General features: G+C 43.3%; 53 protein-coding genes (2 of these 53 cut by a window edge). 29 read left to right on the top strand and 24 right to left on the bottom strand.

The genetic code is table 11. The features are described from left to right. Positions 1-3,194, top strand: partial view of a chromosome segregation protein SMC gene (gene smc / locus NIES1031_RS11610; protein ID WP_073549537.1) — the 3' portion only. The gene continues 424 nt to the left of window position 1, outside the view; the window shows 3,194 of its 3,618 coding nt (coding positions 425-3,618); the start codon falls outside the window, past its left edge; it ends in the stop codon at positions 3,192-3,194. Positions 3,195-3,257: 63 nt separating this feature from the next. Beyond that, positions 3,258-4,256 (top strand): PRC-barrel domain-containing protein, encoded by a 999-nt coding sequence (locus tag NIES1031_RS11605; protein WP_073549536.1) that lies wholly within the window; start codon positions 3,258-3,260, stop codon positions 4,254-4,256. A 38-nt stretch (positions 4,257-4,294) separates the two neighbouring features. On the opposite strand, the gene NIES1031_RS11600 is transcribed toward NIES1031_RS11605, so the two are convergent. Genes NIES1031_RS11600 through NIES1031_RS24935 form a run of 5 tightly spaced genes read right to left on the bottom strand, consistent with a single transcriptional unit; the run spans position 4,295 to position 7,427 of the window. Further along, the gene (locus NIES1031_RS11600) at positions 4,295-5,479 is read right to left on the bottom strand and encodes a GGDEF domain-containing response regulator (protein WP_073549535.1); all 1,185 of its coding nucleotides are present in this window, start codon (positions 5,477-5,479) and stop codon (positions 4,295-4,297) included. 31 nt (positions 5,480-5,510) lie between these two features. After that, the gene (locus NIES1031_RS11595) at positions 5,511-6,494 is read right to left on the bottom strand and encodes a sensor histidine kinase (RefSeq protein ID WP_073549534.1); all 984 of its coding nucleotides are present in this window, start codon (positions 6,492-6,494) and stop codon (positions 5,511-5,513) included. Between the two features lie 6 nt (positions 6,495-6,500). After that, positions 6,501-6,767, bottom strand: a complete 267-nt coding sequence (locus tag NIES1031_RS24945) for an FIST C-terminal domain-containing protein (RefSeq protein ID WP_218596777.1) — start codon at positions 6,765-6,767, stop codon at positions 6,501-6,503. After that, entirely contained in the window at positions 6,764-7,045 is a 282-nt protein-coding gene (locus NIES1031_RS24940) for a hypothetical protein (RefSeq protein WP_218596776.1), read from the bottom strand. The genes NIES1031_RS24945 and NIES1031_RS24940 overlap by 4 nt, the downstream gene beginning before the upstream one ends. Continuing rightward, positions 7,026-7,427 carry an FIST N-terminal domain-containing protein gene (locus NIES1031_RS24935; RefSeq protein ID WP_218596775.1) on the bottom strand — a complete coding sequence of 134 codons (402 nt, stop codon included), beginning with the start codon at positions 7,425-7,427 and terminating at the stop codon, positions 7,026-7,028. The genes NIES1031_RS24940 and NIES1031_RS24935 overlap by 20 nt, the downstream gene beginning before the upstream one ends. 711 nt (positions 7,428-8,138) lie before the next feature. On the opposite strand from NIES1031_RS24935, the gene NIES1031_RS11585 reads away from it, so the two are divergent. Next, a complete protein-coding gene (locus NIES1031_RS11585; RefSeq protein ID WP_073549533.1) occupies positions 8,139-8,594 on the top strand; it encodes an orange carotenoid protein N-terminal domain-containing protein in 456 nt (151 codons plus the stop codon). Positions 8,595-8,843: 249 nt separating this feature from the next. Continuing rightward, the gene (locus NIES1031_RS11580) at positions 8,844-10,130 is read left to right on the top strand and encodes a phospholipase D-like domain-containing protein (RefSeq protein WP_073549532.1); all 1,287 of its coding nucleotides are present in this window, start codon (positions 8,844-8,846) and stop codon (positions 10,128-10,130) included. Positions 10,131-10,240: 110 nt separating this feature from the next. On the opposite strand, the gene NIES1031_RS11575 is transcribed toward NIES1031_RS11580, so the two are convergent. Both NIES1031_RS11575 and NIES1031_RS24930 read right to left on the bottom strand, forming a co-directional pair. Continuing rightward, a complete protein-coding gene (locus tag NIES1031_RS11575) occupies positions 10,241-10,441 on the bottom strand; it encodes a hypothetical protein (protein WP_073549531.1) in 201 nt (66 codons plus the stop codon). Positions 10,442-10,449: 8 nt separating this feature from the next. Beyond that, positions 10,450-10,587 carry a hypothetical protein gene (locus NIES1031_RS24930; RefSeq protein ID WP_218596774.1) on the bottom strand — a complete coding sequence of 46 codons (138 nt, stop codon included), beginning with the start codon at positions 10,585-10,587 and terminating at the stop codon, positions 10,450-10,452. Positions 10,588-11,049: 462 nt separating this feature from the next. Here NIES1031_RS24930 and hpsA point away from each other — a divergent pair, with 462 nt between their 5' ends. The 6 genes from hpsA (at position 11,050) to NIES1031_RS11540 (ending at position 19,489) form a co-directional block, all read left to right on the top strand. After that, a complete protein-coding gene (gene hpsA, locus NIES1031_RS11565; protein ID WP_073549530.1) occupies positions 11,050-16,257 on the top strand; it encodes a hormogonium polysaccharide biosynthesis protein HpsA in 5,208 nt (1,735 codons plus the stop codon). Next, entirely contained in the window at positions 16,254-16,946 is a 693-nt protein-coding gene (gene hpsB / locus NIES1031_RS11560) for a hormogonium polysaccharide secretion pseudopilin HpsB (protein ID WP_073549529.1), read from the top strand. The genes hpsA and hpsB overlap by 4 nt, the downstream gene beginning before the upstream one ends. 36 nt (positions 16,947-16,982) lie before the next feature. Then, positions 16,983-17,945, top strand: a complete 963-nt coding sequence (gene hpsC / locus NIES1031_RS11555) for a hormogonium polysaccharide secretion pseudopilin HpsC (protein ID WP_218596773.1) — start codon at positions 16,983-16,985, stop codon at positions 17,943-17,945. A 73-nt stretch (positions 17,946-18,018) separates the two neighbouring features. Next, positions 18,019-18,615: a pilus assembly FimT family protein gene (locus NIES1031_RS11550; RefSeq protein ID WP_073549527.1), complete on the top strand. Its 597-nt coding sequence runs from the start codon at positions 18,019-18,021 to the stop codon at positions 18,613-18,615. 136 nt (positions 18,616-18,751) lie between these two features. Next, the gene (locus tag NIES1031_RS11545) at positions 18,752-19,009 is read left to right on the top strand and encodes a TIGR03643 family protein (protein WP_073549526.1); all 258 of its coding nucleotides are present in this window, start codon (positions 18,752-18,754) and stop codon (positions 19,007-19,009) included. A 228-nt stretch (positions 19,010-19,237) separates the two neighbouring features. Further along, positions 19,238-19,489, top strand: coding sequence for a NifU N-terminal domain-containing protein (locus NIES1031_RS11540; RefSeq protein WP_084544317.1), 252 nt, complete (start codon positions 19,238-19,240; stop codon positions 19,487-19,489). 247 nt (positions 19,490-19,736) lie between these two features. Here NIES1031_RS11540 and glgB read toward each other — a convergent pair whose 3' ends face one another. The 3 genes from glgB to NIES1031_RS24345 all read right to left on the bottom strand — a co-directional run bounded on the left by glgB (position 19,737) and on the right by NIES1031_RS24345 (position 23,048). After that, complete coding sequence (gene glgB, locus NIES1031_RS11535; RefSeq protein ID WP_073549525.1) at positions 19,737-22,028, bottom strand: 1,4-alpha-glucan branching enzyme; 2,292 nt, start codon at positions 22,026-22,028, stop codon at positions 19,737-19,739. Positions 22,029-22,179: 151 nt separating this feature from the next. Further along, positions 22,180-22,491, bottom strand: a complete 312-nt coding sequence (locus tag NIES1031_RS11530; protein ID WP_073549524.1) for a hypothetical protein — start codon at positions 22,489-22,491, stop codon at positions 22,180-22,182. Between the two features lie 395 nt (positions 22,492-22,886). Further along, positions 22,887-23,048, bottom strand: a complete 162-nt coding sequence (locus NIES1031_RS24345; protein WP_178378114.1) for a hypothetical protein — start codon at positions 23,046-23,048, stop codon at positions 22,887-22,889. Positions 23,049-23,473: 425 nt separating this feature from the next. Here NIES1031_RS24345 and NIES1031_RS11525 point away from each other — a divergent pair, with 425 nt between their 5' ends. From NIES1031_RS11525 to clpP, 4 genes are all read left to right on the top strand, one after another. Further along, complete coding sequence (locus NIES1031_RS11525) at positions 23,474-24,007, top strand: hypothetical protein (RefSeq protein ID WP_073549523.1); 534 nt, start codon at positions 23,474-23,476, stop codon at positions 24,005-24,007. 218 nt (positions 24,008-24,225) lie between these two features. Then, entirely contained in the window at positions 24,226-26,076 is a 1,851-nt protein-coding gene (locus NIES1031_RS11520) for a peptidoglycan D,D-transpeptidase FtsI family protein (RefSeq protein WP_073549522.1), read from the top strand. Positions 26,077-26,175: 99 nt separating this feature from the next. Beyond that, a complete protein-coding gene (locus NIES1031_RS11515; protein ID WP_073549521.1) occupies positions 26,176-28,242 on the top strand; it encodes a thioredoxin domain-containing protein in 2,067 nt (688 codons plus the stop codon). Between the two features lie 68 nt (positions 28,243-28,310). Continuing rightward, entirely contained in the window at positions 28,311-28,997 is a 687-nt protein-coding gene (gene clpP / locus NIES1031_RS11510; RefSeq protein ID WP_269086005.1) for an ATP-dependent Clp endopeptidase proteolytic subunit ClpP, read from the top strand. Position 28,998: 1 nt separating this feature from the next. On the opposite strand, the gene NIES1031_RS11505 is transcribed toward clpP, so the two are convergent. Next, entirely contained in the window at positions 28,999-29,847 is an 849-nt protein-coding gene (locus tag NIES1031_RS11505) for a hypothetical protein (RefSeq protein ID WP_073549520.1), read from the bottom strand. A gap of 665 nt (positions 29,848-30,512) precedes the next feature. On the opposite strand from NIES1031_RS11505, the gene NIES1031_RS11500 reads away from it, so the two are divergent. The 3 genes from NIES1031_RS11500 to NIES1031_RS11490 all read left to right on the top strand — a co-directional run bounded on the left by NIES1031_RS11500 (position 30,513) and on the right by NIES1031_RS11490 (position 34,455). Continuing rightward, a complete protein-coding gene (locus tag NIES1031_RS11500; protein WP_073549519.1) occupies positions 30,513-32,897 on the top strand; it encodes a ribonuclease R family protein in 2,385 nt (794 codons plus the stop codon). Then, positions 32,887-33,555 carry a flavin prenyltransferase UbiX gene (locus NIES1031_RS11495; protein ID WP_073549518.1) on the top strand — a complete coding sequence of 223 codons (669 nt, stop codon included), beginning with the start codon at positions 32,887-32,889 and terminating at the stop codon, positions 33,553-33,555. The genes NIES1031_RS11500 and NIES1031_RS11495 overlap by 11 nt, the downstream gene beginning before the upstream one ends. A 207-nt stretch (positions 33,556-33,762) precedes the next feature. Further along, on the top strand, positions 33,763-34,455 hold the full coding sequence (locus tag NIES1031_RS11490; RefSeq protein WP_073549517.1) for a LapA family protein: 693 nt from the start codon (positions 33,763-33,765) through the stop codon (positions 34,453-34,455). 126 nt (positions 34,456-34,581) lie between these two features. Here NIES1031_RS11490 and NIES1031_RS11485 read toward each other — a convergent pair whose 3' ends face one another. After that, complete coding sequence (locus NIES1031_RS11485) at positions 34,582-34,794, bottom strand: hypothetical protein (RefSeq protein ID WP_073549516.1); 213 nt, start codon at positions 34,792-34,794, stop codon at positions 34,582-34,584. 707 nt (positions 34,795-35,501) lie between these two features. Here NIES1031_RS11485 and NIES1031_RS24340 point away from each other — a divergent pair. The 3 genes from NIES1031_RS24340 to argB all read left to right on the top strand — a co-directional run bounded on the left by NIES1031_RS24340 (position 35,502) and on the right by argB (position 37,496). Further along, positions 35,502-35,675: a hypothetical protein gene (locus NIES1031_RS24340; RefSeq protein ID WP_178378113.1), complete on the top strand. Its 174-nt coding sequence runs from the start codon at positions 35,502-35,504 to the stop codon at positions 35,673-35,675. A 292-nt stretch (positions 35,676-35,967) separates the two neighbouring features. Then, positions 35,968-36,510, top strand: a complete 543-nt coding sequence (locus NIES1031_RS11480) for a shikimate kinase (protein ID WP_407919495.1) — start codon at positions 35,968-35,970, stop codon at positions 36,508-36,510. Between the two features lie 92 nt (positions 36,511-36,602). Then, complete coding sequence (gene argB / locus NIES1031_RS11475) at positions 36,603-37,496, top strand: acetylglutamate kinase (RefSeq protein WP_073549515.1); 894 nt, start codon at positions 36,603-36,605, stop codon at positions 37,494-37,496. A 111-nt stretch (positions 37,497-37,607) separates the two neighbouring features. Here the strand turns inward: argB and NIES1031_RS11470 are convergent, their stop codons facing one another. The 6 genes from NIES1031_RS11470 to NIES1031_RS11445 all read right to left on the bottom strand — a co-directional run bounded on the left by NIES1031_RS11470 (position 37,608) and on the right by NIES1031_RS11445 (position 44,566). Beyond that, the gene (locus NIES1031_RS11470; protein WP_218596771.1) at positions 37,608-38,024 is read right to left on the bottom strand and encodes a hypothetical protein; all 417 of its coding nucleotides are present in this window, start codon (positions 38,022-38,024) and stop codon (positions 37,608-37,610) included. A 248-nt stretch (positions 38,025-38,272) separates the two neighbouring features. Beyond that, on the bottom strand, positions 38,273-40,774 hold the full coding sequence (gene recG / locus NIES1031_RS11465) for an ATP-dependent DNA helicase RecG (RefSeq protein ID WP_073549514.1): 2,502 nt from the start codon (positions 40,772-40,774) through the stop codon (positions 38,273-38,275). Between the two features lie 184 nt (positions 40,775-40,958). Then, on the bottom strand, positions 40,959-41,810 hold the full coding sequence (locus tag NIES1031_RS11460) for a hypothetical protein (RefSeq protein WP_073549513.1): 852 nt from the start codon (positions 41,808-41,810) through the stop codon (positions 40,959-40,961). Positions 41,811-41,962: 152 nt separating this feature from the next. Further along, complete coding sequence (gene tsf / locus NIES1031_RS11455) at positions 41,963-42,622, bottom strand: translation elongation factor Ts (RefSeq protein ID WP_073549512.1); 660 nt, start codon at positions 42,620-42,622, stop codon at positions 41,963-41,965. Between the two features lie 64 nt (positions 42,623-42,686). Then, entirely contained in the window at positions 42,687-43,499 is an 813-nt protein-coding gene (rpsB, locus tag NIES1031_RS11450; RefSeq protein WP_073549511.1) for a 30S ribosomal protein S2, read from the bottom strand. Between the two features lie 116 nt (positions 43,500-43,615). After that, positions 43,616-44,566, bottom strand: a complete 951-nt coding sequence (locus tag NIES1031_RS11445) for a glycosyltransferase family 2 protein (protein ID WP_178378112.1) — start codon at positions 44,564-44,566, stop codon at positions 43,616-43,618. Between the two features lie 247 nt (positions 44,567-44,813). Here NIES1031_RS11445 and NIES1031_RS11440 point away from each other — a divergent pair, with 247 nt between their 5' ends. Then, the gene (locus NIES1031_RS11440) at positions 44,814-46,016 is read left to right on the top strand and encodes an argininosuccinate synthase (protein WP_073549509.1); all 1,203 of its coding nucleotides are present in this window, start codon (positions 44,814-44,816) and stop codon (positions 46,014-46,016) included. A gap of 89 nt (positions 46,017-46,105) precedes the next feature. Here NIES1031_RS11440 and NIES1031_RS11435 read toward each other — a convergent pair whose 3' ends face one another. Beyond that, the gene (locus NIES1031_RS11435) at positions 46,106-46,738 is read right to left on the bottom strand and encodes a DedA family protein (protein WP_073549508.1); all 633 of its coding nucleotides are present in this window, start codon (positions 46,736-46,738) and stop codon (positions 46,106-46,108) included. A gap of 620 nt (positions 46,739-47,358) precedes the next feature. On the opposite strand from NIES1031_RS11435, the gene NIES1031_RS11430 reads away from it, so the two are divergent. Next, positions 47,359-47,709, top strand: a complete 351-nt coding sequence (locus NIES1031_RS11430) for an STAS domain-containing protein (RefSeq protein WP_073549507.1) — start codon at positions 47,359-47,361, stop codon at positions 47,707-47,709. A 448-nt stretch (positions 47,710-48,157) separates the two neighbouring features. On the opposite strand, the gene rpsF is transcribed toward NIES1031_RS11430, so the two are convergent. Then, positions 48,158-48,499 (bottom strand): 30S ribosomal protein S6, encoded by a 342-nt coding sequence (rpsF, locus tag NIES1031_RS11425; protein WP_143167763.1) that lies wholly within the window; start codon positions 48,497-48,499, stop codon positions 48,158-48,160. Between the two features lie 277 nt (positions 48,500-48,776). Here rpsF and NIES1031_RS11420 point away from each other — a divergent pair, with 277 nt between their 5' ends. Continuing rightward, on the top strand, positions 48,777-49,580 hold the full coding sequence (locus tag NIES1031_RS11420; protein WP_073549505.1) for a fumarylacetoacetate hydrolase family protein: 804 nt from the start codon (positions 48,777-48,779) through the stop codon (positions 49,578-49,580). Here the strand turns inward: NIES1031_RS11420 and NIES1031_RS11415 are convergent. Both NIES1031_RS11415 and NIES1031_RS11410 read right to left on the bottom strand, forming a co-directional pair. Then, a complete protein-coding gene (locus NIES1031_RS11415; protein ID WP_073549504.1) occupies positions 49,577-50,071 on the bottom strand; it encodes a Tic20 family protein in 495 nt (164 codons plus the stop codon). The genes NIES1031_RS11420 and NIES1031_RS11415 overlap by 4 nt on opposite strands. 122 nt (positions 50,072-50,193) lie before the next feature. Continuing rightward, positions 50,194-50,391: a hypothetical protein gene (locus NIES1031_RS11410; protein WP_015189303.1), complete on the bottom strand. Its 198-nt coding sequence runs from the start codon at positions 50,389-50,391 to the stop codon at positions 50,194-50,196. Positions 50,392-50,628: 237 nt separating this feature from the next. Between NIES1031_RS11410 and glyA the strand changes: the two genes are divergently transcribed. The 6 genes from glyA (at position 50,629) to NIES1031_RS11385 (ending at position 56,219) form a co-directional block, all read left to right on the top strand. Further along, positions 50,629-51,912: a serine hydroxymethyltransferase gene (gene glyA, locus NIES1031_RS11405; RefSeq protein ID WP_073549503.1), complete on the top strand. Its 1,284-nt coding sequence runs from the start codon at positions 50,629-50,631 to the stop codon at positions 51,910-51,912. Between the two features lie 196 nt (positions 51,913-52,108). After that, complete coding sequence (locus NIES1031_RS11400) at positions 52,109-53,152, top strand: glycosyltransferase family 4 protein (protein ID WP_073549502.1); 1,044 nt, start codon at positions 52,109-52,111, stop codon at positions 53,150-53,152. A gap of 71 nt (positions 53,153-53,223) precedes the next feature. Further along, positions 53,224-54,480, top strand: coding sequence for a competence/damage-inducible protein A (locus tag NIES1031_RS11395; protein ID WP_073549501.1), 1,257 nt, complete (start codon positions 53,224-53,226; stop codon positions 54,478-54,480). 279 nt (positions 54,481-54,759) lie between these two features. Then, positions 54,760-54,894 carry a hypothetical protein gene (locus NIES1031_RS26030; RefSeq protein WP_015189307.1) on the top strand — a complete coding sequence of 45 codons (135 nt, stop codon included), beginning with the start codon at positions 54,760-54,762 and terminating at the stop codon, positions 54,892-54,894. Between the two features lie 23 nt (positions 54,895-54,917). Further along, positions 54,918-55,355, top strand: coding sequence for a type II 3-dehydroquinate dehydratase (gene aroQ, locus NIES1031_RS11390; RefSeq protein ID WP_015189308.1), 438 nt, complete (start codon positions 54,918-54,920; stop codon positions 55,353-55,355). Between the two features lie 3 nt (positions 55,356-55,358). Next, entirely contained in the window at positions 55,359-56,219 is an 861-nt protein-coding gene (locus NIES1031_RS11385; protein WP_073549500.1) for an ADP-ribosylglycohydrolase family protein, read from the top strand. Here NIES1031_RS11385 and NIES1031_RS11380 read toward each other — a convergent pair. Both NIES1031_RS11380 and NIES1031_RS11375 read right to left on the bottom strand, forming a co-directional pair. Next, complete coding sequence (locus NIES1031_RS11380; protein ID WP_407919497.1) at positions 56,216-56,980, bottom strand: carbohydrate ABC transporter permease; 765 nt, start codon at positions 56,978-56,980, stop codon at positions 56,216-56,218. The two genes, NIES1031_RS11385 and NIES1031_RS11380, sit on opposite strands and share 4 nt — an antisense overlap. 551 nt (positions 56,981-57,531) lie before the next feature. Next, positions 57,532-57,671 carry the end of a 5-formyltetrahydrofolate cyclo-ligase gene (locus NIES1031_RS11375; protein ID WP_073549498.1) on the bottom strand. It continues 427 nt past the right edge of the window, so only the last 140 of its 567 coding nucleotides appear in the window; the start codon falls outside the window, past its right edge — the gene reads right to left on this strand; the stop codon is at positions 57,532-57,534.

The following is a 57,671-nucleotide window of genomic DNA, read 5'->3' as shown; positions in this document are numbered from 1 at the left end:
ATGGCGAAGCTTGTACTCTGAGTGAACTGCACGAACAACTCAATCGCTTGCGCATTTATCCAGAAGGCTACAATGTCGTCCTTCAAGGTGATGTCACCGGAATTATTTCGATGAACGCGCGCGAACGACGGGAAATTATTGATGAACTTGCGGGTGTCGCCGCCTTTGACCGCAAAATCGCGCGAGCAAAAGAAACGCTTGACCAAGTTAAAGACCGCGAAGAACGCTGTCAAATCGTCGAGCAAGAACTTGTAGCGCAACGCGATCGCTTGTCGCAAGATCGCATCAAAGCGGAGAAATACCAACAACTGCGTACCGAATTACAGCAAAAATCGCAGTGGGAAACCGTGCTTGTTTGGCGATCACTGCAAAATCAACAAGAACATCTCGCAACGCAAATTCAAGCGGGTGATCGTACTTTGGCAGAACTCGCGCAACAACACGCTGTACTGGAGCGCGAAATTGAGCAAGCAACAACTCATCTTGAGCAATTGAACTGTCGCGTTAAAGCTTTGGGGGAAGAAGAACTTTTAAAACTGCAATCGCATTTGGCAACGCAAGAAGTTGAGTATCGCCAGCTACAGCGCCAAAAAGAAGAAAATATTCAGACAGAGTTTAAGATAGAATGTAGTATACAACAAAAACAAGCTGAAATTCAAGAGTATGAAAACAAACTTGCGGAACTAAAGCAAGAACAAAGTGCGAAAGCTGAAATTATTGCCACTTTACAAGTTGAACGCGACGCAGCACAACGCGAACTAGAACAAAGCCGAGAAGCTGCAAGCGCGATCGCCGATGCCGCAGATATCTGGGTACAACAACAAACGACGCTCAACCGCGAAATTGAAGCGCTATTGCAAGCAACTGAACCGCAATCGAGACAGCAAGCGCAACTGCGCGAACGAACAAATCAACTGCAACGGCAATTACACGAGCAAAAGCAAACTATTGACAAGCTAGAACCAGAACTTGCCCTAAAACAACAGCAACTTGCAGCCAACGAACAACAGGCGATCGCGCTGACAACACAAGCAGAAAGTTTAGCACAATCGCTCAGCGCAGCCGAACAAGAATTACAAATTCAACAAGACACATTTAAGCGCCTTCTTGGCGAACAACGCGATAAACAACGACAACTTGACAAATTAGAAGCGCAAGCCCAAGCACTTCAAGAAACGCAAGGGACAAATGCGACGAAAGTGATTTTGCAATCAGGTTTGCAAGGCGTTTGTGGTTTAGTCGCGCAGTTGGGTAAAGTCGAACCCCGCTATCAACTAGCCCTAGAAACGGCTGCGGGGGCGCGTTTAGGACAATTAGTTGTGGAAGATGATGCTGTCGCCGCCGCCGCGATTGAAATCCTCAAACAAAAACGCGCCGGAAGGGCGACATTTTTACCGTTGAATAAGATTCAACCTTTACGCTTTTCTCCGACGACCGCGCTGCGTTATAGTAAAGGATTTATCGATTATGCGATTAATTTGATCGAGTGCGATCGCCGCTATCAGGATGTCTTTGGTTATGTCTTCGGTAGCACCGTTATTTTTGAAACGTTAGAGTCTGCAAGAAAATACTTAGGTCAATATCGCATTGTCACGCTCGAAGGCGAACTACTCGAAACGAGTGGCGCGATGACGGGTGGTAGTATTATTCAACAGCGTTCTGGTTTACACTTTGGGACGAGTGAAGCAACAGAATCAGATGAAGCCAAACAACTACAAAAACGCTTGCAAGAAATTGCACTGGTATTAAAACGGTGTGAATCTGGTATCGAATCGCTGAGTGCAAAAACAAAATATTTGTTGCAAGAACTCACCGAAGTGCGTCAACAGCGCCGCGAACAGCAATTGCACGCGGAACAATTACGTAAAGAAATCCAAGGATTGAGCGAACAACTTGTACAAACCGAAGCCCAACTGCGGCAAACAGAAGAACAACTGACAAGCGCGCGATCGCAACTTGAAATTTTAGACGGCGAACTTCCTGCACAAGAAACACAATTACAACAAAAACGACAACTCCTCACCGAATTAGAACAATCGCAAACAAACAGTCAATGGCAACAAATTCAAACAACGATTAAAAGCCAAGAACAACACCTGCAAGAACGTTTACAAGCGTTACTCAAAGCAGAACAACGCCAAAGTGAATTAGCTAACGCTGCAATACTCATCCAAGGAAAAATCGCCGAATCTCAGCAACGCATCCAAGAGTATCAACAGCAACGCACTGCGATAAGTAATCAGCAATTCGCAATCAGCAACCAAATTGATACACTGGCAACGCAAATCGCCCAAACAAAAGAAGCTTTACAGCAAATTGAAGAAAAACTAGGTTCAGAAAAGCAACTACGCGATCGCGCCGAAGCACAATTACGCGATCGCCAGAATCAATATCAACAACTCGAATGGCAACAGCAAAAACTTCAGGAAACACAACAAACACGGCGCGAAGAATTAACTTTATTACAAGCACAAATCCACGCGCAAATCGCGGATTTACCCAATCCTTTGCCAGAAGTGCCTGATAAAGTCGATTTAGAACAACTGCAACGCGAAGTGCGATCGCTTGCCAAACGCATACAGGCGTTAGAACCTGTCAATATGCTGGCGTTAGAAGAATACGAACGGACAACGACGCGTCTAGAGGAATTACGTCAAAAACTGCTCACTTTAGAAGCTGAACGTACCGAATTGCTGCTACGGATAGAAAACTTTACTACCTTACGCCAACGTGCTTTTAAAGAAGCCTTTGACGCGGTTAATCAAAACTTCCAAAGTATTTTCGCGACACTTTCTGACGGTGATGGCTACTTACAACTTGACGATGCGGAAGATCCCTTCAATAGCGGGTTAAATCTTGTCGCGCACCCAAAAGGAAAACCTGTACAACGCCTTGCTTCGATGTCAGGAGGAGAAAAATCGCTGACGGCATTAAGCTTTATTTTTGCGCTACAACGCTATCGCCCGTCGCCTTTTTATGCTTTTGATGAAGTCGATATGTTTCTCGATGGGGCAAATGTGGAACGATTAGCTAAAATGATAAAACAACAAACGAAGCTGGCACAGTTTATAGTTGTGAGTCTGCGTAGACCAATGATAGAATCTGCCGAACGAACAATTGGAGTTACTCAAGCACGAGGAGCTTATACTCAAGTATTAGGAATAAAATTGCAACAGTCAAACACCTCGCCATGAGGATTTGTTAATAATAGTATTGATTAATTAACCGGATTCGAGATCAGGACTCGGCAAAAGAAAATGACCTCTGAACAGATTATTAGGCGTTCCGACATCTTGAACACCCAAGTGATCACCAAAGATAATGGTAAGCGGCTAGGTGTAATCAATCAGCTATGGGTGGATATTGACCGACGAGAGGTTGTAGCCATGGGCTTGCGAGACAACCTGATTGCGTTTGCCGGTGTCCCACGCTATATGTACCTCAATAGTGTCAATCAAATCGGCGACGTTATCTTAGTTGATAACGAAGATGTCATCGAAGATATTGATGTTGACGTTTATAGCACTTTAATTAATTGTGAAGTCATCACAGAAACCGGCGAACTTTTGGGAAGAGTACGCAACTTCAAGTTCAACGCGGAAACAGGTATCCTGACGTCACTCATTATTGCTTCGTTGGGTTTACCCCAAATTCCCGATCAAGTCATCAGTACCTACGAAATTTCGATCGAAGAAGTTGTCAGTAGTGGTCCGAATCGGATTATTGTATTTGAAGGCGCTGAAGAACGCGTCATGCAGCTAACCGTAGGTTTACTTGAGCGTCTGGGGATTGGTAAAGCCCCGTGGGAACGCGAAGAGGAAGAAGCTTACTTTACGCCTACCGCCAAACCAGAAAATCAACTCGGAACAGGCGTACCATTGCAAGCGCCTGTCAAACCAGTGCGGGCAACGCAACCAGTTGAAGAAACGTGGGACGAAGACGATTACGAATACGAAACGCTTCAACCTGCACCCAGACAACAGCAGCGGTACCAACAGCAGTACGAATCAATTCAGTACGCGGAGGAAGAATACGAAGATAACTGGAGTGAAGCAACGCCAAGCGATCGCTATTCAGAACCGAGAAGATACGAGGAACCACCCCGCTACGTCGAACCAGAACCTTACCGAGAACCAGACTACGTTGAGTACGAAGACGACATCACCCGCGATGCGTGGGAAGACGATGAGCCGAAACCAGTCAATATTCCTAAAAAGATCAAGCAACCAGAGTACGAAGAAGAAGATCGTTACTAACACAATAATTCAAGTATTAAGCTAGTTAGTTGCAGCAACTACCCACTATCCCAATAAACACAGTGGCGATCGCGTCCCTGCGATTTTGCTTGATACAGCGCTTTATCGGCAAAAGCGATCGCCGTCTTTGGTGAAAGTTCAAGTTGTGGCACGATGCAAGCAATACCGAGACTGAGGGTAACGCGATCGCTGACTTTTGATTGATGGTGAGGGATGTTTAAGCTATAAATTTCAGCCGCGATCGCCTCAGCTACCTTTGTTGCGCCGTTGAGCGACGTGTAGGGTAAGATGACGGCAAATTCTTCACCTCCATAACGTGCGATGAGATCGGTAGGGCGATTTAACACCGAACTGATCGCTTGCGCGACTTTCCACAAACATTCATCACCAGCTTGATGTCCGTAATAGTCGTTGTAGTGCTTGAAATAATCAACATCAATCAAGATCAGCGATATTGGTTGCTGTTGATGCGCCAAAAATTGCCATTGTTGCTGCCAATACTCATCAAACCGCCGCCGATTTGCCACAAGTGTTAAATCATCGACAATCGCGAGGCGATGTAATTCTCGGTTAGCGTTTTCTAGCGCTGCGGTGCGTTGAGCAACCTTGGCTTCGAGGCGATGTGTATACTCTTCGAGTTGGAATTGAACCTGCTGTAAGTGTTGTAGGGTTTGCGCGAGCTTCAGGCGTTGCTGTTCGATTGTGTTAATGTTGCGGTACGATCGCAAGGCGGCGATCGCGGTTGTCAGCAGATTTTGACGCGTCAGTTCAATCTTGAGCTTATAGTCATTAATATCGTAATTGAGAATAACAGACTCATCAGGAGCTTCGCCAGGGTGTCCGGTGCGTAAAATAATGCGAATTTGCCGATTTTTCAGTTCTTCGCGAATATGCTGAACGATTCTTAGCCCAGCATCATTTGTCTCCATGACAATATCAAGCAAAACCAGCGCGGTATCGGTGTGGGCGATCGCCAGTAATTCTTTTCCCTCTTTTGCTGAGTAGGCAGAAAGAAACGTTAATTTTCGGTTTTCAAACGTGACATTCTGGAGTGCTAGCTGAGTTGCGCGATGCACATCCGGTTCATCATCGATAATCATGATTTTCCAATCCTGAAGCGAAGTAACTTCAGGGTCTTCGTCGCTAAAGCAGATCATATCGTCACTCAAGTACACTCGCTCCTGAGGCGATTGATTGTGCAGTTTAGGGTTCGTAGGCAGCATCAACAGCAACTATGTTTAATTTAAAGCACGATCAAGAAATCACGGAAGTAGGAAGTTCAATCGTAAATTGAGTTCCTTTGGCTACCTCGCTTTGCACAGCAATCCTACCCTGTAATTTCTGAGTTACGAGGTTGTAAGTAATATGCAACCCTAATCCGGTTCCTCCTTTTTCTCGCGCTGTTGTAAAAAAAGGTTCAAAGATTTTTTCTAAGTTTTCTGGAGGAATACCACAACCATCGTCGCGATATTGAATTACGATTTGGTGATTATCTTGCATGACGTTAAAGCGCAGATGACCGCTTTGGTGCTGAGTATAACCATGAATCATTGAGTTTGTAACCAAATTGGTTATAACTTGGGCTAATGCCCCAGGATAGCTGTAGATAGTCAGTGAATCGTCGCCTGTCATCGTCACAATATGCGATTCTTTTTTCAACTGCGGCGACAAACTCGTTATAATTTCCTCAAGGTAAGGCTTAACACGAAATCTACGCTGCTCCAAGCTCGATTGATCGACTGCAACTTGTTTGAAGCTTTGCACGAGTTCGCCAGCACGATGCAGGTTATTGAGCATCAAGCTTGTACTTTCTTGCGCAAGTTCTAGATAATTATTCAACATTGAACGTTTGAGCTGTCCTGTTTTGATTGTTGCCATTAGCGATCGCGTCGCATCCATCAAAGTTGAGGCGAGTGTGATAGTCGTTCCTACGGGAGTGTTGATTTCATGCGCAACACCTGCAACTAAACTTCCCAAAGCAGCCATTTTCTCAGTTTCGACGAGTTTATTTTTCATGGCAGTCAATTCATTAAATGCTTGTTCTAAATCAGCATTCTTTTTTTCTAAAATGTTTTGATACTCTTGCAGATCGCAAATAACGTGTTTGAGAAGCGATTCTTTAGTGCGATTCATTGCTTCTAACTTAGCGCGATCAATTTCCGAACGTTCTAGCTGCTTTTTTAGAATCCGGATTTCCTTATTGAGTTGTTCAACCTCAAACTCGAATTCTCGTGACATAATGTGTCATTGGCTACCGATAAGTAAAGTGACAAATGTTGTGTTGTGAAAAAAGGTTTGCCCATTTTCACGCAGCGGCGCAACCTCTCCATAGATATAAAAGCCACAGCTTGCTATAGCGTGTCCTAAATGTGCGATCGCCTGATATTCTTGCTTCGCCAGCGTTCCCAAAACTTGCCGTCGCCAAGCGCACGAGAAAAACAGCGCGGCGGCTGGTGTTTTCCCAGGATAAGTTGCTAACGCTTCGGTAAAAGCAGTATGCGAAGCACTCACGACATCTGCAGCTGAGGCATCGGAATCTGTACGACTGCTTGTTCTGGCACATCGCCTGACACTGTAAGACTGCGCAGTTGGGAATCATAACCAACAGCACCCCGTAAGAAAAAATGCGTTTCACCAGGCGGAAAAACCGCAAGTGGATAAATAGCATCTGGCACTGCATTGTTCAAATAGTAATGGTAGAAATCTGAAGCAGGTTTACCATCAATGCACCTCGGTTTTAAAGAATTGATCCGTACGTTGATATTGCCACTAATCGTCTGTAGCTCCACCAAAAATCCGAGTTCTACCTAATGCTGCTTCTAAGCCTTGTAAAATTGAAACAGTACTCGTCGTGAGGCTCTCATGGGCAGTGACACCCAACTGTAGTGAGAGAGCAAGATGAAGCTTTGCGGCTGCGCGAAATTTGATTTCGTCTGAACAAAAAAAGATGAGAGTTAGCGAGTCTTGCTGAAATTCCAAAACCGAGGACATTTCTCCATCTGTCGTCCCTCCAATCAGTTCAAGCTGCGGAAAGACAGCATGAATCTGTTCCAATAAAAGCCCTGCTTGTGGTGATTGCCCTGCCAGCGTTATTTGACACTGTGCCAAAACTTCGCTTACAGCTGCGAGAGAATCAGGATCGTTGCTGTGACTGCTCGCTACTTTTAACATTTTCGATCAGTTGATTAACCTAATAATGAATTTTGAGTTACCTGGTAGAATTAACTCTGCACTAAGCTGAGTATTTCTACAAGGTTATTATTCCCACAAATAATTGATCGCTATCATCAATTACCTCAAAATCTTGATATACACAAGCGGAACAATAAATAATACGACTTTTAATATACTGGTGCTAACTACTGCGCAAAGTTATAAACGAAAAAATTGAGCAAGGCAACTAAACTGAATCAATTCGTATTGAAACTAAAATACCTAGATTGCCATTATAATTGCTGCGTTTTAAGCTACTGCAAAATAAAAGTTTTTCATATAATAGCCATAATCTTGTGGTTCTGTCGTCTTTTATATAGTTTTGATAAAGTTATAATTTTTTAGTCAATAAAATTGAAGCGCCATTCTTAATCTTATTTGTATTTAGTTTAAATTAATCGAGCCAATATCCTCTTTAAAAGAGTTTTAAAAAAGACAAGTAAATTCTGATGATTATTTAACAGGAAGTATATAAAAATACTTGTTAAATAAACTGCTATCTAAATTATTTTTTGACTGCCTCTGCCGTAAGTTGTGCTTTTGATATCTATCTTTAGAAAGGTTAATTTATATTTTTTAATTTATTAAATCGGGTTCTAGAGGCTGTAATCAAGCCTGTTTTATAACTCAAGCAATTGAGTTGATTATTTCGAAGAATCTGAGGGTACAATGACTTACACTACTGATGACACTACAAAAAAAGCTGTAGAAGCATTTCAACAGTTTGACGTTGATACACAATTAGGCTTGTTGTGGTTTGGTTATAAAGACATTAAAGATCAACTTCAACCAGCAAACGAAACTTCTGCTCAAGATACTGCTGAAGCGTTATTTAATCAAATTCAGTCTTTATCGCAAGAAGAACAGCTACAGGCACAGCGCGATATTGTAAGTCGGGCAAACAGCGATATTAGTCGTGCTTATAGTTCCTTAAGTTCGAGCGGTAAGCTTGATGTGTGGTTGCGTTTAGCACAAGGCATCGATAAAGGTACAGTGATTCAAGTACCATCAGACTACGAATTGCCTGCTGACACAAAAGACTTCGCAAACATGGTTAAACTACTTGATTTTGAGCAGCGCATTGACTTTATGCGCAGTGCAGTAGTAGAAATGGGAGCTAAGTAGAGTAGATTTAGGGGCTAGCGATAAAACTAGCTCCTTGATAAGTCTATAGAGATGGATTGTATTTATTTAGTAGCAAATTTGTTCGCACTCGCGTCAATATTAGAACGTTAGTCACTTCCTTATATCAAAAGGTAGGTGTTTTCTTAGTAATACTTAGATTACATTTATACTCCTGTAGCCTTATCAAGATCAAGGTATGTGCGCTTCGCACCATTACCAGTAGAAAAAAAGAAGGCTAGAAAGGGGAAAATGGCGAAAAAAAATTTACTCACCTGGCTGGTTGGAGGTGTTGGGGGAGTAACTTTACTTGTATTTTTCTTTCTTTATCTGCGTGGGGTATTTCGTCCAGAGCCAGAGTATAACATTACTGCAAGTCCCAGCATTGAAGATCCGCGCTTTCCGCTGTCGGTTGTGAGTTTAACCAATGCGTTACCTACTTATGGTCGTATGACGGGCTTCTGGAGGAATGTAGACGATATTTATGCCGCACGCAACGCGGCTATCCAAAGTGCGCAACGCTCGATACGGTTTGAAACCTATTTTATGACTCCTGGTCGTCGTGCAGACGAATTTGCTGCGGCTTTAATCGAACGCGCGCAAGCAGGCGTCGAAGTTCAAATGTTAATTGATGACTTTGGAACTGATTCGCTTCCTGATGAATATTGGCAGCGGTTACGCGATGCAGGTGTAGAAGTACGATTTTTCCGGCAATTTGATTGGCGATCGCCATTAAAATACAACTCACGGACACACCGCAAACTTTTGATTATCGATAGCCAACAAGTATTGATTGGTGGTGCAGGAGTTTCAGATGATTGGGATGGCGATCCTGATATTGGCGATTCTGCACCTTGGTTAGAATTTGAAGTCAGCTACGAAGGACAAGTAGCGAGTTTATTAGAGGGTAACTTTTTTCAAAACTGGGCATATACAGGGGGAGAACTCAACCTAGGACCTGGGACAATTCCCGCCAAGCCGAATGAAGGCGAACCACTGTTTGTAACTAATGACACTTCTACCTTAAGTGAATCTACAATAAGATTGCTGTTTCAGATAAGCTTCTTAGGTGCTAAACAGCGTATCTGGATTGGCAGCCCTTACTTTCTTCCAGAAACTAATACTCGTCAGGCGCTTATTCAAGCAAAACAGAATGGAGTAGATGTGCGCGTACTAACAATGAGTGGTAGAAATGACAAGCCTATTGTGCGTTATGCGGCGCGTGAGAACTACGAAGAATTGCTAGCAGCAGGAATCCAAATTTGTGAGTACCAACCGAGTATGATGCACGCTAAGCTAGCACTTGTTGATAGCGGCTGGGTAAGTACTGGCAGTGCGAACTTTGACCCACGCAGTTACTTTCATAATGACGAGTTAAATATTTCCACGCAAAAGCCAGAATTGATTGCAAACATAGACAACTTTTTTGAAGATGCCTTAGCTAATAGCGAATGCTTAACTTACACTCAATGGCAACAGCGACCTTTTACTGAAAAGGTGATGGGACAAGTTGGACTGATTTTTAAACCCCTATTATAGTCTTAACAAATACAACAAAGGTAGAGGGTAGGAGGTAAAAGCTTAGCGTTACTAATATTGAAATTTTGAAAACGTCTGTCTTCTTAACTTTGCAACATCCACTAACAGCTTTAAACTTGAGTAAAAGGTAAACGATAGAGCCAACCAGGAAATTGCTTGGCATTAGCTGCTGTAGGGTTAACATTCCAAAACCAGCACTCGATTACACATGCATTCGCTTTTAAGCTTTCTGTCACCAACATTACGACTGTTAACTTGGAAACTGACTTTACTTTTGTCTCTAAGTTAGGTACTTTTAGTTGACTATTCATAGTAAATTCTAATTATTTTTGATATCTTGAAGGCTTGCGTTGATTGCATCAACAGCAGCTTGCGCTTGCTCAATAAACAAAGTCAGTAAATCTAGGGTAGCATTAGCAGCCGCAGGTTGGGACTTATAAATGCGCCGCAGAGTCACAGAAAACCGAGAATAATATATGTCGGCTCGTTATCTAATGTTGCGAATTTCATTTAATTCTGGAATTGTTTTCTCTGTCTCGCTAAAGAGTTCAAAAAGTGTAACCTCTACAGCAGTTGCTTCGTCAATTTGTTCTAGAGTTGGGTTTGTAGATTAAAAATAGCTATAAGAGTTGTACTCGTAACTTTACTGTACGTTGTATGTATCTCTAATCACAAAGATAGTTTAGGCTATCCGGTGCTAGTGCCGATTGTAGTATTGAGTAAAAATACTGTGTAAAGATTTTGTATAAATGCGATCGCGCTCACGGTCGTTCCTTGTTAAACGCTACAATAACTGTGATTTTCTCAAGCACCAATTTATACTGTTCGATGTAAAGCTCAGCACACCAAATCACCTTTACAACAAACCTGATTTTAAATTCAGCGGTAGAATATTTCAGTTTGTGGCAAGGAAGCAGTTATGTCAACTGGTAAATACAGCAGTGCCATTTTAAGTCAATTAAAGCATGGGCAACCGCAAAGACAATGGCTGCTACAAAGCCTGATTGTGATACGGCAGAATTCTTCAACATCAGGATTCGTTTTGCCAACTGTGGCAATGGTATCGTTGGTAATTGTGCTGCTGACAACTGCGATTTTGGTACGATCCTTCGATCGATCGCGGACTGCAAGTAATCTTAGAGTAAGTGAAGCTGCACTGAATGCTGCGACTCCTGCGCTCGATCGCGCTAAAGCAAAAATTGATGCTTTGTTGCTCGATCAAACTTTACCACAAGTTACACCTACTGATGCTGAACTCGAAAACGCCCTGAACCGCAACAATTATACTCTCGGTGACGAAACTCGGTTAAAGCTTGCGCAGGATAATAGTTCTCGCAACAATAATCCCAATAATACCTTAACAACCGCTTGGAAATTTCCGGTTGATACCGACAGTAACGGTAAATTTGATAGCTATACGCTATATGGCATTTATTTTCGTAGTAATACTACAGAAGAAGCAAGAAATTCTTTGCAAGCACGAACGCCACCAATGCAAAGTGAAGCATTAGGGAGAGAATGTGAACATGTCTTTAGTAATAGCGATCGCCCGCTAGGTGACTCTGGATGGTATCAAGCTGGCGAAAAACTGAGTAAAAGTTTCTTTGTTTACACGGCAACTGTCCCGATCGCGAATCCACCTAATGATAATAATTATGAAGCTTATCGCGGAAATCGCAGCTTTTATGCGTTAGAATTTCAGCAAGATCGCAGTCGCACACCGTTGAGAAATTATGCGGCGCTGTTTCAAAACGACTTAGAAATTACTCCTGATTCGACATTTCGGTTGAATGGCAGAATTGCGACAAATGGCAATTTATTAGTCGGTAGTCAAAATAACGCAACGACGCAGTTTTATCAAGTTAGTAGTCGATATTCTTGCTTTTACAACGAAGAAAACGGCAAAATAACCGTTGGGGGAAATGTTGGGTTAGGTAACGCAGCAGATACAGGCGATCGCACAGCCGTAAATATTGACTTATTTAATGGATTTGGCAATAATCCGATAACAGCCGCACTTGATCGCAATATTAAATCGACAACAACGACAGGCGGGGCGCAAATTAGTTATAACGATGCAGCTTATAATCATCGAATTGCTTTGATGAAGCAAACAGCGTTGTCATACCACCCGAATTTTGAACGCCGCAACACAATTGATGAAATTCCCCCAACTGTAGAAAGTGTTGCAGCTGTTAGACAATATCCACCAGAAGTTAAAGCAGGCTTTAACGCCGCGATCGCAGATAATAACAATCAGCGTGGAAGTAGTTTTAATGCTTGGGAAGTCTTAAGCGAACAAATCGAGACGTATTTGAAAAATCTGACGCGGCGCGTACCTTACGCGGAAGTGGCGACAAGCAATCGCCGTGCGGCTTTAGAGCGATACGATTTTGATGATGATGGAATTGATCCGAGTGTATTCACTCCTGATACGATTGAACCACCATCCGCATGGCGCGAACCAACACCAGTAAATACCCGATTAACGCTCAATCAGTACAACTTACCGCAGACGCAACCAGAAAAACAGCAGCAAGAAGGAAAAGAAAGTTTCGTAGGCGATCGTATTGCTGTAGGTAATAATCTTCCCACGTTTTGGAAAAAGGCAGGAAACTTCTTTTTAGGCTTTAATGAAAAGCAGTTGTTTGATAACGGCGTCAATTGGAGTAACCCAAATACTCAACCGCGTTATCGTACAACTCAAACTCTACCGCTTCCTGATAGAAGAATCATTGAACGCAATGGATTTTGGGAAAATGCAGCCGCACAGCAACTTACTACAACTTTAACAGGCGCAGGTGGTTTACGGATTATCACAGGAGCAGGAATTTACGATCGCGCTGCTTCTTTTCTACCAGAACCCGAACTAGAAGAAGGTGTCATCCAACCGCCGCTATTTAGAACGCGCTCTTTTAGTGCTAATCGTAACATTGTTGTTTGGTCTGATACACTACCGATGACGGGTGATGCTGAAGAGAGTAAAAAAGGCGATCTTCAGATGCGCGCTACCGCAGTTTATCATTATATAGATTCAAGCTACACCGGCACAGATTATATCGAAAGAACTCCGACAGCGTGTATTAGTAGCTACTACGATCCTACAACGGCAACGACTGCCAGAAACCAAGAAGATTTACCCGATGTTAGCGGTGCGATCAATGGCGCGCAGCCTGCAAATGGCAGATCGAATAATGGAGTTGTTTATCCGTCTCCGTATAATGATATCGGTGGTCGAGAAGCGGCAGTTAATCAATTTCGTGAACAACTTAATTTTCAAGCAAGTCTCATTTTTCCGAATGGGCGCGTTGTTAATCAACCCCTGCGCGATGCTTTAGCTAAAATTGATGATAATCGCACGCGATCGCTAGCGGATAATTCAGCAATAGATACGGCAATTTGTGCAATTAGAATATTAGATGATAGTCTTTCTCCTGTTAGCAATCCGATCGTGCCGCATGGCGCAATCAAAGAAGCTACTTTTCTAGATGCTAGAGAAATCAAAGCTATTGATAAAGATAAATCACCAAGTAACTACGACTTAGAACTAGAAAAACGCCAACCGCTAGAAATTCGCGTCACTGATATTGATTTGGGTTTACTTGCAGAAACAGAAATTGGTAACGAAAGAAACCCGCAAGAATATTTATTACCCAATAGTGGCATTATTTATGCAAGTCGTGATGATGCATTAGCAGATAGAAGCGATCAAAGCACCGAAGCGAAATTACTTAGCCCCAATGATTTTATCCTCGATTCAACGCGTCGTCCGAATGGAATTCGGTTAAGTAATGGTAGTAATTTATCGCGTGACGAGAATTACCGAGAAGCAGAAAAAGGCTTAACTTTTGTTACTAATTTACCTCTGTATATCCGAGGTGACTTTAATTTACATCAACAGCCACTCACGCGAACTCCAACCGAGGAATTTTTAGAACGATTAACAGCGAATTGGACTAATTTTTACACTCGCAATACAAATTTTGATAGAAACTTTGCTTGTAGAAAAGGACAGCCAGGCTGTAGGAATAATGGCGATCAATGGCGTCCTGCAACTGTTGTTTCTGATGCTATTACAGTATTATCTAATAGTTTTATTGATGGTTTTCGTAGTGATGGAGACTACGATTTAAATAATCACATTGGTAATTCAGTTGCTACGCAACTCAAGAAAAATGGATTTGTCGATAATAGCTTTGCTACCAGTGTTAATAGACAAACTGATACTAGAAATAGAAATTCTTATTTAAATAATGGTATCACTCCAGTACAGCGACGGACTAACTTTCCTGAGTACGTTATGGAAATGTGCCGTAAAGTTCCGGTATCAGAATGCAAACCCAATGATTGGGTAGTCGGATACGACGGTAACAAAGATGTCAAAGCTGCAAGTTTACCTGAAAACGCAAAAGCTGATAGATTAATGTCAGGGACAACCGCTAGACCTGCACTCAATCCTGAAGATAGACGTTATCCACGGCGAATTGCGTTTCAACGTAACGAATTGGGAACGCTAGAATTATCAGATTTTCAAAATACCTCTACTCCTATACCTCTAGGAATCAATTCAGCAGATGAAGTAGATTTCTTTCCTTACAATACTTATAACAGTAAGCGTCCGAAATCAGTAGATAATGCTTTATGGTTTAGAACAACGAGCGATCCTGCACGACCTGATAGTGCGCCTAGTTATCAAAGCAACCAACCATTAGCATATACACCAAATACTCAACTTATCTCACCTTCAACGCCTGACATTGGTGCTGTTAGTTTGAATTTACCAGAAAATAAACCTCTTTCTAGCTATACAATTTGTACAACGTCAGGTAAATACTCTAAGCAGTACGAGTTTGAGAGTGGAGAAGCCCTGCAAGTCCTACCAAGTGAGTGTAGAACAGATGTCCGAAATCAAATTCAAACTGTTTATCAAGATTTAAGAAATCTGAATCCAGATACTAATGTGACTGATGACATTGTTAAAGCAGCGCAACAAGGAAATTTTGAAGCAGGAAGAGACACGATTATAACTGCTAATGATAGTAAACCTATCAATATCGTTGATATAGATGTTGAGAGAATACCTACTAATAATATTAATCCAACAACAATTAGATTTGTGGGCAATGAAAATTCAATATTTGTTATTAGAAACACGACAGGTCAATTGCAGTTTGGTACAGGAGGTAAAGACCATCATGGAGTTAATATTGAATTAGTTGGAGTCGTTCCTAATAATATCTTTTGGGTTATCAATGGGAATTTAATTTTCAATCAAGTTGCTGATGATAAGCGTCATTCGCTAGCAGGTACTTTTTTGAATAATGGTGTTGGGATTCCTGTCTTAAAAAATGTAGAAATTACTGGTCGTTTACTCGGATTTCAAGATTTACCTCAGAAAGGAGAAAACTTTACCGAAAGAAGTAAAATTACTGCGATTACCTCCGATGAACAACCTTTATTAATCCCTGTTTTACAAATTCATAGTCCTAACGGTTCCCCTGGAGGAAGTAATTTGGATCGCGGAAGTGCAGATTTACAAGATGTGTGGTTACAAACTCCTGAAAATGATATAACGGTAAATGCTGTGTTTGTCTCAGGAAATAGCCCTAGTCGTCCAGGAGAAGAACCCGCAGGTTTACAAAATTTTGTTCGATTATTAGAAAATTGGCGAAATAGAACATTAAATATCAAAGGTAGTTTTATTCAACTACATCGCAGTACTTATGCGACTGCCCCCTTTGCACCGATCTTAGGAAGTAAATCTAGTGCAAACGATGGTAGTTTAAGCATCTTTGACTACAGTTTTACGCAGTATAGAACGAATAACGGTCAATTTATAGGTACATTACCCTACTTCGCAACACCAAACCGACAATGGAGTTTTGATGTCGCGCTTTTATCGCAGTCACCAGATTTATTCGCGCAAAAGTTTACGCAACCGTTGGGAAATGCGACTAGCGAATTTATTCGCGAAGTCAATCGTGACGATCCTTGGATTGAAACGTTGCTATGCGCAGCAGAAGGCTCAGGCAATAATTATACTTATACGGTTGATGAAAGCGATCGCCCCCAAAGTTGTCCCCCATTAAACGCTTACCAAGATACCCAAACTAACGTCACGCCATGATTTCTCGTTCACAAGACGGTTTCACCATTGTTGATGCTTTAGTCGCGATCGTCGTCGTTGGCATTTTGATGAGTGCGATCGCACCTGTCATGGTACTTTCTGTCGGCAACCGCGTACAAGCCCGTCGAGTTGAACTCGCAACTCAAGCTGCAAAAACTTATCTTGATGGTATCCGCAACGGCACAATTCCACCACCGAATCATACCGTATTAATCAACGAAGTTGATACTAGCGCGACTCGCCAATTCAACGCCCAGCGCGTTACTTTCACAAATGCTGCGGTTCCACCTGCAAGTGGTTTAACAAATTGTACCCCCACAACACCCGATTACCCGTACTGTCAAAATTCTGCAAATCTGAGTTTGTACTGCATTGACTTTGATACAGAAGCAGGTTGTCGCAGTAACAGCGTACGCGATCTTGTTGTTCAAGCATTCCGCAGTGTTACGCCTACGTCCACCGATGCCACAAAAGGTTATTTATTAGGTGTGAGAGTTTATCGCGCTGATGCTTTTAGCGATAGTTTACCCCTCGTTAAAAGTGATGTCGATACCAGACGAACGCAAGCCACTTTTACAGGCGGATTAGGCGATCGCAAAGCCCCATTACTCGAAATTACTACCGAAATTAGTACGACCGAAACTCGATTGCAAGATTTGTGCGATCGCCTCGGTGGCTGTCAACTGTAGTAGTAATACGAATGGCAACAAGAGGATAGCTATGCCATGATGAATTCACTTCAACTGCTTCGGTACATCCACATAAACCGTTTTGACTCGCAATTAAAAGGTGGCTTTACCTTAATTGAACTGCTAGTAGGTATTTTCCTTGCAGGATTAGTCATCACGCCATTAATGAACTTTATGCTCAATATTTTAACAACCCAGCGACAAGAGGAAGCCAAAGCTAATACCGAGCAAGAATTACAATCAACCATTAATTATATTACACAAGATTTAAGGCAGGCAATTTATATTTATGATGCTGATGGTTTAAATAATATTTCAACCCAAACTCAACCAGGAATTAAAGATCAAATTCCTCCTTTAGTACCCGTAACAGGATGCGACGCTAGTACAAATTGTACTCCAGTACTTGTGTTTTGGAAACGCGAGTTTAAGCCCGAAATTTTATCTCAATGTCCAAACGAATCAATCAATTGTTTAGCTAATACTAAACTGAATGACACTTATGTTTACTCGTTAGTAGCATATTATTTAATTGAAGATAATACAGCAAATTCTACTAAATCTAACACTGCTCGTATTGCTAGATTTCAAATTAATGACGGAGTTAAAAATCCAAGCAACAATAATTATATTGAACCACCGAATGATGGTTTTCAATTTTTTAATTTAAGAGTTCCTGGACTAACTATAAAAGATAAAATGAATCGCTGGCAGAAAGCTAACGAAAACTATACTAATAGCGTCGCTACGCTTGTTAATTTTATTGATTCAACTGCTAGCACAAAACAGCAAAATTGTCCAGCTAATATGCAACAAATTCCCGCTGTTGCCAGTGGATTTTATGCTTGCGTAGACTCAGTAAATACAACAGCACAAGTTTATTTAAGAGGAAATGCGATCGCGCGAATTAGAAATGAAGCAACGTGCGATCGCGCTTCTGTATACTGCCCTAGTGTCAGCGTTCAAGTTCAAGGAAGCGGATTAATCAGCCGTAACTAATCGTCCGTAGAGCTTACTACTTATTGGTAACTAGATATGACCCATTACCAATTACCTTTTTTACAATTAACATATGTCAAATGAACAATTAAATTCTGGTTTTACATTAATCGAAGTTATTGTTGTTACCTTAGTCATCGGAATTTTGTCGGCGATCGCTGTACCTTCTTGGTTAGGTTTTGTAAATCGTCAACGGATAAATACAGTAAACGCATCGATTCTCCGTGCTTTACAAACCGCGCAGCAAGAAGCTAGAAAGCAAAAAACTAGCTACAGTGTCAGTTTTAGAACTAACAATCAAATTCCTCAAATTGCCATCCATCCTAGAGGAACAACACCCAGGCATACAGATTGGCAATCATTAGGTGAAGATTCAGGAATTAACCCACAACAAATTTTGTTAGGAACTAATCTTAATGGTGACAGCGTTGCCACTAATGCTATGACTTATGCAGCTAGTACAACACAAACAATTAGCTTTGATTTTAGAGGCAATTTACCACGCGATGCTAGTTTTGGCACTCCGGACAAAGGGTTAATAGTAACAGTTGCTCAACCTCGTAACAATTCCACAACCCCTATTGAGGGAACAAGACGATGTGTTGCGGTAAGAACCCTTCTTGGTGCCATGCAAACAGGTAGTGAAGATGAATGCAATCCTAGTGGCTAACACTGGGGGTGTATAGAGACATCTCGATTTATGCTTGACGGTATTCGCTACCTAGACACTTTGTTACAAAAGTTAAACTAAAACAGTTTGGCATTAAAAAGTTATACGGCTGAGACTGGGAAACTGACGAACTGTTATGAATATCTCTAATCTAGATTCTGAAACGATTGACCGTATTATTGAAATGGCATGGGAAGACCGGACACCGTTTGAAGCGATCGCCCTACAATTTGGGCTAACCGAAAAACAGGTCATTGCCTTAATGCGGCGCGAGATGAAAGAATCTAGTTTTCAGATGTGGCGCGAACGCGTGAGTGGGCGCAAAACAAAACACCTCAAAAAACGCGACTTTATTCAAGGACGTTTTCGTTCTCAGAATCAGAAAGGAAGTTAGATATCAAATTCAACTAAAGCGATCGCTGAAAATTTTTGAAAAAGCTTCTTGTAAACTCTCTTATTAATTATCAGATAAACGAATTGTTAAAGTAGACATCATTAAATCTCCTTATATAGTAACCATACAGCTAACTGGCAGCAAGCTAGGATCGAAATTAAACACCACATTTGCTGAAATCAAGCTTACTACGCTGTGGTTGTTCGCTTTGAGCTTAAGGATTAAGCTATGCAACTTCTCTCGATTGAAACCACTCCTAGCCCCAGCTGTATCAAGCTCAATTTGAATGAGTCCATCAGCACCAAAGCCCTGACGCTACAGCAGGGAGTCGATCAGAAAGATACTCCAGTGTTGGCGCAACAGTTACTTACTATTGAGAACATTCAGTCAGTCTTTCTATTTAAGGATTTCATCACACTGACGCGGAAGGGAAATGCGGATTGGCAGCCCATTTTAACCCAAGGTGGGCTAACCAAATGACCTGTTGCATGAATCTTACACACTCCTCGATTGAAATCGGGGCTACTCAAGTAAAGTGTACCTTCGTACACTGAAGTCCACGAAGGTGTACAGGGTTTGTTTAGCTGCAAATTCATCCGCTGCCCAATTAGCTTTTAACGTTAACCTCCAACCTCTAATTTCTGACCTTTGCTTGGAGTTTGCGCAGGCACACTTTATTTATCAAGCCCTAGACTTTAGTCTGTGGGCTTAAATTCATGCAACGCAATTACTTACGCAACGCTTGCGCCGTTTTCTCGCCATCGAGTTTTAGAATAAGTACACCTAAAGGTGGTAGACATAGATCAATTGAGTAAGAGTGATTGTGATAAGACCATTCCTCAGCCCACTTACCACCTAAATTTCCCATATTGCTACCACCATACTCGCGGGCATCACTGTTAAAGATTTCAGTATAGAATCCAAACTCTGGAACACCAATTCGATAATGCGAATGCGGTTGAGGGGTGAAATTACATACCACAATGACAAAATCTTCAGGATCTTTTCCACGACGAATGAAGGAAACAACACTATGACGGTTGTCGCTACAGTCGATCCATTCAAATCCTGCTTGTCCGAAATCTTGCGTGTATAAAGCTGGTTCAGCGCGGTAGAGATGGTTGACATCCTTCATGAATCGCTTTAGCTGTTGGTGTGGCTCATATTGCAACAAGTGCCACTCTAAATCGCCCCACACATTCCACTCGCTCCACTGCCCAAACTCCATCCCCATAAACAGCGTTTTCTTGCCAGGATGCGCAAACATATACGTAAACAAACAGCGCACGCTGGCAAACTTCTGCCAGCGATCGCCTGGCATTTTACCAATGATATTGCTCTTACCGTGTACCACTTCATCGTGTGACAGCGCCAGCATGAAGTTTTCGCTGTGGTGGTACCACATACTAAACGTGATATTGTTTTGATGAAATTGCCGGAACCAAGGATCCATGCTGAAATAATCCAGCATATCGTGCATCCAACCCATGTTCCACTTTAAATTAAAGCCCAATCCACCCGTGTATGTTGGCCACGATACCATAGGCCAATCGGTAGACTCTTCTGCAATTGAGAGAATACCAGGAAAGTAACTGAAAATTACGTGATTTGTTTGCCGTAGAAACTCAGCAGCTTCGATATTTTCTCGTCCACCATACTGGTTAGGCAGCCATTCGCCTTCTTTACGGCAATAATCAAGGTACAGCATCGATGCGACTGCATCAACTCGAATACCATCGATGTGATACTTATCAAACCAAAATAAAGCGTTGGCGACTAAAAAGTTTCTAACTTCATGGCGGCTATAGTTAAAAACTAATGTTCCCCACTCTTTGTGTTCACCTTTGCGGGGATCAGCGTGTTCGTAAAGATGCGTACCGTCAAAAAACGCTAAACCATGACCATCTTTCGGAAAGTGACCTGGCACCCAATCAACAATCACACCAATTCCATTCTGATGGCATTGGTCGATGAAGTACATAAAATCTTCAGGGCTGCCATAGCGCGAAGTACAAGCATAATAACCCGTGACTTGATAACCCCACGAACCATCAAACGGATGTTCCGCGATCGGTAGCATTTCAATATGCGTGTAGCCCAAGTCTTTAACGTAAGGGATTAGTTTGGCCGCAAGTTCGCGATAAGTCAGAAATCGCGCCCCTGGTTGGAGTTCAGAAACCTGAACGACTGGTTCAGTTTCTCCATTAGGGAGTTTAGCTGGTTCTGTTGAGGCAGCGTGTAACCACGAACCTAAATGAACTTCGTAAACCGAAATTGGCTGCGTTAAGCTATCTGTATGACGCCGCTGCTCCATCCATTCTGCATCGTTCCATGCGTAAGCATCAAGATCGGCGACAATTGAGGCGGTTTTGGGGCGAACTTCTTGTTGAAAACCGTAGGGGTCGGATTTTTCGTAGATGTGCCCGTCGAAGTTTTTAATTTCGTATTTGTAGCGATCGCCAACTTTGATTTCTGGAATAAACAATTCCCAAATTCCTGTCACGCCTTTACGCATTTGATGCTTCCGTCCATCCCAGGAATTAAAATCTCCAAGGATTGACACATTCCGCGCATTCGGTGCCCAAACCGCAAAATAAACGCCTTTAACACCATCAACTTCAGTCAGATGCGCCCCTAGTTTTTCATAAATACGGTGGTGGTTCCCTTCGGAAAATAAATGTAAATCAAAATCAGTTAATTTTGGCGAACGAAAAGCATACGGGTCATAAATCACTCGTTCGTGTTCGCCTTCTTTGATTTTTAATTGGTAGTTTGCTAATTCTGAAACGTCGATCGTACACTCAAAAAAATGGGGATGATGCACCGGATGCATTTGATGTTCAATTCGTGCTTCTGGACGAATCACCCATGCTGCACTCGCGTTTGGTAAATAAGCTCGCACCACCCACACGGTTTTGCCATCTTGTTCTATGGGATGAGAACCTAGCACTTCAAACGGATCGTCATGCTGATTCCAGACAATGCGCTCAACCTGTTCTGGGGCGATGGTCATAGACATGAAAATACCTTACCTAAAACAAATTTGTTATTTCTACGTCATATTTATACATACTCTTTACATTTATTTGCAATCATTTGCTGTAGCAAAATAACGTAGCAGCATCAGAAAGCTGTATTAATGATGATTACAGCATACTATTTTTGGGAATCTAAATTGGCAAAAATGGCAGCAACGTGCGAATAATACGTCGCAGGCGCAAAAGTTGTACAGTTTCTCTTACCTGAGGAGAAAGCGGTGGAGTCACTTGACGATTTTGTAATTGCGCTTGTAATTCTGCATATTCTGCCGCATTTAGTCGTTTGCCATCAATTGGCGATCGCGCTTCTGTAATAATCTCTGTGCGTAAAATTTCTTCCGGTATATCGTCAGAAGGTGGTAAGGCAGATGCTAAAGACGCATTCCATCCGCATAAAAGACTAACGCTCGTCCCCAAACTCAATTTATTGATAATTTTCAGCATAATTCGTTTGACTCTTTAGCGTACGTAACTCTAGCCACTCTGCTTTCCTTAATCCTTCATCAGGTGGAATTTAGCCACATTGATTTATCAGCACGACCGCAGAATTTTTGGGATTTTAATTTTCAGCTTATCGAGTCTTTTGCACGCCGAGTCAGATTGAAGAATTATAACTTTTTCTATTGAGCATCATTTAATTTATTTGTTTTTTATCAAAAGATTTTTGACAACAAGCTAGCAGACGAAATGCAAAAAAATACTCTCCTACAAATACAAAGAAGTTGCGTTGTTAGGTGCAAACGGTAAATACTGCTACCTAAAACAGACACTTGACTTTGTAGGAGAGAACATAGCTTGAACCAACGAAAAGTTAAGTTATCAACTATTCAGCATCACAGCTATGGAGATGGTGATGGTGCTGGACTTACGCCAGGCTCTGCGGGAGATACTGGCGGGCTAGCTCCAGGGTCTGTGCCACCTCCGGTGCCAGTCGTATCACATGCTCCCAGAGTGGTGAGCAAGCCTAGAAATAAAGCAAAACCAAGGATTTTTTTGTTCATAACTCCTCTTTCACCAATTGCGGCAAAAATAATAATCTGCTCGTTGATTACGATACCGCATTTGTTGACTTTTTTTACAAAAGTGCGATTTTGACTGTATTAGGTTGATACTCTATCACTTCAGTGATATGTCGTCTTCTTTCTTAAGACAGAGGTTTTCAACAGGTGCTACTTTAAGGCTATCTCGTTTATTGATAGTTTGGGTTGACATATGCGAACTACCAAACAAACTCTAGCCCGACGAGGTAGCAATCATAGTAGATACTCTGAGCAATAGATGTTTGTCGCTACTCCGTTGACCTTTTAGCGGAGGAAATTCTAGAACGTAAAGAAAGTTTATCTAAATGATACGATGAAGGCGACTTGCAGCTTTTAGTAGCTAGCGCTCTTAATACCCAACTAGCTTTCACTCAACAATAAATTTTATGCGTGCTGCTTATAAATCGAGTGTAACCAACCACCAGCGGACAAACGCTTTGAAATCAACATCTGTCACACGTACAAGTGTTCCTGATCGAGTGCGACCGACTGGGAATTTCCCACAAGGAATGACAACTCGCCATCCTACTAGCGTGCCGATTTTGCCCAGTGCCAGAAAACCTCTATGGTTAATTCGCCTCAGCGTTTTGCAACGCAGTTCTACTGTAGTGCTTTTTATCTTGATCGCGACAGTGCTAGCACTTTATAGTGGAACAATTTATTCGCAGCGAAAGTGGTATCAATCATACGAGAAGCGAGAAAATCTTCAACGTCAAGAACGACAGCTGACGACAGCAATTGAAGTGTTGAAAAATAAAATGGCGCAGCAAGCAGAGCAACCTGAAACAGGTTTACTTCCTGCCGATCCCACACAGGCAATTTTCTTGAAACCAGCACCGCAACGCCCCGTGAAATCAATTATTTCTGCAACTTCGATGACTCGCAACAGTTCTCATAACACGACTCCTGTAGGCTATTAAGGATAAGTAAACAACGAGTGCCTAGCACATCAAAAAGTTTGTCTTAATTTAGAACTTACGTAAGCACTCGCTGAAACGCTTATTCTTTAGTTCCTAGCCTTTGGCAACCTCTACGGGGAATGTGGTTCGTGTTTCGTAATTTTGCGTAAGTCCTATTAATATTGTGTTTACCCTAATCTCATCGACTTAAGTATAATTGATAACTTAAAACTTGCCCTATGCCTACTTCAGTTCCTCCTGGCTCTAGCTTTGACCACAAGCGTCGTAGAGTCGCAACTATGGACACACCGCGCCAATCAATTCGGCAAAAACGCAAGAAGCCGCTGAGCCAACAGCTAAAACGTTCTTCAGTACCGTATTTTCGATTGCTCTTGGTGTGGGGTGTATTGCTGGCTGGTGGTTTAGTGCTAGCGGGGAACTTGTATCATCTCCAAGTTGTGCATTCCTCAACTTTGTTAAGAAGAGCGCAACAGCAACAGACAACCTACATACGCCCCTTTGTACCGCGCCGTCAAGTCGTTGACCGCAACGATAACGTGTTAGCGATTGATCGTCAGGTGTACACGCTGTACGTGCATCCTCGATTATTTAAGAATGTTTTAGAAGCAGAAAGTGTCGCTAAAAAAGTTGCGGCAATGCTAGATCGCCCAACAAGTGACCTCGTTACTTTGTTGACGGATGGCTACAACAACGATCGCAATCGAGGGATTCGAGTCGCGTCAGCTTTGTCCGAAGAAGTTGCAGATAAGCTCAAAAAACTGAAGGCAAATGGCTTAGACTTGGTTCAAGAGTCCTCGCGGTTGTATCCTCAAGAAAAGGTTGCTGCTGACGTTGTTGGCTACGTTGATCGCGACCATCGCGGCCAAGCAGGAGTAGAGTATAGTCAGCAAAAGTTACTCGAACGTTCAGCAGAATCCTATAAGCTGCGCAAAGATGGTAAAGGAGTGTTATTAAGCGATCGCGTTCCAGAAAACTTTGTCCATCGCGATGAAACGAAACTGCAACTCACAATCGATACTCGACTGCAACGCACGACGCGCATCGCCTTGCGCGAACAAATGCAAAAGTTCAATGCCAAGCGTGGTGGCGTGATTGTGATGGACGCCCACGATGGTTCGATCCTAAGTTTGGTTGCTGAGCCTTCTTACAATCCTAATGAGTATTTCAACTTTGAACCCCACGCTTTTAGAAATTGGTTACTCGCGGATCTTTATGAACCAGGCTCCACCTTTAAGCCAATAAACATCGCGATCGCGCTCGAAGAAAAAGTCATTAAACCCGACGATGTTTTCCCCGATCCCGATGTCATCAAAGTGGGTGGTTGGTCGATTCGCAATGCTGAAAAAGAAGACAATCTTGCCCTATCGATTACCGGCATTTTACAGCACTCCAGCAATGTCGGCATGGTACAAGTGATGCAACGCCTTAAACCCGACGTGTATTATAATTGGCTGCAAAAGCTGGGCTTGGGAAAAACCGTAGGCATCGATCTCCCATTTGAAGCACGAGGTCAGCTAAAAAATCAAGCAAAATTTGTTTCTTCCCCGATTGAACCCGCAACGGCTTCGTTTGGTCAAGGATTTTCATTAACACCCATTCAGCTGGTGCAACTCCACGCAGCTTTAGCTAATGGTGGCAAGCTCGTTACACCTCATGTTGTACGCGGGTTGATAGATAACCAAGGTCGGCTACAACAACCTAATTTACCACAACCCAAAGCAATCTTCTCGCCACAAACAGCTCAGACGGTTGTCAAAATGCTAGAAGCCGTTGTTCTTGAGGGGAGCGGCAAAGCTTCACAAGTGCCAGGATACCGCATTGGTGGCAAAACAGGTACAGCACAAAAAGCAAACATCGGTGGTCGTGGCTATCAGCGCGGTGCAGTCATTACAAGTTTTGTTGGGATGTTGCCCATTGAATCCCCTCGTTACGTCGTCTTAGCCGTTGTCGATGAACCAAAAGGAATTGCATATGGCTCAACCGTCGCAGCGCCGATCGTGAAGTCCGTAATGGAATCGCTCATTTCGATTGAACGAATTCCCCCAAGTCAGCCTATACCCAAAGAGTAGAGGAGCAGAGGAGAAATTACATATAACGTTCTCTCACCCCTCACCCCTTTGATCGCTGTCCGCTAGACTAAGCAGTAGATAGCAAATGCACTAGACGCTATGACTAACCGCCTTGCCCAAGCTCAAAGCCTTTACTTGCGCAAACACGCAGAAAATCCGATTGACTGGTGGACTTGGTGTGATGAAGCCTTGGCAACAGCAAAAGCACAAAACAAACCAATTTTTCTCTCGATAGGCTATTCGAGTTGCCACTGGTGTACGGTCATGGAAGGAGAAGCATTTTCAGATTTGGCGATCGCCGACTATATGAATGCTCACTTCCTCCCGATCAAGGTAGACCGCGAAGAACGCCCTGACCTTGATAGTATCTATATGCAAGCCTTGCAGATGATGGTAGGTCAAGGCGGTTGGCCTTTAAATATTTTTATTGCTCCTGATGATTTAGTCCCTTTTTATGGCGGGACTTATTTTCCGGTTGAACCACGCTACGGACGTCCAGGCTTTCTACAAGTACTACAAGCGATTCGCCGCTACTACGACACCGAAAAACAAGACTTGCTTGCACGTAAAGCCGCAATTTTGGAAGCAATTCAACAAAGTGCAGTATTGCCTAAAACGCAGCAGTCAGACGAAGACTTGCTCAAAAAAGGCATCGAAACCAATACAGGTGTGATTACGCCGCACGATTACGGTACGCAGTTTCCCATGATTCCCTATGCTGAGTTAGCGCTACGCGGCACTCGGTTTAACTATTCCGCCTGGCGCTACGATATTCCGCAAGTGTGTCAACAACGAGGCTTAGATTTAGCATTGGGCGGTATTTATGACCATGTTGCAGGGGGATTTCATCGCTATACTGTTGACCCGACGTGGACTGTACCGCATTTTGAAAAGATGCTTTACGACAATGGTCAAATTGTTGAGTATCTCGCGAATTTGTGGAGTAACGGCGTTCAAGAGCCGGTAATCGAACGCGCGATCGCTTTAACAGTTCAATGGCTCAAACGCGAAATGACGGCTCCTGAAGGTTACTTCTATGCCGCACAAGATGCGGATAGTTTTACCAGCCCCTACGAAGGTGAGCCAGAAGAGGGAGCTTTCTACGTTTGGAGTTACAGCGAATTGCAGCAAATTCTCTCATCAGAAGAATTATCTGCGCTTGAGCAACAATTTACTGTCACCTCACAAGGCAATTTTGAAGGACGCAACGTTTTGCAGCGACGACACCCAAGTTCGTTGAGTGGCATCGTAGAACAGGCGTTGTCTAAACTGTTTACTGTTCGCTACGGTGCCACACCAGAATCATTAGATGTCTTTCCGCCTGCCAGAAATAACCAAGAAGCAAAAACTCAAAATTGGTCGGGGCGAATTCCTGCTGTTACCGATACCAAAATGATTGTGGCTTGGAATAGTTTGATGATTTCTGGGCTAGCAAGGGCGTACGCAGTTTTCAAAAAATCCGAGTATCTCGAAATTGCGCTGTCATCAGCACGTTTTATTTTGAATCGCCAGCGCGACAATGGACGCTTTCATCGGCTCAATTATGAAGGTCAAACGAGTGTGATTGCGCAGTCAGAAGATTATGCTTTGTTTATCAAAGCGTTGTTAGATTTGCACCAAGTGATGCCACAAGACGCAAATGCGCAACAATTTTGGTTAGAACAAGCGATCGCCCTGCAAGCAGAATTTGATGAATACTTGTGGAGTAGCGAGTTAGGCGGATACTATAACACCGCAAGTGATGCCAGTCGCGATCTCATCGTCCGCGAACGAAGTTATGCCGATAATGCGACTCCCGCAGCCAATGGAGTCGCGATCGCCAATTTAGTACGGCTAGCCCTCCTTACTGAAAAGCTCAGTTATCTTGATCGCGCCGAGCAAGCGTTACAAGCTTTTACGAGCGTCATGGATTCTGCCCCTCAAGCCTGCCCAAGTTTATTTACCGCTTTAGATTGGTATCGTAACTGTACGCTAGTGCGTACGACGTCAACGACGTTAGATACTGTCCTCGCCAAGTATTTACCCGCAAGTGTCCTCAGTGTGGCAACCGATTTACCCGCATCAGCAGTAGGCTTAGTTTGTCAAGGATTAGCGTGTCTTTCCCCCGCCCGCACTGCGGCTGAATTATTCGAGCAAGTCGAGCAAAGTCAAGTGCGGAGTTTATAGGGTAAGCAGGGGTAAGGCAATGCCTGACCCGTACTAAGGCAATTTTGGAAAGCGCAGCGGGAGGCATTATGAAAAGAATTTTCTTTCTCGCTCCCCGCTCTATTCTCGATAAAATTAAAAAAGCTAAGATAACGAGCAAATCTAGAATGATTCCTATTGTTATTGAACAATCAGGTCGCGGCGAACGTGCTTTCGATATTTACTCTCGATTGTTGCGCGAGCGGATTATTTTTTTGGGACAGCAAATTGATTCCAACTTGGCAAACTTAATCGTTGCCCAACTTTTATTTCTCGATGCTGAAGACTCCGAAAAAGACATCTACTTGTACATCAACTCTCCAGGGGGTTCGGTGACAGCAGGAATGGGAATTTTTGATACGATGAACCACATTCGCCCTGATGTTTGTACGATTTGTACAGGACTCGCGGCGAGTATGGGAGCTTTCCTACTCAGTGCAGGAACTAAAGGTAAGCGTATGAGTTTGCCTAATGCCCGCATTATGATTCACCAACCTTTAGGAGGTGCGCAAGGACAAGCAACCGATATCGAAATTCAAGCTAAAGAAATTTTGTATCACAAGCAGCGTCTCAACGAGTATTTAGCAGCCCACACAGATCAACCAATTGAGCGAATCGAGCAAGATACCGAACGTGACTTTTTTATGTCTCCAGACGAAGCTAAAGACTATGGATTAATCGATCAAGTCATCAACCGTAGCGCTGTTGGGAATCGCTCTGTAGCGGTTTTGAGCTAGTTTAGGTAACTGATTCTTGAGGAGAAGGCTGGGATTCTAAATATTGCAGGAATTCCAGTAACTCCTGATAAGTAAGCAAAGTACGTTTTCGTTTATTGTAGGTTTGGAGGAGATAATCTCTTCCTTTTTGCATACTCCACTTGAGACGCTTCATTTCATCGCCGGTTTTTGCAAGTAATTCTAAATAGTCTTGAAATTCGACGACTTCGGTTTCAGTCAAAAATTGTCGCGATCGCTTTTTGTAAGTTCGTTCTAAATACTCGCTTTCATGTTCGGCACTCCAGCCTAAACGCTTGAGCAAAACATCGATTTTGAGCAGCGCATCGGATAAATCAATCGGTGAACTGCCCATAATGACATCATCTGCGGTTTCTAGCTGAAAATCCTGACTACGCACTCGACTGAGGGGGGTCACATTATTCCAAGCGCGATGCTGATTGTCGCTTTCGTCTGAACTTAAGTCTAAGTCTAAATTTGAGGTCGTCACCTGCGAAGGTGGGTCTAAAGCGACGCGATCGCCTTCAGAATCAACGTTTGTTGCTGGTCGTGGTGAAGGAAATGAATCGGATTCTATCGCTTCGGGTTGTTGAGATGTCGTATCTGCAAGTGACAGTCGCAGACTTGGTTCAACGGGTGTCATCGCCGCAGGTTGCATCAAAACCTGTAAAGCGCGATCGCGGGCTTGATCTTCCGCAAGTTCAATAGTTTCTGCGGCTGCCATGCCTGTAACCCTGGTTGTGCCATCGATTTGCACGGCTACTTGGACAACAAATTTTCCTTGGTAAATTTCGACTAATTCGGATAAAAGATTGCCCGTTGGATAGCGGGCAAAAAATAATTGCGCCAACATAAGGATGATTAACCTACTGCTTGAGGTAGGGTTGTTTGATTTTTTTGGGTAAATTCATGCGGTGAAAAGGGGCGGGATTAACTCTTTTACCCGCGCCCGCTGTCTGCACGCATTACCCTATTTACTATTTTATTTGAGCGATCACCGGAAAAACCCTTTGCCTAAGTACGCTTCTTATTTAAAATATAATAGGATTCACTCGCTTGGTGTCCGCTTACTTCTGAATTTAGTGTTACCCATTCTACAAGTAAGGTAATGCTATTCGGTAGTAGTCTCATTAAATTCATAATTACAGCCTAACGAACACTGACTTGTATCTAAATCAAGTACCGCCAACTCGTGTTGCAGTTAGGGTTGCTTGCTATCTGTTGATCGGTCGTTTGTAGGTATTGCGGATGTGAATAATAAGAATATTGTTGTAGCATCCAATATGTGAAGTACCTGCTTTAAGTAGCGATCGCACCTGCGGTTCCTTATAAAGAGGGATTGTAGAACCACAAAAGCAATTGGGCTGAAGGTGGTAGAAACACTGTATTTATCAATTTGAGGTAGAACCACTGTAGTTTGTTCTTGAGTCCCCTGAGTGATACTACAGTTGTGTAGGCAACGACACATGACACCAAAGACAACACAAATATTTTTTTGACCAAAGGTCGGTTTTTTCAATGGAATTTTCAATCGCTACACTACTTGCGAATTTTCATGATGATAAATTAGTCGCTGCCAAGGTACTAGAGAAAAAATTAGATTGTCTCGAAGAAACGAGTTTAACGAAGTTACATATTGCCTTGGAAGTCCTCGAAAAAATTGGCATCTTAGCTAAAGAGCGTGGAAAGTATCGCCGCCTACCCGAAGAAGGAGTTATCGAAGCTAAACTCCGCTGTTCGAGTAAAGGATTTTGCTTTGCGATTCAAGACGAAGAGGGCGCAGAAGATATTTACATCCGCGAAAGTCATCTCAGTACAGCGTGGAATGGCGATCGCGTCTTGGTGCGACTCACAAAAGAAGGTAGCCGTCGCCGCAGTCCTGAAGGCGAAGTACGCTTGATTCTAGAACGGGCAAACCACAGCTTACTCGCGCGGTTGAAGCAAACCGAAAAAGGCTTTCGCGCAGTGCCTTTAGATGACCGATTATTGTTTGAAATTGACTTAGTACCAAGTGATATCAACTTAGCAGAAGCAATCGAACACTTGATTCATGTCGAAATCTTGCGCTATCCGTTAGGACAATCGCCACCGCTGGGTAGGGTAGTACAAGTTCTTGGTGGAAGTGCCGAAGCAGCTGCGGATATTGACTTAGTTTGCTGTAAGCACGATCTACCACGCGGCTTTAGCGAAAGCATACTCGCCGCAGCTGCCAACTTACCGAGTCAAATCACCAAGACAGAGATTAAACAGCGCCTCGATTTGCGATCGCTGCTCACAATTGTCATCGAAACTCAAGATCGTGCCAACGCTGCGTGTATCGAAAATGCGCTGACTTTAGAAAAAACGTCCGAAGGACGATGGCGTTTGGGAATTCATACAACCGATGTCGCGCATTACATCTTGCCTGACTCACCGTTAGATAAAGAAGCACTTAAGCGCGGTAGTAGCGTTTACTTGCGCGATACCGTATTACCACTATTTCCCGAAGCCGTCCAGGAACGATGTTCATTAGTAGCAGGTAGCGATCGCTTGGCAATGTCTGTCCTGCTGATCCTCGACTCGAATACAGGACAAATCGTCGAGTATGAAATTCAACCTACGGTGATTGCTATCGACCAACAGATCAGCGAACAACAAGTACAAGCAATTATCAAGGCACAGCAAGCTGCATTGAATGGTCAACAACAAGAGAATAGCCAGACTGTGGACGAGTTGCCAACGAACATTGTTGAATTGATCCACCAGCTATTGGCGATTAGTCAAGCAGCCCAAACTCAAAGACATCAACGCGGTAGCTTTGAACTCAAATTACCCCAAGACGATTATCCGCATTACGATGAGGGAATGCTTGGCGTCGTTAAAGCTGAATCACCACCGGTAAGAGCGTTGTTAACCGAGTTGCTACTGCTAGGAAATCAGGCGATCGCCCAACACTTGCAAACCTTAGAAATTCCCGCAATTTACCGCAGTCAACCGGCTCCTGATGTGGAAGATGTGCAGGAGATGATCAAGTTAGCAAGCAACTTAGGCGTAGAACTGCAACTTGAGCAAGAAGATACGATTTCATCAACGGACTTTCAAGCGTTTACCGAGCAATTCGCGCAAGTGCCATCAGAGCAAGTCCTCACGTATCTTTTGCAAGCTACGCTCAAGCAAAGCCTTTACAACGTTGCACCCCAGCCACATTTTGGTCTAGCGCTCCCAGTTTATGCGCGGGGAAATTCTCCTTTATGGCGGTATGCTGATTTACTGCTGCAACGCGTCCTACATATTTTATTCGAGCAAGGACGCGATCGCCGCACGACTCGCGCGAAAGAGCGAGTAAACCTGCGGCATAGTTCGGCGCACGGTAATATTACTTGGAATGTCTTACCACCAGATATTCAGCAAGAGTTAGAAACGGATCTTGCTAGACTTGTCGTGCAACTCAACGACCGCGAAAAGGAAGTCCAAGAAGCCGAAGAAGATCTCGCTGGGCTACAAAAAGCACAGTTAATGAAACAGCGTACTGGCGAAGTTTTTCAAGGACTGATCACCGGAGTCCAATCCTACGGCTTTTTTGTCGAAATTACAGTTCCAGATGCCAACGGTAAACAACTGCGCGTCGAAGGCTTAGTTCATGTAAGTTCGCTCAAAGATGACTGGTATGAGTATCGCGCCCGCCAACAAGCGCTGTTTGGTCGCAAAAGCCGTACCGCTTATCGTTTAGGCGATCGCGTTGCTGTACAAGTGAAAAATGTCGATTACTACCGCCAACAAATTGATTTGGTCACAGTCAATGGCGACGTTGAAGGTGATTTACTTCCAGATGAGGGTTTGCTAGAAGATAACGACGACGATTTTAATTCTGATATGGAGGAAGATCTCAATTCCAATTCGGATTTTTACCTTGATGAGGAGTAACCCCAATAATCTTGTGTCTAACCCACAACCAATTTATCAAAACCCACCTACGTTACCACTTGTTTTAGGAGTTTCTGGAGCGTCTGGGTTAATTTATGCCGTCCGCGCACTCAAGTTTCTTTTAGCGGCTGACTATGCAGTTGAGCTTGTTGCTTCTAAATCAACATACATGGTTTGGCAAGCCGAGCAAAATATCCGAATGCCCGTAGAAACTTTGCAGCAAGAGCAATTCTGGCGACAGCAAGCTGGTGTAGAAGCGCAAGGGAAACTTTGCTGTCACCATTGGGGCGATGTGGGAGCTAACATTGCAAGTGGCTCCTTCCGTACCCTTGGTATGGTCGTGATCCCCTGTAGTATGAGTACTGTTGCCAAACTCGCGGCTGGTTTAAGTTCAGACTTGCTAGAACGAGCATCCGATGTGCAATTAAAAGAAGGACGCAAGTTAGTGCTTGTGCCGCGCGAAACGCCTTTTAGCTTGATTCACTTACGCAACTTAACAACACTTGCTGAAGCTGGTGCCAGAATTGTGCCAGCGATTCCAGCTTGGTATCACAAACCGCAAACAGTTGAAGATTTAGTCGATTTTGTCGTTGCCCGTGCGTTGGATCAACTTAACATCGATTGTATTCCGATTCAGCGATGGCAAGGACGTGATTAGAGAAGGGTCAGGGTTCGGAGGTTAAAGGTTAGGGGGTGAATAAAGCAGCAGGTTTCATACGGAGAAACTTGATCTTCTGAGGTGAAAATAGAATGGTATAGCAACAGTCAATATAATTAGAACATCTATAGCTCAAAATCATTTGCTTCAATTGTATTAACCGTAGCATTTCCTGAACCCTGACCTCTGCCATAACACCCCAAAACTATGCCTGTTTTGCGACTACTTTTGTTACTGGTGGTGCTGGGAGGACTAACTTTGTTACTGTTGCAAAACTGGTCCCCTGTCCTACCACTTGTCTTTTTGGGTGGGCGATCGCTAGCGCTACCATTAGCTGTTTGGATTTTACTCAGCATCGCTGCTGGGGCGCTTTCTGCGTTACTGATCGCGGGGTTATTCAAAACGTCGAATTATTTTGCCCAAAGTCGAGTCAAGCGGCGCAGTATTGGCGATCGCACTCCACCACCTCCCAATCAACGTACTGTCAAGCAGGAGTATACAACAGCGACGAGTGCTACTTATTCATCAGCAGCATCGACAACAACTGATCCGATGGATGATTGGAATAATGATAATTCCACTGATGAAGATTGGAAATTTGAGGAAAATCCGACACCACCAGGGAACTTTCCTCCGGAAACGACGATCAATAACTCTAAAACCTACGAAGTCAGCCCAGACGCTTCTAGAACTAATCCATCAAGTTCTGTATACTCGTACAGTTCTAGCGAACCGCGCAATACCAGTGTTGGTAAAACCGAGTCAGTCTATGATGCTGACTATCGCGTGATTACACCACCTTATGGTAGTCGCAATCCAACCGAGGATGATGATGAAGATTGGGGATTTGAGGATGACGAGTTTGACGACGAAGATGACAATAATTCACGCTTGCGATAAAGCTTCTTCGCCAAGATGAAACTTGCCTTATCACCTGGCGCAGTACTATGAAGCTTAATTTTATTTATAGGAGATAATTTAATTTAACATTACCTGGATAAAGCGCAGTGCTCATAGGCGATCGCATTAGCTACATTGTTCAATTGGCGTGTACTCAAACCGCTCGCGCGATTCTTGCTTAACTTTACCAGCCATCGCGGCTTCTTGCAATGCCATAAAAGCATTGAGATCTTCTAAGTCGTAGTGGGTTGTGAGTAATTGTCGCAGTTGTTCCTCTGCTTCAATCGTTAAGTACCCTGTCTTGAGTGCCTTTTGCACTAGTTCGCGAATCAAAGCCATACTTTAAACCTCATCCATAACATCTGAAGGGTAGAACTACCTACGAGCTAATGATGAATCCAAGTCATTTATTGCTATTCAATTGAGGCACAGTAGCGTCAGCAGCCTGAGTCATCAAAGTTTGATTTTGTTGACAGCACGGTAAGCCTTACTGTCGTTGTGACGTACAAGAATTGATAAAGTTTCAATCTAAAAGCCAAACACAACTTTGTTATTTGTAATCTATCACCTAACAATCGTTATGTAAATCATTAAAGTAGTGCTGTTTAGCATTTTTAAAAATAAAAAGCATTGTTATTTTTTTATCGAAAGAAATCAAGAGGTGATGTAAAAATGCACTCTAAAACAAAGCTATTAGAGACAAATCTTACAGCAGCAGAAAATCTCTGGAATCTAGAATAACTGAACTCGGATTTAGCCAAAACAAAGGAAAAATTCCTGAATGCTGTAGAGAGAGCATTACTCAGAAGATTACTTTGCGGTTATAGTCTAGCAGAAAATGCCAGTATAATTTGTCAAAATTGTAGTAGCATCAGACATAGTTTATTTATCAAATGAATGATATAAGTATGTAGAAGAAATGTAGAATCTTCAAACGGGAAATTCGGTTAAAATCAAAAATTGAAGTCGTGTAGCGCAACTACTAGAAACATCTGGCTATAAAAAAATTGAATTTCAAGACAAATTATGTATCTGCTACAACAGTTTTGCAAGCCAATACTATGTTGATGCGAGAATTTTTATGGACGAAGCCTAGAGTTGCGATCGCCCGTGAGCGCTATGCTTCGCGCAATCACTACAGTAATGGATTGTTGACAAGCAGTGCTGCATCGAGAAAACAGCTTTATCTGTCAAGATTGCCAAACGAGTTATATCGCTGAACAATTGAGCGATCGCATTTATCAAAGCCAGAGAAATCATCAAGGTATTTCTATTTCTAAAATTATTTATGTCGTTCTACTCTAGAGAAAGCTGCTGATTTAGGTAGGCAGGATTGAGTTGTGCTACTTTTGAACGAACCCCATAGGAGCTACTCCCGCGCGTCAGAGCAGCTGGCGTCAAAGTGTTGGTGGCACAGAGGAAAGCAAAATACAAGTATTTTAGAGACTAGATTACAGTTTTAGTGAGTTGAATAATAGTATTGTGAACACATCAGATAGGCAAAGCAACGTATTGAAAGGAGTCAACTTATACTTAGTTGGCATGATGGGTACTGGGAAAACAACAGTAGGACGTGCCTTAGCAACTAAACTAGGCTATAGATTTGTCGATACGGATGAGATTATTACTCAAGTAACACAACAATCAATTAGCGAAGTGTTTGCAACGAGTGGTGAAGCAGCGTTTAGACAAATAGAAACTCAAGTATTAGCAAAAGTTTGTGCTTATACGCATTTAGCGATCGCCACAGGTGGTGGTGTTGTTCTTCAACGCGAAAATTGGAGTTATTTGCATCACGGTTTAATTGTCTGGCTAGATGCACCAACAGAATTACTCTCTACCCGCTTAAGTGCTGATGACACTCGACCATTACTCCAAACAGGAGACTTGAGATCGCAGTTAGAAACGATCTTGCAACAGCGACAACCGCTTTATTCACAAGCTGATCTCCGAGTTGTTGTCACTTCCGAAGAAACGCCAGAACAACTTGCTACACGGATACTACAAGAGATTCCGCAAGTTTTGAAGCAGCCAAGCACGCTCCCACAATCATAATTTGAGATTTCAAATTGTTGCAATTGAGATTGTTGCCAAGCACAAATTCTTTTAAACTTGTGCATACTTTTTGCTGCTTATAAAAGCTACTCATGTTTAACGATAGCGAATACATTAGAGAAACCGAAGCTACCCGCGTCCGAGTGTTGAGCGAAGCACTACCTTATATTCAACAGTTTGCTGGAAGAACCGTTGTTGTCAAGTACGGTGGTGCAGCAATGAAAGATAGTTCGCTTAAAGATAAAGTTATTCGCGATATTGTATTTTTATCTTATGTGGGACTGCGACCGATTGTTGTTCACGGTGGTGGACCAGAAATTAATAGCTGGTTAGATAAATTAGGAATTGAGGCGCAGTTCAGAAATGGCTTGCGCGTCACAGATGCGGCGACAATGGATGTCGTGGAAATGGTGCTAGTTGGTCGCGTCAATAAAGAAATTGTCTCTCTAATCAACCGTGCTGGTGGCTCAGCGGTTGGGTTGTGCGGTAAAGATGGAAATTTGATTAAAGCACGTCCTCAAGGTCAAGAAGGTATTGGCTTTGTTGGAGAAGTCACCAACATGGATGTAAGTATTTTGGAAGCACTCGTTAAAAATGGCTATATTCCTGTCGTGTCCAGTGTCGCAGCCGACGAAACAGGTCAGGCTTATAATATTAACGCCGATACAGTTGCTGGCGAACTTGCAGCCGCATTAGGTGCAGAAAAGTTAATTTTACTAACCGATACACCAGGAATTTTGAAAGAGTCTAAAGATCCTTCAAGCCTGTTGCATAAACTAGATATTCAACAAGCGCGGGAACTAATCGCCCAAGGTGTTGTCAGTGGTGGAATGATTCCGAAAGTGAATTGTTGCGTGCGATCGCTTGCGCAAGGCGTCCATGCTGCACACATCATTGATGGTAGAATTCCTCACGCTTTGCTACTAGAAATCTTTACAGATAGCGGTATTGGCTCAATGATTGTCGCCTCAGATTTTATGGGGTAGACAAGAGGCAAGGCATTGCCTTGCCTGTACTAAGTGGTTATGGTGGTTGAAAGAGAAGTTCACATTTAGTATTTCTCCTCTACACCTCTACACTTTTGCTTCCTTGCTTCCTCAAGGAAAAATAATAACGCCTGATGGTGCTCTGTTGAAACGCCGATATCCTGAATTGAGAATGACTGGATTAATTAACGTTGAATCTTGAATTTTGGGATTTACTAAAACAGGATTGATCAACGTAGAGTTAATTACTTGACCTGTTCTCCTTGTTGGCGTAAAACTCCAAGAATTTATTGGCGCACGACGCACAGAAATTCCCGTAACCGGATCTACAGGCATAGGAGTCGGAATCGGGCTACCGTAGATGAAGGAACTTATATTCTGTGGTTGACTGACGCCGTAAGGAACTTCTTGACCAATAAATACTGACTGCGCCGCAACTGGTACTGATGGTATCGTTATCAGCGCTGCACCAAACACTACAGGTGTTATAACACTAGCTGCACTCAATATTTTTTTGAAGGGAATCATAACTTTATTGCCAATAAGTTTTCATTAAGTTGTATGTATATCTATCCTTTAGTAATGTCTAACTATATACCTCTATTAAAATTCTATCGGTTTTACTAACAAAATATACGAGTAAATAGGTGAAAATAAATGTAATTCAAAGGTTAGTCACTGGTCATTGCTAAGAATAGTCAATTAAAAATTACGCATCACCAATTACCTATTACTACCAATCATGTAATATAAACGTCTACTAAGCTTATCTGTGGCTATGTCAAAATAGCACCACCCATTAATTTTTGATAGCGGTATTCTAACTCAGATCTCATCAAACGCCAGCGTTCCAGAGTCGCATCAATTTCGATGACTTTTTCTGCGGCTGCTCTTGCCAATTCTAAAACTTCTTGATCTTCTACAAGACTTGCTAAAGTAAAGTCTGGTAAACCTGATTGTCGCGGTCCTAGAACTTCTCCAGGACCGCGAAAACGCATATCCATCTCTGAGATAAAAAAGCCATCTTGCGATTGTTCTAACACTTTTAAGCGAGATATTGCAGTCTCTGCTTTAGAATTACTCATTAAAAGACAGTAAGATTTTGCTGCACCCCGACCAACACGACCGCGTAATTGATGCAGTTGTGATAAACCAAAACGCTCTGCATTTTCAACCATCATCACTGTTGCATTAGGTACATCAACTCCTACTTCAATTACAGTTGTTGAAACTAAAATTTGTGTTTGATTGTCACGAAATTGACTGATTACGGCGTCTTTATCTGCTGAACTCATCCGACCATGAAGTAAGCCTACTTGATATTGCGGAAAAATGCTTTCTTGCAGTCGTTGGTGTTCTTCAACAGCAGCACGAACATCAAGTTTTTCGGATTCTTCTACTAAAGGTAGAACAATATAAGCTTGACGCCCCTGTGCAATCTCGCGGTTAATTAAATCATAGGCGTGAGTGCGCTCTTTTCCTGATAAAACTGTTGTCTGAATTTGTTGTCTTCCTGGTGGAAGTTCATCGATTTGACTAACATCTAAATCGCCATGCAGTGTAAGCGCGAGTGTACGCGGGATGGGAGTCGCTGTCATTGTCAAGACGTGGGGCGATTCGCCTTTTTGCTGTAATTGCGCCCGCTGTCCCACGCCAAAGCGATGTTGTTCGTCAATGACAACTAAACCTAAACGCTGAAAGTTGACTTTTTCTTGAATCAACGCATGAGTACCGACTAAAAGCGGTAATTCGCCGGTTTCGAGTTGCGCGTGAATTTGACGGCGTTTTGCAGTTTTTGTAGAACCTGTTAACAGTTCTACAGGTAAATGCAACAGATTAAACCAACCCACTAGCTTGCGATAGTGTTGTTCTGCTAACACTTCGGTAGGAGCCATTAACGCTGCTTGATAGCCTGATTGAATCGCCGCCAGGATGGCGACAACAGCAACAACCGTTTTCCCCGAACCTACATCGCCTTGTACCAGGCGATTCATCGGTACTGGTTTTTGTAGGTCATCGAGGATGTCGTTAACAACTCGCGATTGAGCGTTAGTTAGTTGAAAAGGTAGGAGTTGATAAAATGTTTTTATAAGTTGCCCAGTACGCGCTAAAACTGCACCATTTTGAATTTGACGTGCTTTATACTGGCGTTGGAGTAAACCAAGTTGTAAATAGAAAAATTCATCGAAGACTAAGCGACGTCGCGCCACTTCTAAGGAAGTACTATCTGCGGGAAAATGAATATTGGCGATCGCTGATCTTAACTCCATCAAACCATACTTATCGCGCAAACGAAAGGGTAGTGGGTCTTTAAGATGGACGCACGCAGGTAAAGCCGCAGTGACAGCCTTGCGTAACATATCTGCGCCTACGCCTTCAGTCAAAGCATAAACTGGTACGACTCGACCGATTGTTAGTGAGTCAATCGTATCTCCTGGATGTGCTAAAACTTCAATTTCGGGATCTTCTAACGTTAAACCATATTTGCTTTCTTTAACTAACCCAGAAGCAGCTACGACTGCACCCACGGGGTAGCGACGTTTTTGCTGTTCTTGCCAACCGCGATGGCTATATCGCGCCCCTGCAAAAAAACGACTAATCCGAATTTGACCAGTATTGTCTTTGAGGACAAGTTCTAAAATCGTTAATTTAGGATTTCGCGGGCTATTAAAGCAAGTACAGCGCTTGACTGAGCCTAGTAACGTGACTGTCTCGCCTGCTTGAAGTTCTTTGATATTGACTTGTCGCGCGTAATCAATGTGGTCGCGAGGATAATAAAATAAAATGTCGCGTACTGTATACAACCCTAATCGTGCTAAGTAGCCACTTCTTCTTGCTCCTATTTCGGGTAAGCTTTTGAGTGGCTGCTCTAGGTCTGGTGCAATGCGGGTTGCGGCTTCTGTTGGTAATGATTGTATTAAAGGTGTTGTCGGCGGGAGTTTTGTTTTTGTTGCGTATGGCGATCGCTCGATTTGACTTTGCTTGCTTGTGACATTTTCTCCCCGCTGATATCGTTGTGTATGATACACGCATCTACGTGCTTCCGCGACTAGGTGTTGTCGTTCTTCTAGTGGCAATTCGGGATATTTTGCAAATTGTGCCGCGATTTCTTGCCAGCGCTGACGTTCATCTGATGGCAGAGTCAGCGGAGGTTTACCAAAACTGAGACAGAGAAATTCACTAAAGCGATATTGCTTGCCTATTAAATCAGCAAAGCCGCGTTCTGCTTCTACTGCCAACGCTTTTTGCAATCGCCCTAAATCTAGTGATTCTGTCATACAGTAAGGGTCAGAGGTCGGAGGTCGGATTAAGAGTTCTCGGTGTTGAATGTTGAGATAAAAAGTAAATTTAAAACTCAAAACTTGAATGGTGTTTTAAGCTTTACCTCTATTAATATAAGTAACTAGTAATTGGCTTAGCCGCGATCGCCCAATCTCCTTTATAACTTTATAGTACGCACTGCTAATCCTCAAACCAGCTTGCCCGCCACGCTGCTTCGGCTTCGGCAACGGCTTGCTCGCGTTGTTTTCTATAATATTCTTTCAATAAAGCACGGCTTCGGGTTTCTAGCTGACGAATCTGGTTACGCTTAGTTCTAAGTGTCGCATCTGCAAATTCAATCTCGCTTAGCCGTAGATAAATTGCGACAAGCGTTGTCACACTCGACTCTTTTTGCTCGCTGTTGCTTTCTGCTTCTACTAATAAGTTTAACAAGTTCGGCGGTCCCGCAGTTGCTTCTGCTGGAAGTTCAGGGGCGTTTAACGCTGCATCGAGTAGTGGAAAGGGAAGATTTTGTGGTAATATTTTCGCTTGCTGAAGTAAATAGTTGATTTCCCGCGAAATTGTTTTTAGTTGCAAAGCGATCACCTGCTCAACATTTTGCTGCCACTTGATAAGCTCGATCGGATTTGCCGGAAATTTAAGTATTGTGTTAGGAGTTGATGTTTGAGGGCTAACAGATTCCAACAACGCCGCTTCAGTCGCTTCTAGCGGAATGTCTTCTTTAATTTCTTCTTCTGAGTTTTCTTTCGCTTTAACCTGTGAAGAAATTGTTAACAACTGCTCAGTAGCTTCTCGTATGACTCGGCGTATGTCTTGCTGCAACTGTTGCCGCTGATTAAAAGATAAATTCAAAAACGCTTCTGGGTAGCCCTGCGTACACAAGTGATAAGTTGCTAAAACTGCTTGCTGTCGTACAGCTTGCCCTAAAGCGATGAAATAACTTTTGTAAGCCACGTAAAGTTCTTCTGCTAGAACTCGACACGCTTCTTCTAAAGCTGCAATCTCTCGTTTAATTTGTTCAATTGTTGCCATTACCTCAAAAACAAGGGGTGAGGGGCGAGGGACGAGGAGTGAGGGGAAGTTTTGAGTGCTGAGTTTTGAATTAGAAAAATCAACTCAAAACTAACCACCAGAAACTTTGCACTTCAACCTGACCTCTAACCTCTAAACCCCAACCCCTAATTCTACTTACTACCCATTTGCGCAGCAACTTCTTCTGCAAAGTTACTTTCTTGCTTTTCGATACCTTCGCCTAAGACAAAGCGGACAAAGCGACGCACTTGGATATTTTCACCCAACTGCGCGATCGCCTGTTTCACTAAATCTTCCACAGAAATGTTTTGGTCGCGAATGTAGGGTTGATCCATCAAAGTCATTTCTTTCAGGCGTTTTTCAATTCGACCTTGAACGATCTTTTCTTTGATGTTGTCTGGCTTTTTCTCCAGATCGTCACGCCCCATTTCGATTTCTTTTTCTTTTTGGACGATATCAGCTGGGATATCTTCTACTTTGACATACTCGACATTCGGGCAAGCCGCTACCTGCATGGCGATATTCCGCACCAGCGTTTGGAATTCTTCACGACGAGCCACGAAGTCGGTTTCGCAGTTAACTTCTACTAACACACCAACTCTACCGCCAGTGTGGATATAGCTACCTACGAGTCCTTCTGCTGCTACGCGTCCAGCTTTTTTGTCAGCAGAGGTGATACCTTTTTGCCGCAACCATTCGATGGCTTTGTCCATATCACCATTGTTTTCTTTCAGCGCCTTTTTGCAATCCATCATTCCAGCGCCGGTTCTTTCGCGTAGCTCTTTGACGACTTGTGCAGATATTTCCGCCATCTTGCCTCAATTTCCTACTTAACTAAATTCGAGCTTTTAGGTCACATTCCCAAAAGCTATTTTATTATTCTTCTTCGTCGGCTGGTTCTGCTTCCTCATCTGGTAGCAGTGAGTCAGTATATTCGACTTCGCTTTCGTCGTAATCGAGGTCTTCCTCCGCACCTTCGTAGTCGTATTCCTCTTCTACGTCTAGCTGACCGTGACGCCCTTCATAAATCGCATCGGCTAACTTACCAACAATCAGCTTGATCGAACGAATTGCGTCATCGTTGGCTGGAATCGGAACATCAACAACATCGGGATCGCAGTTTGTATCTAACATCGATACAATTTGAATTCCTAGTTTTTGACATTCTTGCACGGCGTTGTATTCCCGACGCTGGTCTACAATCACAACCACATCAGGAATTTTGCGCATCATTTTGATGCCGCCTAGATACTTCTGTAACTTTGCCATCTCGCGGCGCAGTACCGAAGCTTCTTTTTTTGGTAACAAGTCTAGCGCTCCGCTTTCTTCGCGGCGCTCCAAGTCTTTTAACCGTTCGGCACGCGTTTTGATTGTCGTCCAGTTCGTTAGCATTCCGCCTAACCATCTTTGGTTGACGTAGTACGAACCGCAGCGCGCGGCTTCTTGCGCGATGATTCCTGCTGCTTGCCGCTTTGTACCAACAAAGAGGAACTTTTTACCCTGTTCAGCCGCAGTGCGCGTGTATTGATACGCTTCATCCATCAACTGGGCAGTTTGTACCAAGTCGATGATATGCACTCCGTTACGCGAAGTATAAATATAAGGAGCCATTTTCGGGTTCCATCGTCGGGTTTGATGCCCAAAGTGAACCCCTGCCTCCATCATTTGCGCCAATGAGACAACTGGCATATTTTCTCCTAATTTCGGGTTAATCCTCCATCCAGGTGTATTTCCTTACCGGAAACACCCGAAAAAACTGGATGTGCGATTTTGGTCAACTCTACTAGTTTATCACATCAAAAGCTCTATTTGACGCGGTCAGCAGACTGCATTTGCGCGTAAGCCGAATAAACACCTTGAACGTTGTACCAATTCAGAAAAATTCGCGCAATTTCTAGAGCTAATTGCGGCTTATCCTGGTCAATCAACCACTGAAGTAAAGGTGCTAAGCTACGTTCGTTAAGATTGCCACCCAGCGAAAGTAATCCCCAAAGCAAACGGTGCAGCCAAGTCATTTGAATCATCATCCGCACTTCCCAAATCGGGTGTTTTTGATAAAACAACACACCCATGCGCCCGCGTTGAATTTCTTTTTCGATCAGGTTAGGAATTTGCTTGAGATTAAACGGTGGGTGCCAATGATAGCCAACTGCGGCAGGGCATTTAATCAGTTTTAAGCCTAATTGTTTTAACCGTACTCCGAGTTCTAGATCTTCCCAGCCATAAAGTTGAAATCGCGTATCAAATAACCCTGCTTTTTCCAACCAATGCCGCGCGATCGCCACATTCCCTGTCGCAAAATAAGCCGCAGAAAAGTCCGTAATTTTGTACGGTTCTGCCGTAGGATCGGCAAAATTGCAGGTGTTGATTACAAGACCATAAGTAAAAACGCGATCGCTGCCATAGTTTTTTTGTCCTTGCTGTAATCCATCAGCGTGCGCTTGGAGAAAATTTTCTGTTACAACGAGGTCGCTATCAATAAAAATAATCGTATCGCCCTGCGCGTGTTCTACACCCAAATTACGCGCGGCTGCTGGTCCTTGGTGGTTTTGTAGAAGCGATCGCACGTGCGGAAACTCCGCAGCATTGTCTTGTAGCCACTCTAACGTACCGTCGGTCGAACCATCGTCTACTAAGACAACTTCGTAGTCCTCAATGGCGCTATCAGCAGCTAAATTCTGGCGTTCGAGCGCTTTTAAGCACTTCGCTAAAATCGGCTGACGATTGTAAGTTGGAATCACAACACTAAAAAACACGCTTCCCCCTAGCACCACCTACAAAAGTCATCATAAAGCGATTAGCTGGACTTGCTAACGATGAGCTTGCTAATGGTTGTGTCGCCATGAATTTTACCCGTTGATACTATTGCCGCACAGTCCTAGCAAACCATAACTGATCATGGCTTATGACGGAATGACAAATAATTCTGTGCCATGGCTGACAAGAATGCGCCTAAATTAGTTAGATAATAATCACTCGTTGTTTTGCCAAATCGAGGAATCAATGGGTCGTGCTACTAAAGTTGTCCTGGCATACTCTGGTGGAGTAGATACTTCTGTCTGTATTCCCTATCTCAAACATGAATGGGGCGTTGCCGAAGTGATTACCTTAGCCGCAGATTTAGGACAGGGAGATGAATTAGAGCCAATTCAACAAAAAGCGCTGCAATCAGGTGCAAGCGAATCACTCGTCGTTGATGCACAAGAAAGCTTTGTCAAAGATTATGCGTTTCCGGCAATTCAGGCAAATGCCTTGTATGAAAACCGCTATCCGCTTTCGACGGCTTTGGCGCGTCCCTTAATCGCAAAGCTGTTGGTAGAAGCCGCAGAAAAGTATGGTGCAGATGCCGTCGCGCATGGTTGCACTGGGAAAGGTAACGATCAAGTCCGATTTGATGTTTCCATTGCTGCACTTAACCCGAATTTGAAAGTATTAGCCCCAGCGCGCGAATGGGGAATGAGTCGTGAGGAAACAATCGCCTACGGCGAACGTTTTGGGATTCCTGCACCTGTCAAAAAATCTTCTCCTTATAGTATCGACCGTAATTTACTCGGTCGCAGTATTGAAGCCGGACCATTAGAAGATCCCCGCACCGAACCACTCGAAGAAATTTATTTGATGACAAAGGCGATCGCCGATACTCCCGATACACCAGAGTATGTTGAAATCAGCTTTGAGCAAGGTATTCCTACCCAACTCAATGGAGAAGCGATCGCACCTGTAAAACTCATCGCTCAACTTAACCAAATTGCAGGCAATCACGGCGTTGGGCGCATTGACATGGTAGAAAACCGCTTGGTTGGGATCAAATCACGGGAAATTTACGAAACACCCGCATTGTTAGTTTTGATTCAAGCACACCGCGATTTAGAAAGTCTCACACTCACGGCAGATGTCACGCACTACAAGCGTGGTATTGAAGAAACTTACAGCCAAATGATTTATAACGGGCTGTGGTATAGTCCACTTAAAGGTGCGCTTGATGCGTTTGTGCAAAAAACTCAAGAGCGCGTATTGGGTACTGTGCGCCTTAAATTCTTTAAAGGAAACGCAACAATTGTCGGGCGCTGGTCTGATAATTCGCTCTACACTCCAGATCTAGCGACTTACGGCGCTGACGATCAATTCGATCACAAAGCCGCAGAAGGCTTTATCTACGTTTGGGGACTACCAACTCGAATTTGGTCAAAGCAAGTACGAGGTTAGGAGAGTAGGAGAGTGGGAGGTGTGGTAGAGATTTAATTGTTATTGTTCTTTATTACCCGCCTACCCTACAACCCTCATATGCTCTGCTCTTAATCTTCACTCGCAACTTTCTTAACTTGGCGCGACTCCCACCACAAGGGAACAACAATCCAAGCGATCGCAACAACTAAGGCAAGAATCGCAAATTCACCTACCCAAGAAACTAATTGTTCTAAAGATACAACCTGTCCGACAAAGAAAGCTAAAGTCACCATCACAGACGCCCATACGGCTGCTCCAGCTAAATTGTAAACGAAGAATTGAGCAAAAGACATCCCAGCTATTCCAGCTAATAATCCCGAAAAAATGCGCAATAAAGCAATAAACCGCCCAAAGAAGACGGCTTTGGTTGCATTTTGACTGAATTTGTCCTTCAATTCTTCCAACCGCACTGCGGGGATGCGAAAAAAGCCAGCAACGCGAAGAATAAATTCCCAACCAGTATATCTGCCAATCCAATATCCGCAAGTGCCACCAAGAACCGCGCCAAAAATGGCACTACCAAGCACAAACCAATAATTTAGTTCCTTGCTACCAGCTAGAAAACCTCCAATCAACGTTACGGTTTCTCCTGGAATGGGAATACCTAAGTTTTCTAGCAAGATCCCCATAAATATTGCCCAGTAGCCGTAATGATGCGCAAACTCCTGGATTTTCTCCAGTGATACAAACTCCAGAGACATTCCCGCAGCCTTTACAAAGTTTTACGTTTTCTCCATCTTGACGCGGTTTTGCTTAGGGTGTCAATTAAGGAAATACAATGAGCAACAAAATCTACCTTTTGTTGAGTTGCTCGTAAAGTGTAACGCAAAGGCTAAAATCTTCAATTATCTTTAAAATCTTTTATGTCCTACTACTACTTCACAAAAACTTTAAATAAGTGCCGCTGCCGCATAAAGATTCCGTAAAGCTCCCCAAAACTACTGAAATCATTTTGTACCAGTGTTTATAGTAGGGGGATTAAAACCTATGTCTGTAGAATTGCATTAAGTCAGCAAGCGTGAGCTATTGATGACGACATAAACCAATACTTCCGATTATAGGGCGATAGTTGAAGTAATGTTACAAAAACAACAATCTATTTAGTGTTTTCAGTGGCATACTTCTTTCATCTCATCTAAATAAAAAGCAACCGCTGCTTTTACATAAATAGGCGCAAGCATTCGTTTCATCTGAAAACTGCATCCGTATAAAAAAACAACTCATAGAATGGGTATTTTTACAAGCTGCTTTTCCAAAGGATGAAACTTTTTAATTTTTTGAATTCTACGCTCAACTTCTTAACCACATAACGACAAGGTATATGAATATTACACACAAAAATGGTTACATGGTTGTACTTCATCCTCAAGGACGATTAGATTGTGACGGTAGTAAGCGCTTAGAGGCTCAATTGACACGCCTGATGGTACAGCGTAATTCGCTATGGGTAATCAACTTATCGCAAGTCGATTTTATGGATAGTACTGGTTTAGTAGCTTTGATAACAGGACTGAAAGCAGCGCGTGAAAGCGGTTGCCGATTAGTGCTATGCCATTTACCAGAACCTGTCAAGTTAATTTTAGAACTTACTCAGCTTGATTCAGTGTTTGAAATTTGTGAAGACTACAACGCCGTTTTGACATTGACTGAAACTCCTGCTTTAGCTGCTTAGTTACTTTATGCGAACATAAATGCCTATATTTTGATTTATGCGAGCAGTTTAATTAATGTAAACTATGAAATAAGCAACGCTAGTCAACTATTCTGAACACTAAGCTCATAATTATCACAATTGGTAGTGCAGCTAGTTTTTGGCAGGAGAGAGCGCTAACTCATAAACTTACTAGTGCTGTACAACCGAAGCATAATCTCAATCGAACCTATATACTTTTTCAATAGTCCGTAGCACCAAACTATTTCTCAAGTGTGAAATAGTAGATCTTAGCAATCGCGCATCTAAAAAATTTACGCTAAGCGCTGGTCACTGATATAAACAGATTTTGTTCTAGTGCAAATACCATTACCTCACCTTTATGGCTATGAAGGCATTATCCCGCTTTCAGCTTTCTACCTGGTGTGGCTTGAGCAGCGGGAGTAATGATGCTGTACCTAATCAGCGGCTAGCTAATTGCTGTTGCTTCTTCGGGAGATTCTTGGGAATCTTCGATTTCTGAGGATTCTTGCTTGATAGTTAAGTAGCGAATCACCTCATCACTCAATCGCATTGCGCGCTCTAGTTGAGCAATAACCGTTCCAGGGGCTTGGTAGTTCATTTGAACATAAACACCTTCACGGTGCCTAGCGATTTCGTAAGCAAGGCGACGTTTACCCCGATTTTGGATGTCAACTTGCGTTGCTCCTTGCTCTTGGAGCATATTTTGGTATCTTGTAACCGCTTGCTCGACCTGTTCTTCTGCGAGATCAGGACGCAAGATGTACATTGTTTCGTAATTTGCCATGATAAGAGTTTTCCTTATGGACAACGCGGCTGCTTGGTGTTGGGTGCTTGTGAACCACAACCTCAGCAACAAGGAATTACAATTTTAGCAAAGTTAGTGCCTTATGCCATCACTTAGTTTATTTAGCGATCGCCGCGAGCAAAAAAAACTAAGTTAATCATAGATGAGATGATATCTTACAAAGTTGATCGACCGATGCAATGTATGCTGAGGTGTAATTAATTGACCGCAGCCTGTTTTTGGCAGTAGTTAAGCTCAAAACCTAGATTAACAGCACTTTATGGCGCAGCGCTACGTCCGAGTTCAAAATCAAGAGGGACGGATTTACTACGGGTTGCTCAAACCTAGCCAAAGCGTTCAGGTTCTTGATGCTCCACCGTGGTTGCAAGGTCAGCCTACGGATTTGCATTTAGAACCAGATCGCTATAAGATTCTAGCTCCGTGTGCTCCCTCTAAAATTGTTGCAGTTGGGAAAAACTATGCCGACCATGCGGCAGAAATGGGGACAGACGTACCCAGAGAACCATTACTATTTCTTAAACCATCAACCGCAATTATTCCGACTGGCGGTGAAATCATTTATCCTGCGCAAGCGCAGCGGATAGACTACGAAGGCGAATTAGCCTTAATCATCGGCGATCGCACTTTTAGCTGCACGCCGACACAAGCGCAAAACAAAATTTGGGGCTACACGATTGCGAATGATGTAACAGCGCGCGATCTTCAGCAACGTGACGGTCAATGGACGCGTGCTAAAGGATTTGATACGTTTTGCCCCTTAGGTCCTTGGATAGTCCGAGAACTTAGTCCTGGAGCGCGGTTACAGACGTTTATCAATGAACAAGCTCCTGTACAATCGGCAAGTGTCGATCAGATGGTGTTTCCTCCAGATGTTCTGGTGTCCTACATTAGTCAAATTATGACACTTCTGCCTGGTGATGTTATCCTCACAGGAACACCTGTCGGTGTCGGACCTTTACACTTAGGCGATTTTGTTGTCGTCGAAATTGAGGGAATTGGTCGATTGGAAAATACTGTAATCTCTAGAGAATACACCGTCGTGCAACCGTTCGAGAAAGCTTAACGGACTTGCATATACACCGCGTCTGATATTGCCGGAATTTCAGCATAACGACCAAGTAATGACTGAATCACCGCGTAAGCAGCGGCGATAAATACGCCTAGAAAAATCGTGTTGGCGATTGTAGCGATCGCAAAAGTCGCGCCTGGAATTAGTGCTAATATCTGCATTAAAATACTGCACAAAAACAATGCAACTGTGATTAAAATTGCCTGCATCGTGTTGAAGCGGATAAAGTGGCTCACCCGTTCGTTTCTCACCACGAGTAAGAATAAGACAATGAAAATAATGAGTCCGACAAACGGTATGCCAAAGAAAATTTGTACTAGAGGTAATAAAGGCACTAAAATGACCCTCAGTGCAGGAAATTCACCAAAAATCGTATTTTGTATTCCTACACGCAGCAGTAGCCCTACAACATAGACTAGCGGTAACAAATAAGCAAGGCTGCCAAAAATTCTGTCCCAAACTGTCGTTGACCCGCGCCAAGCCATTACTTTCCTCCCATTTTTTGCTTTCCCTAAGCTACAGGATAACGCAGGTCTATTGTTCTCTTGAAATTACTGAGATCAATTTCCTTGAGTTAGAGTATTCATATACGCGCGCGATTGACAGGTTATTCAATGTTAGCGATCCGAAAGCCCATCATACACTGATACTGGTCTGGCTGGCTTGCTGCTATTTTATGCAGCGCTTGACCACAGCGGAGTTGACCTTGACGCCAGCGGGGTTGACCGCTTTGATCCGCCAGTAAACAGCTTTGACAAACCTGATGTGGGGCAAGGATTTGATCTTCTATCAAAACCACTAACATCCACTGCCTCCTAGAGAACCCCTAATTGACTTAATTCCATTTTATGGTAGATAACTAGAAATACTGTAAGAATGCATACACAGCTTAATATTATACTGATCGTTCATGAAAGGCAGAGAACGCGATCGCACGTGAAAAACGAACCGCATAAGTGCGATCAACGCTAAAATTAGCTAGCAAAATCTATTGATGATGTCATAAAAAACAGTTCTCAATTATTTTTAGGGATATTAGCAAGTGACTCGTAATAACTTAGACTTTCTCGCCCAAACAGATCCCACTGTTGCAGATTTAATTAACTCAGAACTTCAGCGCCAACGCGATCATCTAGAGTTAATTGCTAGCGAAAACTTTACTTCCGCAGCAGTTTTAGCCGCGCAAGGCTCTGTACTCACCAACAAATACGCCGAAGGCTTACCAGGAAAGCGTTATTACGGTGGTTGCGAGTACATCGATGGTGTTGAACAACTAGCAATTGACCGCGCTAAGCAACTTTTTGGTGCAGCCCATGCTAACGTCCAACCGCATTCTGGAGCACAAGCAAATTTTGCCGTATTTCTAACGCTGCTCGAACCTGGAGACACGATCATGGGAATGGATTTATCCCATGGCGGACATTTGACGCATGGTTCGCCCGTGAATGTCTCTGGTAAGTGGTTTAAAGTTTGCCATTACGGTGTTAGTCAAGAAACCGAGAAACTCGATTATGACCAAATCCGCGAGTTAGCGCGTCAACATCGTCCTAAGTTATTAATCTGCGGCTACTCGGCGTACCCACGCATTATTGACTTCGAGAAATTTAGAAGTATTGCTGATGAAATTGGGGCTTACTTATTAGCTGATATTGCGCATATTGCTGGTTTAATTGCAAGTGGCTTACATCCTAACCCAATTCCCTACTGTGATGTTGTTACCACCACTACACACAAAACGCTGCGCGGTCCGCGCGGTGGGTTGATTCTTACCCGCGATGCAGAATTAGGCAAAAAGTTAGATAAATCAGTGTTTCCTGGTAGTCAAGGAGGCCCTTTAGAACACGTCATTGCAGGGAAAGCCGTTGCTTTTGGCGAAGCACTCAAACCAGAGTTTAAAACTTATAGCGCCCAAGTTATTGAAAATGCCCGCGCTTTGGCGACACAGTTACAATCAAGAGGCTTTAAAATTGTTTCTGGTGGTACAGATAATCACTTGATGCTTGTTGATTTGCGCAGTATTGGCATGACGGGTAAGCAGGCAGATCAGTTAGTGAGTGGCGTGAATATTACTGCGAATAAAAATACAGTTCCCTTTGATCCAGAATCACCCTTTGTGACGAGTGGTTTACGCCTTGGATCACCAGCAATGACAACACGCGGTATGGGAACTGCGGAGTTTACCGCAATTGGAAACATTATCGCTGATCGCCTACTGCGCCCAGAAGATGAAAGCATCGCGCAAGCTTGTCGCCAATGCGTAGCAGATTTATGCGATCGCTTCCCACTCTATCCACATCTCAATATTCCAGTACCAGCATTAGCTTAATTAAGGGATCAGGTATAGGGGGTAGCAAACAAAATAGAGGGAGTTGGGTAGCGAGTAATAAAGAACAATAACAATTAAATCTCTCCCACACTCCCCACACCCCTTTTTGACTTTTGTGTGTTGAATGTAGATATAAATTGTGCAAATGCGGGTAAACTTTGGCTGAGACGTTGCTTTAGTGACTGAGTAACTACCAATGCCTATTCAGCTATACCATCTGATTGCCTTTGTTGTCTCTGCTTTCGTCGTCCTCTGGACAACTCCTATTGTTAAGACCATTGGCATCAAAAGTGGACGAGTCGATCAACCTAACGAGCGTAAAGTGCATCAACGTCCTATGGTACGCCTAGGAGGAGTTGCGATTTTTACGGGGACGATTGTAGCTTTATTACTAGTTTGGTCGCTTGGGGGCTTTGGCATCTTACCACCAACGAAAGAGTGGGAAGTTTGGGGTGTGACGCTCGGTGGAATCGCCTTTTTCCTGATTGGTTTAGCCGACGACTTGTTGAATCTATCTCCGTTCTTGCGGCTTCTTATCCAAGTTATTGTTGCAGGGGTTGTTTGGCAGATGGGGGTACATATTGATTTTTTGAGCATTCCTTTTGTCGGACTGATTCAACTCGGTTGGCTAAGTTTGCCTTTCACGGTAATTTGGTTGGTCGGGATGGCAAATGCCATTAATTGGATTGATGGTCTTGATGGCTTAGCGGCTGGAGTTTCAGGAATTGCTGCTACCGTCATGCTATTTGTCGCCCTATCGATGCAACAACCAGCAGCAGCTTTGATTGCAGCGGCGCTGGCTGGTGGTGCGTTAGGGTTTCTTCGTTACAACTTTAATCCTGCTCAAATCTTTATGGGAGATGGCGGGGCTTATTTTATCGGCTTCACTTTGGCTGGTGTCGGCATTATTGGACTTGTAAAGACTGCGGCGGTGACGGCGGTGCTGCTACCTTATTTGATTTTGGCAGTACCAATTGTTGATATGTCTGCGGTTATTCTGGCACGCCTGCGGCAAGGAAAATCGCCTTTTAGTGCAGATAAACGCCATTTGCATCACAGGCTATTACGTGCTGGGCTGTCGCATCGATTTGCTGTTTTATTCATTTACTCGTTGACGTTATGGGTGGGGACATTGGCACTCGCTTTTGCTGGGATACCGAGTGGTATTGCCTATGCGTGTGCGGGAACCTCGCTTTTGAGTTACACCAGCTGGCAAGTCTGGAAGCACGCTCGGTCATGAGTCGAAACTGTAGACTGTAAAAACTTACTTCATAGCTAATAGCTAAACGCTAATGGCTAAACGCTTATACTATGACTGCTGAAATTATTTGTGTTGGCACTGAGTTACTCCTGGGCAATATTTTGAATAAAAACGCCCAATACCTGGCACAGCAACTCGCAAATCTAGGAATTCCTCACTACTATCAAACAGTTGTGGGAGATAACGTTACGCGACTCAAGCAAGTGGTCGAAGTTGCGATCGCGCGCTCAAAAATCCTCATTTTCACGGGCGGGCTTGGTCCAACACCTGATGATTTGACAACCGAAACTCTCGCCGATTTGTTTGGTGTCCCTTTAGTAGAAAATCCAGAAATTCTAGAAGACATTGCCCGAAAATATGCGATTCGCGGTCGAGTAATGACACCGAGTAACCGCAAGCAAGCGTTCATTCCGCAAGGAGCCACCGTTTTGCCGAATCCGGCTGGTACAGCACCAGGAATCGTTTGGTCCCCAACTTCTAATTTGCATATCTTAACTTTCCCTGGTGTGCCATCAGAAATGCAGCGTATGTGGCAAGAAACTGCGGTACCGTATCTCAAAACCTTAGGATTTGGTCAAGAAATTATCTTTAGTCGCACCTTAAAGTTTTGGGGAATCGCGGAGTCAGCTTTAGCAGAAAAAGTATCAGCATTTCTTAACTTACCGAATCCCACAGTTGCTCCCTATGCTAGCCGTGGCGAAGTAAAATTACGCATCTGCGCTAAAGCCACTTCACTCGCCGCTGCGGAAGAATTGATCGCACCGATCGCACAGCAACTACAAACGATTGGTGGGTTAAATTATTACGGTCAAGATGATGACTCGTTAGCTTCTGTGGTCGGGCAATTATTGCAACAAGCAAATGCGACGCTTAGTGTTGCTGAATCTTGTACAGGTGGCGGATTGGGACAAATGTTGACCGATGTTTCTGGAAGTTCGCGCTATTTTATGGGCGGAGTTATTTCCTATGATAATCAAGTTAAAGTGTCGTTGTTAGGCGTCGATCCACAAGCTTTAATTCAAGAAGGAGCCGTCAGTTCAACAGTCGCCGCCCAAATGGCACAAGGAGTGCGATCGCGTTTGGGAACAACTTGGGGATTAAGCATTACTGGTATCGCTGGACCTGATGGCGGTAGTCCTACTAAGCCTGTAGGTTTAGTCTATATTGGGTTAGCTCAAGCAAACGGCACAGTGCAAACTTTTGAACATCGCTACGGTCAAGACCGATCGCGATCCTTAATTCGCCACTTGAGTGCCTGTACCGCGCTCGACGCTTTACGCCGTAAGCTACTTGACAGTCAATTTTAGGAAAGTGTAACTAGCGCTACTAATAAAGAAAAAGTTAAGAATCGCCACGTACCACAAATTCGCACAGCTTGCCATTATAATTAAAATCTCTATGCTGAATATTCGGAATGCTTGGCAATTTAAACCAGATATCTGTCTGTAGTGTCATGAGTCTAGTTTCAGCTGATATGATAAGTTTAATAATAAGTAACACTTACAAACTTAAAACTTAAGTACAGGCATCATTCCATATAAGTCAGCGAAACAACACCAGGTCGTATTTTAGGAGCACTCGAGTCAATGGACTACTTAGAAAAAGTACTGGAAAAGTTAAAGGAATGGGCGCGGCGGCTAATAGAAACTTTGTTAGGTCCAGAAGCTGAGCCAGAACCCGAACCAATTCCTATTCCCGTTGACGACCGCCGCCGCTATTAGTAGTCCATTGTGAGTCGTCGCCATTGCACAGTATTCTTGTACTACACGGACCAAACCTCAATCTTTTAGGGCAACGCGAACCAGAGGTCTATGGCTCTACTACGCTAGAAGATATTAATGACCTCTTGAAGAAAGAAGCAAAAAGTCTAGGTGTAGTTGTGGCAGCGCTGCAATCAAATCATGAAGGCAGTTTGATCGATGCAATTCACGCGGCTAGAGAAAAACACCAAGGAATACTAATTAACGCTGGTGCGTATACACATACGAGTGTGGCAATACGGGATGCGATCGCTGCTGTTAAGTTACCAACTGTAGAAGTTCATCTTAGTAACATCTACCAACGCGAAGCTTTTCGCCACCATTCTTATATTGCACCCGTTGTATTAGGGCAAATTAGTGGCTTTGGTGCTGAGAGTTATCGCTTGGGGTTGCAAGCACTAGTTCATTACCTGAGTGGCTGATGAATGCGTTACTCACTCGGTAGTCGATTTCGCGGTACTCTGCTAGGCGCAGCGATTGGAGGAATGCTAACACAAGCTTCTAGTAAAGACGCACAAATAAAAGCAGCCGATTGTACGTGGGAACGTCTAGCAACTGAAGTCGCGCAAAGCTTGATTCGACAGGGAAACTTATCTTACCCCGCAAGCCAAAGTAAAACAAGTCACTCGGTCAAAGTTATTATCGCAACGTTGCCGATCACGCTTTTTTATCACGAAAACGAAACTCGATTGCAAGCTCATTTGCAGCAATTTGTTGCATGGCAAAACGACCCAGAAATAATCGCGGGAGTTCTAGCGGTTGGTTATGTGATCGCATCGTCTTTAAGAGAAATGCCACCAGCCAACTTGATAGAGCGAGTAATTCAGTTCATCGCAGCACCTCAATTACAACTGACTCAACAGCTTGTACAGGTACAAAGTTTATTAAAACATCAAGCAAGCTTAGCAAAGGCGATCGCGGTTTTGGGAGAAGCGCAACCAACTAGCGCGATCGCTTTAGCGTTTTACTGTTATTTAAGTACTCCAGAAGACTTTTCACTATCACTCAGGCGTGCTGCGCATCTTAGTCAGCGATCGCCCGCTATCAGTTCGATTGTCGGTGCTTTATCAGGAGTACACAACGGTACCACTAGTATTCCGCTCCCTTGGCGGCTAGCATTAGCGCGCGATCATCAATTTCTTGCAGTATGGGGTATGCAAAGCGAAGCCGAATTGTTACGGCTATGTGATACGTTGGTCGCAGCGTGGTCAGGAGCTTACAATACAACTATTGATGACTCTCTACCAACGGCGATCGCGGCTCCGCAAGTTATTCGTCCGCGTTAACCCTTGACTCCACTGGCTGTTTCAGTTGGCACGATGTAGCGCTGTAATAGTAAGAATACCAGAATCACAGGCGCAATTGAGATGACAGAACCTGCGGCAATTAATCGCCAATCGAGTGAAAACGTCCCTGCTAGCGTTGCTACCCCTAAAGGTAGAGTATAAAATTCTGGTCGATCAATGACAATCAAAGGCCACAAAAAGTCACTCCAAGAACCAATAAACACAAAAATAGCTAACGTTACTAATGCTGGACGAATCGCGGGTAGCATTACAAACCACCATAACCCTAACTCCGAACAACCATCAATTCTTGCCGCCTCTTCCATTTCTTTGGGAACGCCTTGAAAAGCTTGTCGCAAAAGAAAAATACCAAACGCCGAAGCCAGCGCCGGAAAAATGATTCCTAAATAGCTGTTGCGCATCCCCAACTGAACGGTAAGAATATACAAGGGAATCATCACAATCTGAAAAGGAATCATAATTGTCGCGACAATTGCTGTGAACATCCAGTCTCTCCCACGAAAGTCTAGTCTTGCTAGCGGATATGCGGCTAATGCACAGAAAAGTAAATTGAGCGTTACCGTCAGAATCGCAACGAGAGTACTGTTAAATAAATATCGTCCAAAAGGATTTGTCTGCCAAACTTGCACAAAATTCTCTACCGTCGGCTGACTCGGTAGCAACTGTGGTGGAAATTGAAATATATTTTCGCTGGACGATTTGAAGGCAGTGCTAATGAGCCAGAGTAGGGGAAACAACATAACAATCGCGATCGCCCCTAATAACCCATACAGCAACACATATCTCGCCAACGTGCGTTGATTTCGATTGAGTTGTGGTTGGGCTTTGATTCTACTCATCTGCTATCACGCAATGTCACTAATGTATGGAAATAAAAATACCACCATTTAGCCAAGGAAAGAGAAGTCGGTTCTGTATCATGTAGTTTTTGAGCCGCGCTCCTAAATTGTTTATCAAAATCTCTATTCGTTGCCTTATTTAAATTTTGCCAACTCCTAAAATTCTTCTGATGTACTGCGTAAACAAACGTTATTTTCACGGTCGTGTAGTGGTATGAAAAATCTTTCAAGTAAATTTAATCATCAAAACTAAAATTTTCCAAAAACTCCTCAACTAACTTTAATATTTTGAATAAATCAACTTTTATCTAATAAAAACTATTGACTTTGTTTAAAAAATGCCATATTGTAGTAATTGTATTTTTCTAACTAAATACTTGCTTAAAAGTATGTAGTTGGAGCGCAGGGGACAATCGTCCTCTGCGCTGGGCAAAACAAAACTAAGATGAATTTCATCGCATTATTTTTAAGCCATTTTCTGTACAAACACCATGTAGAGGTTCATCCCAAGCTTCAACAGGCAACTGATGTAAATAAGCGAAATTAAACGTAATTCCAATCGTGGGCTTCGATGCCCATTCAGGACAACTAA

Origin of the sequence: Chroogloeocystis siderophila 5.2 s.c.1, from assembly GCF_001904655.1 — a bacterium.
In the GTDB taxonomy this organism is placed as follows: Bacteria; Cyanobacteriota; Cyanobacteriia; order Cyanobacteriales; family Chroococcidiopsidaceae; genus Chroogloeocystis; species Chroogloeocystis siderophila.
The sequence above is the reverse complement of the archived record's forward strand: the minus strand, read 5'-3'. Positions and strand labels throughout refer to the sequence as shown.

Coding starts and splice junctions, on each gene's coding strand:
- NIES1031_RS11605 (WP_073549536.1), top strand. CDS start 3,258: ATGACCTCTGAACAGATTATTAGGCGTTCCGACATCTTGAACACCCAA.
- NIES1031_RS11600 (WP_073549535.1), bottom strand. CDS start 5,479: ATGCTGCCTACGAACCCTAAACTGCACAATCAATCGCCTCAGGAGCGA.
- NIES1031_RS11595 (WP_073549534.1), bottom strand. CDS start 6,494: ATGTCACGAGAATTCGAGTTTGAGGTTGAACAACTCAATAAGGAAATC.
- NIES1031_RS24935 (WP_218596775.1), bottom strand. CDS start 7,427: ATGTTAAAAGTAGCGAGCAGTCACAGCAACGATCCTGATTCTCTCGCA.
- NIES1031_RS11585 (WP_073549533.1), top strand. CDS start 8,139: ATGACTTACACTACTGATGACACTACAAAAAAAGCTGTAGAAGCATTT.
- NIES1031_RS11580 (WP_073549532.1), top strand. CDS start 8,844: ATGGCGAAAAAAAATTTACTCACCTGGCTGGTTGGAGGTGTTGGGGGA.
- NIES1031_RS11575 (WP_073549531.1), bottom strand. CDS start 10,441: ATGAATAGTCAACTAAAAGTACCTAACTTAGAGACAAAAGTAAAGTCA.
- hpsA (WP_073549530.1), top strand. CDS start 11,050: ATGTCAACTGGTAAATACAGCAGTGCCATTTTAAGTCAATTAAAGCAT.
- hpsB (WP_073549529.1), top strand. CDS start 16,254: ATGATTTCTCGTTCACAAGACGGTTTCACCATTGTTGATGCTTTAGTC.
- hpsC (WP_218596773.1), top strand. CDS start 16,983: ATGATGAATTCACTTCAACTGCTTCGGTACATCCACATAAACCGTTTT.
- NIES1031_RS11550 (WP_073549527.1), top strand. CDS start 18,019: ATGTCAAATGAACAATTAAATTCTGGTTTTACATTAATCGAAGTTATT.
- NIES1031_RS11545 (WP_073549526.1), top strand. CDS start 18,752: ATGAATATCTCTAATCTAGATTCTGAAACGATTGACCGTATTATTGAA.
- NIES1031_RS11540 (WP_084544317.1), top strand. CDS start 19,238: ATGCAACTTCTCTCGATTGAAACCACTCCTAGCCCCAGCTGTATCAAG.
- glgB (WP_073549525.1), bottom strand. CDS start 22,028: ATGTCTATGACCATCGCCCCAGAACAGGTTGAGCGCATTGTCTGGAAT.
- NIES1031_RS11530 (WP_073549524.1), bottom strand. CDS start 22,491: ATGCTGAAAATTATCAATAAATTGAGTTTGGGGACGAGCGTTAGTCTT.
- NIES1031_RS24345 (WP_178378114.1), bottom strand. CDS start 23,048: ATGAACAAAAAAATCCTTGGTTTTGCTTTATTTCTAGGCTTGCTCACC.
- NIES1031_RS11525 (WP_073549523.1), top strand. CDS start 23,474: ATGCGTGCTGCTTATAAATCGAGTGTAACCAACCACCAGCGGACAAAC.
- NIES1031_RS11520 (WP_073549522.1), top strand. CDS start 24,226: ATGCCTACTTCAGTTCCTCCTGGCTCTAGCTTTGACCACAAGCGTCGT.
- NIES1031_RS11515 (WP_073549521.1), top strand. CDS start 26,176: ATGACTAACCGCCTTGCCCAAGCTCAAAGCCTTTACTTGCGCAAACAC.
- clpP (WP_269086005.1), top strand. CDS start 28,311: ATGAAAAGAATTTTCTTTCTCGCTCCCCGCTCTATTCTCGATAAAATT.
- NIES1031_RS11505 (WP_073549520.1), bottom strand. CDS start 29,847: ATGTTGGCGCAATTATTTTTTGCCCGCTATCCAACGGGCAATCTTTTA.
- NIES1031_RS11500 (WP_073549519.1), top strand. CDS start 30,513: ATGGAATTTTCAATCGCTACACTACTTGCGAATTTTCATGATGATAAA.
- NIES1031_RS11495 (WP_073549518.1), top strand. CDS start 32,887: ATGAGGAGTAACCCCAATAATCTTGTGTCTAACCCACAACCAATTTAT.
- NIES1031_RS11490 (WP_073549517.1), top strand. CDS start 33,763: ATGCCTGTTTTGCGACTACTTTTGTTACTGGTGGTGCTGGGAGGACTA.
- NIES1031_RS11485 (WP_073549516.1), bottom strand. CDS start 34,794: ATGGCTTTGATTCGCGAACTAGTGCAAAAGGCACTCAAGACAGGGTAC.
- argB (WP_073549515.1), top strand. CDS start 36,603: ATGTTTAACGATAGCGAATACATTAGAGAAACCGAAGCTACCCGCGTC.
- NIES1031_RS11470 (WP_218596771.1), bottom strand. CDS start 38,024: ATGATTCCCTTCAAAAAAATATTGAGTGCAGCTAGTGTTATAACACCT.
- recG (WP_073549514.1), bottom strand. CDS start 40,774: ATGACAGAATCACTAGATTTAGGGCGATTGCAAAAAGCGTTGGCAGTA.
- NIES1031_RS11460 (WP_073549513.1), bottom strand. CDS start 41,810: ATGGCAACAATTGAACAAATTAAACGAGAGATTGCAGCTTTAGAAGAA.
- tsf (WP_073549512.1), bottom strand. CDS start 42,622: ATGGCGGAAATATCTGCACAAGTCGTCAAAGAGCTACGCGAAAGAACC.
- rpsB (WP_073549511.1), bottom strand. CDS start 43,499: ATGCCAGTTGTCTCATTGGCGCAAATGATGGAGGCAGGGGTTCACTTT.
- NIES1031_RS11440 (WP_073549509.1), top strand. CDS start 44,814: ATGGGTCGTGCTACTAAAGTTGTCCTGGCATACTCTGGTGGAGTAGAT.
- NIES1031_RS11435 (WP_073549508.1), bottom strand. CDS start 46,738: ATGTCTCTGGAGTTTGTATCACTGGAGAAAATCCAGGAGTTTGCGCAT.
- NIES1031_RS11430 (WP_073549507.1), top strand. CDS start 47,359: ATGAATATTACACACAAAAATGGTTACATGGTTGTACTTCATCCTCAA.
- NIES1031_RS11420 (WP_073549505.1), top strand. CDS start 48,777: ATGGCGCAGCGCTACGTCCGAGTTCAAAATCAAGAGGGACGGATTTAC.
- NIES1031_RS11415 (WP_073549504.1), bottom strand. CDS start 50,071: ATGGCTTGGCGCGGGTCAACGACAGTTTGGGACAGAATTTTTGGCAGC.
- NIES1031_RS11410 (WP_015189303.1), bottom strand. CDS start 50,391: ATGTTAGTGGTTTTGATAGAAGATCAAATCCTTGCCCCACATCAGGTT.
- NIES1031_RS11400 (WP_073549502.1), top strand. CDS start 52,109: ATGCCTATTCAGCTATACCATCTGATTGCCTTTGTTGTCTCTGCTTTC.
- NIES1031_RS11395 (WP_073549501.1), top strand. CDS start 53,224: ATGACTGCTGAAATTATTTGTGTTGGCACTGAGTTACTCCTGGGCAAT.
- NIES1031_RS26030 (WP_015189307.1), top strand. CDS start 54,760: ATGGACTACTTAGAAAAAGTACTGGAAAAGTTAAAGGAATGGGCGCGG.
- NIES1031_RS11385 (WP_073549500.1), top strand. CDS start 55,359: ATGCGTTACTCACTCGGTAGTCGATTTCGCGGTACTCTGCTAGGCGCA.
- NIES1031_RS11380 (WP_407919497.1), bottom strand. CDS start 56,980: ATGTTGTTTCCCCTACTCTGGCTCATTAGCACTGCCTTCAAATCGTCC.